This is a genomic window from Paenibacillus sp. FSL H7-0703 (assembly GCF_038003485.1).
GTDB classification, from domain to species: domain Bacteria; phylum Bacillota; class Bacilli; order Paenibacillales; family Paenibacillaceae; genus Paenibacillus; species Paenibacillus polymyxa_B.
The window spans coordinates 921,717-979,387 of record NZ_JBBOPF010000001.1 but is presented as its reverse complement, the minus strand read 5'-3'; the positions used below and the strand labels follow the sequence as shown (position 1 = coordinate 979,387).

The following is a 57,671-nucleotide window of genomic DNA, read 5'->3' as shown; positions in this document are numbered from 1 at the left end:
AACGATCCACTTACATCGGTATTTTAAAAACTGGAATATATTATCATAATGCACTTGTCATATGTTTGAATTTATGATATAACTTAATTACGTAATAACTACGTAATTAAGTTATTTTTAGTTAGGATTTAGATCTTACTTTTGTTTGGTGAATATAAAAGTCGGATAAGGAGGCGGGAACGGTGGATGATCTTGTTCACTCCGACATCACAGATCTAGACACACTTGTTAACATGATTAAGCTGTCTTTTTCATTTGCGGATGGTGCCAATATGATTGCTTTATGCGACCGACTGTATAACCATGTCAACCAAAAGTATCAGGAATTGCAGCTCTACAAAGCGCGCAAGAAACCTATACAACCCATACATACCAAACGGCCGCTAGTCTACTACTACGGCTACAGTCATCTCATGAAAGGCATGGCTTTCCAAAAACAGGGCAAGTATGAGGCCGCTCGCGATTGCATCGAAAAATATGCAGAATTGGGCTGGTTTAATGGTCTCGATCAATATGGGGAAGCAGAGGTCGAATATTACCGCTATGCTGCCAGAGCTAATTTGTATGCCCTTGATATTTTGTCAGGCCATGCCGAAGTGTTGCAGGAATACATGCAATTTCTTCGTAACAATCCGGAAGAGCTGTTACCGGGTCTTCTTTCTATCGTTGAGGGAGCGTCGAGATATGACTATCCTTTAGAGGCTGTGCTTGAATCATTTGCCGAACAAATTGAAGGTTTTAAATATTTTGAAGAGCCCGTGAATGTATCTTATTATTTTCGCTTTTGCTATCAGTTGGCTCTTTATTATATCAAGCAACAACAGTTTACGGTTGCGTTGGGCTATATCCTGCAATCTCTCATGCTGTCCGATACCCTGGGTATGGAACATGAGCATGAGTTTAGGAAATGTACCGCTATATTTGAAATTTTCAGATCCCAAGCTACAGCAACACAGCAAGACCAATATATAACTATTTTAAAAGGAGTGTTAAAGGATGAAAAAATTGATTTCACGCCCTCTGTCGCTCAGTCTGTTTAGCTTGCTAGTGTTTGTTACAAGTCATGATCTCATCACGGTGTTTTATCATGGAGCCAATCATTAAGAAGGCAGAAGTAAAGTAGAAGTACACCCAATAGCAAGTAAGCTCATTAAGATCAGGGCTTACTTGCTATTTGGCGTATTATGAAGATCGATCATAACGCATATATATAACGTGGTACATGTCCCAAAATTATTTAAGCTGTCGTAGGTTTATGCAGCAAACCTTGTTCTGATGGGTGCAATGAAATCCTTGTCTGTTGGTAGCTCGGGAATGGTTCTTCCGTGCTGTATGATCTGCTTTTTAACGCTGCATCTAGTGCCCGTAGCAAGGAGCCTATGAATTGCTCTGGAGAAAAGAAAATGCTTTTCCCGACCATATGAATGTGAAGCTCGTTATGGTCACGGTTACTTACAGACAGCAATATACCTTGACCCTGAAAACCCGTACCGATTGCGCGTATTTTGTTTATACCCGAGAGCAGCATTTCCGTTTTAACCGCACGCCCTTGTTCCTCCACAAATACAGAAATCAGGCGTTTGTCTGTAACGATAACAATTTGGTTACCCCGAAACGTATGGCTCAGGTGTAGAAAATCTTTATATACCCCAATAGTCTGCTCATGCGGAGAAACAATCCCCATTCGTACAAACTCATCCAGCTCAGTGATATCGGGCTCCTGGTGATTTTTAATTCGTTTTTTGATACTGAACTGAATGGTTAGGATACCCAGAATAGCTATGAGAAAAGCGCTAAGTCGGACGTTAAATATAAAGAACATCAGGACAATAAGGCCGCCTACTAACCACTGTCCCCAAGTTAGATAGCGCAGCTTTTGTTGTACCGTACGACGATAATAACCGTAGCCCTTTCCCGGTTGATACTCCTTAGTAAACTTTGTCATACCACGCATCATGGTTAATCCATAGACGGATAAAATTGTCATCGCGAGCGCCAAGAGCGTCATAAGCCATTCCTGAGCTGCAATGCCAACTAAAGTACACAGGCCAAACATGATAAGCCCCGCCCAGCAGGCAACCTTTTTAATTCGAACCTGTTTCTGAATCGAACGAACCAATTCTTCCATTCTTAATCCTCCTGATCTAGGTATATAGGTAATGATTGGAATCACATATAGTCTTATCGTACCATCTGATAGTCTTCTTCGTAAATTAATAGATGTAAAAATCCAAAGGCTGGAAGAAAACTTGTGCGTATAGTCAGATCCCCACCTGAACTTTAGATACCAAAATCGAAAAATCCAGTACTACTCATTCGAAGCAGAAGCCTCTAAAATAATAAATGTAAGTGCTTACATTACAAAGAAGGGAGGTTTTCGTATGAGTACAGGATGGAAGAATCCGCAGACACAGCCGCCAGTTCGATCGGGGAGAGGGGCATCACTAGCGCGCAAATGGGTTCAACAAAGACATTTGCAGACTATGGCGCTGCTTGGGGTGGTTTGGATGATTATTTTTCATTACATTCCGATGTACGGCATTTTGATTGCTTTCAAACATTTTGACATTATTGGTACCCTATCAAGCGCACCTTGGGCGGGGTTAGAGCATTTTCGGGCCTTTTTGGAGGATGATAACTTTTGGTACATTGTCAAAAATACACTGGGCATTAGCCTACTCAAGCTGGCCATCGGGTTCCCGTTGCCTATTGTATTTGCTCTCTTCCTGAATGAAATACGATCTACTCGGTTCAAAAAATCTATTCAGACCATTTCATACCTTCCTCACTTTTTATCTTGGGTCATTCTTGGCGGGATCTTAACGACGTGGCTGGCAGATACCGGGATGATTAATCAACTGTTGCTAGCCTGGGGTTGGATTGACCAGCCGATCAGTTATTTGGCAGAGCCGAGCTATTTTTGGGCTATCGTCGTTAGCACGGATATCTGGAAGGAGCTTGGATGGTCAGCTATTATCTATTTGGCAGCAATGGCGGGGGTATCTACGGACATGTATGAAGCGGCCACCATTGACGGAGCCGGACGGTTTCAGAAAATGTGGTACGTCACCCTTCCCGCTATCAAGGGGACAATATCTATTTTATTTATTTTGGCGGTTAGCGGCATATTGAACTCCAACTTCGACCAAATTCTCGTCCTGCGTAACTCGCTGAATGAAAGTGCAAGTAATGTAGTTGATATTTATGTATATCAGTTGGGCATTCAGCAGGGCCGTTTCTCGTATTCTACCGCAGTGGGTTTGCTAAAATCGGTTCTTGCTCTCATTTTGCTGCTAATTGCCAATTCGGTGACCAAGCGGGTGAATAATACATCCCTATTTTGAAGGAGGACGGCTGCATGCAGCTATTGCAACGCAGAACAGCAGGCGAAGCGATATTCGATTTCGTGAACAACGTCTTCATGCTGATCGTTTGTTTTGTGACGTTGTATCCGGTGTGGTATGTGCTGGTGAACTCCTTTAACGAAGGAGCAGACGCTATGCGGGGCGGCATTTACTGGTGGCCGAGGGTCTTCAGTCTGGGCAGCTATCAGGCCGTGTTTGCCAACAACGGTATTATGACCGCGATGGGAGTGACTATTGCGAAGACGCTAATCGGCACGATTGTTCATGTGTTTTTTACCGCTATGATTGCATATGCATATTCCCGTAAGGAGCTGATCGGGCGCAAGCTGTATATGCTGATTGGCACCATCACCCTGTTTTTCGGTGGGGGATTGATTCCAACGTACTTGCTGATTCGTGATCTCGGACTGCTGGACAGCTTTTGGGTGTACATCATTCCTGCGATGTTCAGCTTTTTTGACCTTATTATTTTTATGGCTTTTTTCCGAGAACTGCCGGATGCATTGGAAGAGGCGGCGAAAATAGACGGTGCGAACGATTTCGGTATCTTTTGCCGGATCGTGCTTCCTGTATCTATGCCGGTAGTAGCGACGATTGCGTTGTTTCATGGGGTATACCAGTGGAACGATTATTTTACTGGAATGATCTATATTAATAATACGGATCTTCAGCCGATTCAAACGTATTTGTACCGGGTTGTTGCCCAATCCAGCTCTAATCAGATGATGGCTGCTGCATCGGGGATCGTTGCCCAGTCCGTCACTTCGCAATCGATCAAGCTGGCGACGATGGTTGTGACGACACTGCCCATTGTACTGGTATATCCTTTTCTGCAAAAATATTTCGTCAAGGGTCTGATGATCGGCTCGATTAAGGGATAGCACATCATCCAAGGGGGAGATTTATGATGAACATTCGCAAATGGCAGAAGGGGCTGTTGGCTTCTGTTCTGCTGGTGGGTTTGCTCGCTGCATGTACGTCCGGTGGAGGCGGTACTGTCACGGAATTACAGGACGAGAAGACCAAGGCTACGGCAGATGCACCAGGATGGAAGGCGGATATGGAGCCGATTACGTTTGACTGGTATTTGAACTTTTCCTGGTTCCCGAACAAGTGGGGAACGGATATGACCTCGAAGTATGTTACGCAAAAGACCGGGGTCAGTGTCAATTTTATCGTACCCGCAGGGAATGAAAATGAAAAGCTCAATACCATGCTGGCCTCCGGCAAGCTGCCTGATTTTGTCACGCTTGGTTGGGGAGAGGACGCGGTCAAAAAAATGATTGAAGGCAAGATGGTGCTTCCGCTCAACAAGCTGGCCGAGAAATACGATCCGTATCTGATTAAAATAGCTGATCCGGCGAAAATGTCCTGGTATCGCCAAACGGACGGGAATGTATACGGGTATCCTAATGCTTCTTCTTCGCCACAGGATTATCAAAAATACGGCCAAAATTTTGTTTCCAACCAGACGTTTATGGTTCGGAAGGACATGTACGAGGCGATCGGCAAGCCGGATATGAGAACACCGGAAGGATTTTTGAAAGCGCTTCAAAAAGTGAAAGAGAAATTTCCGGAGGTGAACGGTCAGCCTCTTATCCCGATAGGATTTCACGAATTTACAGATAACGGAAATTATTCTTTTGAAGAGTATTTACTCAATTTCCTAGCCATTCCTCATGAAAAGGACGGCAAGCTATACGATCGTCGTTCGGACGAAGAGTATATTCGCTGGCTCAAAACATTCCGTCAAGCAAATGAGCAGGGCCTGATCGCCAAGGACGTATTTATCGACAAACGTCCGCAAATGGAGGAAAAGGTGGCACAGGGCCGATATTTTGCCATGCTATATCAGCGTTCTGACTTTGCCACGCAACAGGTACTGTTATATGCGAAGGACCCGAACTCCGTCTATATCGCGGTGGATGGACCTTCGAACAGTAAGCTGGACCCGCCGATGCTGGCCGGGCCGGGTATTTCCGGCTGGACGGTGACGCTTATTTCGAAGGATGTCAAGGACAAGGAGCGGGCTATTGAATTTCTGACTTATCTGATTAGCGAGGAAGGAAATCGCGACCTATATCTGGGGGAGCAGGGCAAGCTATGGGACATGGTTAACGGTAAGCCAGCCTTCAAGCCGGAGGTACAGGAGCTGCTGAACAAGGATCGTTCTGCTTTTGATAAAAAATATGGCGCCTCCTTCACCTTCTGGATGCTGATGGATACGAATATGAATTTGCAGTGGGCGCCGCCCAGCGTCGAGCCGTATAAGCAGCCAGAGGATTGGACGAAAGGCAAGACGAAAGGCTTCTCCCAATATGACAATATTAAACCGACCGGAACTTCGGCAGAGGGCATTGCGTCAGGCCAGATAGATAAAATTTGGGGCAAGACATTGCCGAAGCTGCTGCTGGCTTCCTCAGATGAGGAATTCGACCAGCTGTTTGCTCGCTTTTTGGAAGACCGCAGAAAAGCAGGATATGACAAAGTTATGGTCTATCAACAAAAAGCCTATGAGGAAAACCTTAAGAAAATTGAACAGTTCACCAAATGATTAATTCAATGACTTAATCTATTGAACCCCTAAGGATGTGATTTCATGCCAGGCCGTGCACGTTCACAGATGAAGAGCCTGCTGCGCCGCACTATATGGCAGTGGATGAAGGGTACGGCCGATCGGCTTGGCGGTTGCTCCCTTCAAGTTAAGCTCATTGTCGCGTATATCGGAGTCATTTTAATTCCGGTGGTATTATTCTCGCTATATACCTTTCACCAACTGTACGAGAATACCATGCAAGACATCACCGTACAAAATCAGTATGTGTTGGATACAGAGCTGGCCCATATTCACAGCAATATGGAAATTATGGAGCGAACCGCACAGCTTGCGATCTCAGATCGCAACGTAATTCGTTATCTGACCGAGGAACGTGAAATAAGCAGCGATGAGCTGGTCCAATTCAACTTGAATGTGTTTCCAAATTTACAGCACTTGCTGTACAGTAATCCCAATGTAGAGAACATTCGACTGTATACGAATAATCCCCAGGCGCATGAAATATGGCCGATGATTTTCAAAGAATCACGATTGCCTAAGGCTTCCTGGCTGAAAACGGCCCAACTCCGACAAGGGAAAATATGGTGGGAAATGTACAAGGGGCCGAAAAGCTTACTTCTGGGGCAATCCCGGCAGGAAAGTGAGACAGTGCAGTATATGGCACTGCTGCGTGAAATTCAGTCTACCGGAGGAAGACACGCAGGGTTGGTAGAAACCAACATGAGGCTGGAGCTATTTTCACCTAGAGTGTTTGGAATCCTACAACGTGATCGCGCATGGCAAATGTTCATTCTGGACGGCGACGATTCCAGCTCACGGAACGCTGACAAACCACTGTCTTCTACCGATATAGCTACAGCTTCCTCTCAATCAGATTCACTTTCGATCCCTCTGTCCCATGTGCACCATCTGTTTCAGTCCCGTGTTAAGGGACCGGGTGGTGTTTTTGATTTTTCCTATGAGAATAAGCCTTATCTCGGTATGTACCGTTATATAGAAGGGTTGGACGCCTATCTGCTAAATGTGGTGGCGCTGGACGGTCCGCTAGGTGATCTCCGTCAGAAACGCAATGCCATGCTGCTCATTATTAGTATGCTGATTGTGTTTATGTCCGTCATTTCTTATACCCTGCATGCCTTCATTCTCAAGCAGCTACATACACTGCGTGAATCCATGAAAAAAGTAGAGCAGGAGGGTGACTTTCAGCTTAGAATTCCAGTATATGGGCGGGGAGAAGTGGCTGAGCTGGCTCTATATTTTCGCAGTCTGCTGAGTCGGATTAACGGACTCATTGCCGAGGCAGTACACAAGCAGGCCGCTGCTCAAGAGGCTGAACTGCTAGCGCTCAAGCATCAGATTGATTCCCATTTTCTCTATAATACATTGGAAAATTTAAAAATGATGGCGGAGATAGAACGACAGTATCCGTTGTCGGATGCCCTTACCTCCCTTGGCTCGATGATGCGTTATAATCTCCAATGGTCCGGGTCGTGTGTTGCGTTGCGAGATGAAATCCGCCATATCCAGCATTATGTGGCCATCATGAACATTCGCCACGATAACCAAATTGGATTGGAAATTCATCTATCGTCGGCGTTTATGGAACTGGAGACGCTGAAAATGTCGCTGCAGCCTGTAGTCGAAAATGCTATCAAGCACGGTTGGAGTACATTGCAAAGCCCATTCAGCATCACGATTGAAGCCTGCTCTAAGCAGGATATCATAGAATTGCGTATACAGGATAACGGAGTGGGGATATCTGAAGAAAGAAGAAATGCCATCATGGCTGGTCTAGCGCGAACGGATATGGATTCCCACGAGCGCGGGATGAATGGGGGAATCGGTTTGTATAATGTGCATCGCCGTTTAAGTATGCAGTATGGCGAAGAGTATGGCATAAGACTGGACAGCATCCCCGGACAATCGACGACAGTGACCCTAATTTTGCCTAGACGTTACATGATGAGGGGGGCGGACCATGACGACCAAGCTGTTGATTGCGGATGACGAGAAAAATATTCGAATGGGACTTCAAGCCATGATCGAACGGGAATTTTCCGGTCTCTATGAATGTGTACTGGTCAAGGACGGTAGGGAAGCCTGGCAGCATGTGAAGCAGTTTTGGCCCGAGTTGGTGATTACGGATATCCGTATGCCTGTTATGGATGGCATTATGCTGATGCAGCATATTCGCGAGCTTGAGCCGGGACGCAGACCTTTGGTGATCATTCTTAGTGGATATGACGAGTTTCAGTATGCGCGCGAAGCGATTCGCTGCGGGGCACGGGAGTATTTGCTCAAGCCGATTGTGAGGGAGGAGCTATTCGGTGCGCTGGCAGCTTTGAATGAGGAATTGAAGCAGAGGAACCACCTCATAAATGATAGTGTTATCAGCGTGGAGAAAGATAGACTGGCTGGGAGAATAGATGGTGCAAGTGCCATCGCCGATAGAAGCGGTAGCATGACGCGTGCTATCCAATACATCCATGCTCATTACAGCGAGGATTTGAATATGGCGGTAGTATCCAATTCAGTATCCTTGAATTATACGTATTTTAGTCAGGCTTTCAAAGCCCATACAGGCCTTAGCTTTGTTCAATATGTAAAAAGGCTGCGCATTGCAGAAGCCAAAAAGCTGCTGGGGTGTCAAGGGGGCAGGATTTATGAAATTGCGGCTACCGTGGGTTTTGACAATGCAAAGCATTTTAACAAGGTGTTTCGTGAGCTGGAGGGGATGACCCCGCAGCAGTTTCGATTAAAGAATCAAAGGGGTAATGAGAAGTAAGGATGGAAAACTACACTGCCTTTTTACCCTTATCCTGATATAATAAACGTAAGCATAACCATGGCCTTCGATCAGAGAGTTTGTATACAATCACACGAATCGCCGAACGGAAGGGGAGAGCATATGGTTATTTATGAAACGGACCAAGCTTATATCATGACGACGCAACATGACCATGCCCATATTTCGGGTGAGTTGGCTTCACAATGGGAAGAGAGTGCCTTCAAGAATAGACGTCACAAGCAGGATTTTGTATATGCAGCAAGGGAGCATGATCGGGGCTGGATACAGTTAGACGCTGCTCCTTTCTGGAATGATCATGTGTCTGCACCTTATACATTTATTGATTTTCCGCTCAATCCTCGTTTTGTTTTCTATCGTCTTGGGATTGATGAAGTCGAACAAGGAAATACGTATGCGGCGTTGCTGTGTAGCTTGATGTACAAGGAGCTAGTCGGACGGACCGAGCACCAAAACGCTCAGGACAAGCAGATTACGCATGCTTATCAGGAGGCGGAGGAACAGCGGCGGCAGAGGCTCAAACAGCAGCTGGCATGTGGCGTAACCTTCGACCATCAAGTGCGGACGGATGTACGGAGAATGTTGTTTTGCGACGAATTGAGTCTGTTTTTGTGCAGCCGAGAGCCGGGTACGCCTACAGCAGATTATGAATGGTTTGCTGAAGGTTTAAGCTTCCCGGCTGTTCGACATGAAAGCGGGCGAGTTTGGGCCGAGTGGCTATCGGATCAGACTGTAGGTCTTTCCTTTTTTCCTTTCAGGGGCAAGGTAGGGATTACTCATACCTTTAAGCAGGTGGACAAGGAGAAAATTCGTACCTTTGGTCTCCTAGAGGCTTACCGTTCTTCCAAATGGACGCATCGAACCTTTACCGTTGAACATATCATGGAAGTAGAAGAACATAAGGAGAATGCCTGACCGTCTACGGATACAGCCTCGAACCATATTTTGTTCGTAGACGCAGAAAAAGTCAGAGCAAAGCCTCCCTGAACCATGATTCAGAGAGGCTCGCTTTTTTCTAGCTTTAACATTTTACGATTTTGCAGATGTTTTCGCACGATTGACAATGGTCTGTACCTTATTCAATACCTTATCGCGTGCCCCTTTATTTTTCATCAGATACGTAACACCCATTCCCAATGCTGCTACCACCCATTTTTTATTCTTCATGAATAACGCCTCCTTATGATCATGTTGTCATACACGAATACTTTAAAAGCATCCAAAATGTGAAAAGATGAACGGGATTTTACGATTTAGTGATTCCTTGCACTCGTTCCGCATAACTATGATTTTACCCTTCTCCATCACATCTTACCCGTTCCTTCGCCAATGAAACGATTACGACTGTCTTTTCATGTTTAATGGATATTATTAAATATCCCGCCACAATTGCTTCAGACGCACATGACAGGGAGGTCTTTGTTATGAGAAAGAAGGAAGTGGTTGCCATGCTGCTCGCCGGCGGACAAGGCAAAAGACTCAAAGGACTTACCCGTACACTAGCCAAACCGGCAGTGTTTTTTGGAGGAACTTACCGCATTATTGATTTCCCTCTAAGCAATTGCACTCATTCTGGTATAGACACCGTAGGCGTATTGACCCAATATGAGCCGTTGGTGCTTCATTCCTATATCGGCGTTGGGAGCGACTGGGATTTGGATCGCCTGGATGGAGGAGTTTTTGTTTTACCACCGCACGAGAAAGAAAATGGAAACAACTGGTACAGAGGCACGGCGGATGCAATTTATCGAAACCTGCATTTCTTGGATCAGTATGACCCGGAGCATGTACTCATTCTGTCAGGGGATCACATTTATAAAATGGACTACAGTCGAATGCTCCACTACCACAAGGAGAAGGAAGCAGACTGCACCATTTCTGTCATCAATGTCACGATTCAGGAAGCCCAACGATTTGGGATACTGAACGCCGATGATGATCTGAAAATATATGACTTTGAGGAGAAGCCTGAACAGCCGAAAAGTACATTGGCCTCCATGGGCATTTATTTGTTCAAATGGGAGGTGTTGCGTCGCTATTTACTGGAAAGCGCAAGCGATTCTGAATCCTCACATGATTTTGGCAAGGATATCATTCCATTGCTACTTCAGCATGGCCGGTCGCTGTATGCGTACCCGTTTGCCGGGTACTGGAAGGATGTAGGTACCATTCAGAGCTTATGGGAGTCCAACATGGATCTTCTGGTTCAGGATCCGCCTTTGGATCTGAACGATCCTTCCTGGCGCATCTATACCCGCAGTCCCAATCAACCGGCCCAGTATATAACCCAACGGGCGATTCTCAAAAACAGTATTGTAAATGAAGGCTGCATGGTGGATGGAGAAGTAAGGCATTCTGTACTATTTTATGGGGTCGAAGTAGGTGAAGGGAGCGTTATTACCGATTCTGTCATCATGCCAAACGTAAAAATTGGGCGCAATGTACGTATCCACCGGGCTATCGTGAATGAGAACATCGTTATTGAAGACAACGCGTTTATCGGACCTGAAGATAGTTCTGATGAGATTATTTTGTTCGATCAGGAAAGCCAGCTTCATGCACGAATTTAACCCGGATAAGGACGGTGTCTGCTATGAGCCGACTCATTGGAGTTATCAACCTAGATCACGAACTGGATCAGTTGAAGGAGTTGACCTATTTCCGGTGCGGGGCCGCAGTTCCCTTTGCCAGTCGATATCGGCTCATTGATTTTACCTTATCCAACATGATGCATGCAGGGGTGCATGATATTGCACTGTTTATCCGCCGCAAATACCGTTCGCTGCTGGATCATCTGGGTGAAGGTCGGCCTTGGGATTTAGACCGCAGACGGGGCGGGTTGTTTATTTTGCCACCGGACTGGAATGATCCGACGGATGCATCACGTGGGGATTTGCAGCATGTGCACAACAATTTGGACTTTTTCCATCGCTCATCGGGGCAAACCATTGTTCACGCAGGAACTCAGCATGTCAATAAGGTTGATATCGAGGATGTATACCGTTATCATCGGGAGAAAAATGCAGATGTTACCCTCGTATATAAACCCATAGACCAGCTCGAATCTGAGCATGCTCCTTGTGCACGACTGGAGATTGATGAGAACGGACGGGTGACTGGTATTCATCAGGAGCAGGATCATCATAATATTTATCTGGAAATGTTCGTAATGGACAAAGGCTTGTATCTAGATCAGGTGAAGCATTGTATAGCCCATCAGGATAATCATTTCTTTCGCGATGCCATCCAGAAAAACCCAAGTGGACTGCGTATTTATGCGTATCGTTATGAAGGTTATCATGCGGTCATTAATTCTATCGAGAGCTACTATAAAAATAGCATGAAGCTGCTGGATCAGCAGCAGTATCAAGCACTGTTTCAGAATCAGCCGGTGCATACCAAAATCAAGTATGAAGCCCCGACTCGTTATACGCACAGCGCCGAGGTGGATCATTCGCTTGTTGCTAATGGCTGCACCATTGGGGGCAAGGTCGAGAACAGTATTCTTTTCCGTGGAGTGCAGGTGGAGGAGGGCGCGCGGGTAAGCAACTCGATTATTATGCAAAAATGTGTCATCCGTAAAGGGGCAGTTGTGGAGAATGTGGTTTTAGATAAAGATGTACAGCTTTCACCAGATCGAACTCTGATTGGAGACATTAGAGTTCCCTATGTCATTGCCAAGAATAGCGTAATTTAAAGGATATACTTAGCCATTAAAACGGAAATAACAGGAGGTACAACTTTGTTCAGCAATAAAGAAGCATTTAAGCAGGCTTTTCGAGAGCAACTGGTCGGAAGGCTGGGCAAACCGATGCAGGAGGCTCAGTCGGAAGACGTATATAAGGTTTTGGGTGGCATGATTCGCGAACAAGTCGGCAAGAATTGGGCAGAAACGAACCAAGCCTACAAAGAAGGACAAGAGAAGCAGATTTATTATTTTTCACTGGAATTTTTGATAGGTCGTCTACTGGGCAGTAATCTGCTGAATTTGGGCGTACTGGATATGGTTCGGCAGGCATTGGGTGAACTGGGCTGGGATCTGGAGGAAATTGAAGAACAGGAGGCGGACGCGGGGCTAGGCAATGGTGGTCTTGGCCGTCTGGCGGCTTGCTTCATGGACTCACTAGCATCCCTTGGCTATGCAGGGCATGGCTGCGGCATCCGATATAAATATGGACTGTTTGAACAGCGTATTGTGGACGGCAATCAGGTTGAACTGCCGGATTACTGGCTACAGAAAGGGAATGTCTGGGAGGAACGCCGTCCTGACAAAAAGATCGAGGTTCATTTTTGGGGAAGAGTGGAAACCCGTGAACAGGAGGGACGTCTTGTATTCGAGACACAGGATGCCGAAACAGTCTGGGCTGTCCCTTACGATATTCCGCTGGTGGGCTATGGTCATGCGCAGGTGAATACGCTGCGGATTTGGAGTGCGGAATCAGCGCTTGATCCCGTTCGAGGACCGATTCGAGGCGAGGGCGGTTATTACCGCTTTCTCGACTACAATCGATCGGTGGAATCGATCTCAGCATTTCTATATCCGGATGACTCCAATTATGAGGGAAAGCTGCTTCGCTTGAAGCAGCAGTATTTCCTGTGCTCGGCCGGATTGCAAAGTATTTTGCGTACGTTCGAGAAGCTTCGTTTACCTTATAGCCAGTTGCCCGATAAAAAAGCACTGCACATTAACGATACACATCCGACGCTGGTTATACCGGAACTGATGCGTATTCTGATAGACGTGAAGGGCTTGGGCTGGGACGATGCATGGGATATTACGACGCGAACCGTTTCATATACGAATCATACGATATTAAGTGAGGCGCTGGAACAATGGCCTGTCAATATGGTACGGGAGCTGCTACCTCGTATTTCCTTGATCATTGAAGAAATTAACAAACGTTATTGCGCTATGCTACTGGAGCGTTACCCAGGCCAGGACATCAAAATTGGTGAAATGGCGATTATTCACGGTGAACAAATCCGCATGGCTCACTTGGCAATCGTCGGTAGCTACAGCGTTAATGGGGTGGCTGCGCTGCATACGCAAATATTAAAGGAACGAGAGATGAAGTCGTTTCACGAGCTGTACCCTGACCGTTTTAATAATAAAACAAACGGGATTGCCCATCGCCGCTGGCTGATGCACGCCAACCCGGAGCTGGCAAGCTTGTACGATGAGACCATCGGCACACGCTGGAGGACCCGTCCAAGGGAGCTCATCGACCTGCTTCGTTACAGTGGGGACGAGTCGTTCAAAGAACGGATACAGGCGATTAAGCGAAATAATAAAGTCAGGCTCGCTGAGCATGTTTTTGCAAAACAGGGCGTGCGACTGGATACGTCCTCCATTTTTGATGTACAGGTCAAACGGTTGCATGGTTATAAGCGACAGCTGCTCAACATTTTGCATGTGATGCACTTATACAGCCAGCTTAAAAGTAATCCTGGCCTGGATGTGACGCCGCGCACGTTTATTTTTGGAGCCAAAGCCGCTCCCGGCTATTTTCTCGCCAAACAGACGATCAAGCTTATTAACAACGTGGCGGACACGATCAATCGGGATGTAGATGTCAAGGACAAGCTGAAAGTCGTTTTCCTTGAAAATTATTCGGTCTCGCTAGCGGAGCTGATTATTCCTGCGGCGGATGTCAGTGAGCAGATTTCCACGGCAGGCAAGGAAGCCTCAGGCACAGGGAATATGAAATTTATGATGAACGGTGCGCTCACAATAGGTACATTGGACGGAGCCAATGTTGAAATGCATGAAATGGTAGGCGATGCCAACATGTTCATTTTTGGATTGAAGGTGGATCAGATCGAGGCATATTACCGGGACGGCCAGTATTCGGCGCGCAAAACAGCCAATAGTGACGAAAGACTGCGTGAAGTGTTGGATCAACTCGTGAACGATGCTCCTTTTACGCGGCATGAACGGGAATTTGAGGCCATTTATCAATCCCTGATTGATCATAATGATGAATACTTTGTGCTCAAAGACTTTGCATCCTATGTGGATACACAGGTTCATATTGAACAGGTGTATCAGAATCCCTCGGAGTGGACTCGGCGTGCTATGGTCAATATGGCGCACTCTGGTAAATTTTCTAGTGATTGTACGATTCAGCAATACGCGGCTGAGATTTGGGACATTGTGCCTCTCCAAAACGATGTCAACAAGCGAATTCTGTCCTAAAACGGCGAAACAGGCGGAATAGCATTGCTTTTCGAACGCTGAGGGTTATAATGACAGTATAGACATAAGTAAGGATGGGAACTTTATATACTCATTCCTGAACTTGAATTGTACTGTTAAAAGGAGTCCTCCTATTGATAAAGCTTAATCCAAAAAGGCTCAAACCTCATAAATCGAAGAAGAAATATAATATGTTTCAAAATATATGGCGTGCGATTCGGCTGAATTTCATCAAGCTGTTGCGCGCCCCTGGTGGAGTTAAAAAGATCTCTTTGGGCTTCGCCATTGGCTTTGCGCTGGAGATGATTGTGATTTCCACAGCTTCTCTGGTATACCTTGTCTTTTATCCGATTGTTCGTCTGTCTGGCGGTTCGCTGCCTGCGGCCATAGTGGGTAATGTTGTAGGTAAGCTGACCTTTTTGCCGATTGTACTGATGCCATTCGCCAAGCAACTGGGGGCTTGGATTTATCCATCTCATTATCCAGTACATGTCAGGGGCGGTCGACTTCACGAGCATTCTTTTATGGAGCTGTTTCACGGCAACTGGTCTGTATTCAGAGACTTGCTGCACGGAGGCTTGCACATCCTGATCGGCATGTCAATTTTCGGTGTAGTGCTAGGCATTATCTCGTATTTTGTCATTCAGGTTCTGTATAACCGTTCGCTGCACAAACGGTTGGAAAAGCGGAAGTTGCGTCATGGTGCAGCATTTTCGGCGGCCAGACTGCTGAAAAATGGATAATGTAGTGAATAAGAAGCTCCTTGAGCCTAAAATTAGGCTTGAGGGGCTTCTTTTGGTTTGGGATTTCTGGATGAGGCTTGAAGAGCGATTAGAGTAGGTAGCAACTTTTTACTTTTGTGACACGTCTAAGGGATATGTGTGCTTTAATCATTAAAGAATTTTTTGTAGACAACAGGAGGAATGGACTGAATGAAAAAATGGAGTTCTGTCACAGTAACTGCGGCGGCAATATCAATACTTTTAGGATCGGCGCCATTGGCATTGGCACAGCAGCCCGCTGCTGCCACAGTTCAAAACGTACAAACCTCTGTTAAACTGGATCAGACTGTCACCAAACGTTTAACGGATGTACTGAATACATTAGCCGGGAAACAAACGATAGAGTTTACAAGTGTCGACAATGCTTTTGGCTTATGGACTATAAACGGAACTTTGCGCGGCACAGCTAATGCTGATTTTATCCAAAATTATGATTCCAAAAAAGGAATCGTGCAGTCCACCAGCATCATCTATGATTCCGCTGATATGAACAAAGTTATGGATCATAACCTGCGCAGCAAGGTTGCATCTTTCCTGAAATCGTTCGATACCGATAAAGTTTTTAAAACGGAGGCCATCTGGCGCGTATATTCCCCGGTAGACGAAGTAGGACTCCAAAATTATTGGGTGCTGTGGGGGAATGATCAAAGCATTTATATTGATCTTGATCATGGAAATCAAATAACAGCCAGCTTTATGTATTCGCTCAAAGATGTTAAAGCTGCCCTGACCAACAAAGCGAACCGTTCGCTTAAAACACTTGGTATGACTACAATCAAGCCGTTTGAATATGTGCTTCGTCAGCAGGAAGGCAATGATACCGTTTGGAATTTCCGGGACGATAATGAGTTAAATAACGTGCTGATTGGCGTGAAAACAGGTAAAGTGTGGGCCGTAAAAAACGAACTTGGTATGGATTGGACGGGGGATAAGGATTTTGTCAAAGCATTCGCTAGACCAAAGCTCAGCCAAACTCAGGCGCTTTCAGCCGCGAAGTCGAAAGTGCAATCCCTTTTTGGAATTAACCTAAAAGGATATACCTTAAAAATGAAGGATAACGAGTATACATTCTCCCAAAAAGGCGCGGTTACTGTGGTGGGAAAAATCAATAAAAAAGGAGCATTTTATTCCCTAGAGGCTATGCCCGCGAATGGAGTTCGAAATTAAGCAGATTGATTTTATTGAAAAGCGTATGATCTCTATAAGAGCCATGCGCTTTTTACATATTTTGTAACAGGATTGGCTTCATTTGCTCGAATCGTTTACAATACGTGTGCATACAACAATGGACGACAGGTTAATGTACATACGAGGAGTGATGAAGTTGCGGAAGATATGGCAAATCTATTTAACAGACTGGAGAAATGTATTCAAAGTATCGACCGGGACTTTATTAGTCATTGGCATCATTCTTTTGCCTTCCGTCTATGCATGGGTGAATTTGAAAGCGATGTGGGATCCGTATGCGAATACATCTGGGATTAAAATTGCAGTAACCAGCCAAGACCAGGGTGCAGAAGTGAATGGTAAAAAGATTAATATCGGCGATGAGGTTTTGCATAACCTTCAAAATAACAAGAAGCTGGGTTGGACTTTTGTCAATGAAGCGGAAGCACGAAAAGGTGTGTTGGATGGTGATTATTATGCCAGCCTGCTGATCCCGAAAGATTTTTCAGAGAAAATTACGAGTGTGCTGACAGAAAATCCGCAAAAGCCGGAAATTGATTACGCCGTAAATGAAAAAATTAATGCAGTAGCTCCGAAAATTACATCTTCGGGGGCAACCTCTCTAACGAACCAGATTAGCCAAAACTTTATTGAAACTGCCAGCCAGGCCGTATTGACGAAGTTGAAGGAAGCCGGAGTCAAGTTGGAGGAGGAGCTCCCGACGATTCGTAACATTGAGAACCGGGTGTTGGAGCTGAATAATCGATTGCCGGATATCGAAAGGTTGGGCAAACAGGCATTGGAACTGGAGCAAAATCTGCCCAAAATTAAGGCACAGGGACAAAAGATCATTGCATTGAAGGAGAAAATCCCTGAAATTAACCGTGCCGGTGACCTGGTGCTCAAAATTGACAAAAACATGCCTGAGCTGGACAAGGTAGCCGCTGTTATTTTGGATATCCAAAAAAGACTACCTGATATTCAAAAGGCTGGTGATCGAATTGTTGAACTAGATCAAAATTTCAGCAAGGTAGAAAGCGCACTGGCCACCGCCCTAGAGGACACGCAAACGGCTCTTAAAGTTATTAATGCTGCCCAAAAGGCACTGCCAGAAGTACAGAAGATAGCGGATACAGGCAAAGACTTTACAACCGGTTTACTTGAATTTCTGGACAAAAATGAGGGTGCGCTTGATTCGATTGGTACAATAGTTAAAGAAGACTTACAACTGGTACAACAAATCGCGAATGAAGTTTCTCAGATTACAGACATCATTCGTGGTGTGGATTTTGATCCTAAAGCAGCACAAGCTGCGGTGAATCGTGTCAGCGGTAGGCTGACAACTGCCGTGGGAGTGTTGGATCATATTTCTCAATTGCTGAACCGTGTGAACGGATATTTGCCAAGTAAACCTTTGGATTCACTTATTTCCCGTGTGAGCGGGGTGGAGGATCGTTTCCGTCGTCTGAACAGCACGGTAACTAGCATCGGAGATGCCATCCAGCGCGGTGAAAAGCCTGCGCAAAATCTGCTGGATGACACTGATCGCCTTGCAGGAGAAATCAGTAGCGGAATTGACAGCATTTTGGGCAATTATGATACGGAGTATGCACCCGCCATTCAAAAGACGCTGGATCAGATCAAATCCGTTGCCCGCAATTCTGCCAATGTGCTGACTACAGCTCAAGAGCAGCTACCGAATATTGAAAAGCTATTAAATGACGCACAGGCTGCAGCAGAATTCGGTCAGCAAGAGCTAACACGTCTCCAGCAGGATCTGCCACAATACCGTCAAAAACTGCATGAAGCGGCGACGACGATTCAGGGACGTATGGGCGAGTTTACGAATGCTGTGAACAAAGCGGCAGACTTCGTAAATAACGATTTGCCGGCGGTTAAAAATAAAATTCATCAGGCAGCAGATTTTGTGCGTAATGATTTGCCCAAAGCGGAACAACAGTTTGTCAAAATGGCTGATTTAATTGAAAATAAATTTCCTGAAGCTGAAAAAGCGGTACACCAAGTAGCCAATTTTGTAAGGACCGATCTTCCAGCTGCCGAGGATTCCATACGCCAGGCTGCAGACACAATTCGCAAGCTTAAGGGCGAAAATGCACTCGGACGCGCTATTGCATTGCTCAAGGGAGATGTGAAAAAGGAAAGTGATTTTCTCGGCAGTCCGGTATCGTTGAAGCAGGAGCGGATATACCCAATCCCCAACTATGGTTCGGCGATGTCACCTTTTTACACTACATTGTCGATTTGGGTGGGTGCGATGCTACTGGTCTCGATGTTCAGGGTAGATGTGGATGACCCGGAAGGACAATTTAAAAGCTACCAAGTGTATTTCGGACGGCTTATGACATTCTCCACGATTGGTATTTTTCAGGCGCTGAGCGTATCTCTCGGTGACTTGTTCCTGCTCGGGGCGTATGTGGATGCCAAAGTAGCTTTTGTACTGTCCTCTATGCTGATCAGTCTGGTGTTTACGGCGATGACCTATACACTAGTTTCAGTGTTCGGTAATATCGGCAAGGGACTGGCAGTCATCCTACTGGTGCTTCAATTCTCCAGTTCAGGAGGGACATTCCCGATTGCGACGAGTACACCGTTCTTTCAGGCGCTGAATCCGTTTGTACCATTCACCTATGCGGTTAGTCTGTTACGAGAGACAGTAGGAGGGATGTTGCCTTCAACGGTGACACGGGATGTGGTGATGCTGTTTGTATTTATCGGTGTTTGCTTCCTGTTTGGATTGGTGTTTAAGAAGCCGCTCAGCAAGCATACGAAAAAAATGGCCGAGCGAGCAAAAGAAACGAAATTGATTCCTTGATTGTAAAAAAAAGTGAGTTACGGTGGTTGAAGTGAGCCGCTCCGCGAAGGATTTGATCTTACGATCGCTGTTGCCACGGGATTCTTTGGATTAGATAGACATGAAAAGGTAAGAATCCCGTGGCAAAGGCGAACGCTTCGCTTCTCCAGATTCAAATTCTCCGCTCCGCTGGTAACCACCGTAAAGTCACTTCTTTTTATATTTGGGGGTAGTATAAGGGGAGATGGCCTCGCGCTTGCTGCTTTTGCGGTGCGTGGGGCTTTTTTGCATGCGTTATCCAACCTTTAAATTGCATTCGGGGTTGTTTCAATGTGGTTTGTTCTGGTGAATAAACTGAGTATGGTCTTTTTTGGCATGTCATTTTGCGGAATTTTAAAATCCTTAGGCAAAGGCGGGAGATAGTATGGAGTATTCATACTTAGGAAAGTCAGGCTTGAAGGTTAGTCGGTTATGTCTGGGCACGATGAATTTCGGACCGGAAACCGAAGAAAAGGATGCGTTTAAAATTATGGATGCCGCACTGGATGCAGGCATTAACTTTTTTGATACAGCTAATGTATATGGCCATGATCGTAAAGGTTGGACAGAGGAAATTATCGGACGTTGGTTCCAGCAGGGCGGCGGAAGACGCGAGAAAGTCGTGTTGGCAACGAAGGTATACGGAGATATGAAAAATGAACATGACGGACCCAATGCAGGATCAGGCTTGTCTGCTTACAAAATTCGCCGTCATTTGGACGCGTCGCTGAAACGTCTTCAAACCGATCATGTAGAGCTATATCAAATGCATCACATTGACCGTAATGTGTCATGGGATGAACTATGGGGCGTATTCGAGTCCGTGGTGGATCGCGGACAGGTTGATTATATCGGTTCTAGTAATTTTGCAGGCTGGCATATTGCGGTGGCGCAGGCCGAAGCGAAGGCACGACGTTTTCTGGGGCTTGTATCCGAGCAGCATTTGTACAATCTGAACGAACGTTCCGCTGAGCTTGAAGTGTTACCGGCAGCTCAGGAGCTGGGTCTGGGTGTGATTCCATGGAGCCCGCTGGCGGGCGGACTGCTGGGACGGAATGCGTTAGCAGGTACTGGTTCTCGCAGCGCACGCGCCAAAGAAAAGGTGGAGCAGTATCGTGCGAAGCTGGAGCAATTTGCATCATTGTCCCGCGATCTGGGTGAAAAGGAAGACGTGATTGCACTGGCTTGGGTACTGTCCCATCCGGCCGTAACGGCTCCAATTATCGGACCTCGGACCTTGGAACAGTTAGAGGATGCTCTACGGGTACCTGAGGTCAAATTGAGCGAAGATGTGCTTGCCAAGCTGAATGAGATTTTCCCCGGTCCGGGAAAACCTGCGCCAGAAGCCTACGCTTGGTAATAATACTTCGTACTCGTCATAAAGCATCATTCTTTGTGAGAAATAATCGGCAAAAAGCAGCAGATCAGGAGCTTCCTCTTTGATCTGCTGCTTTTTTTCTGGTGCCTGATCCACACTTGAACGACCATGGCAAGAATAAATATATGCTAAACGGGATCTATTTTTTTAGATATTATTTGCTGAGTAGATCACCCCTGAAAACACAGCCACCAAAGCAGACTGTACCGTCTGTTCCTTACTTGGCATTCCCGCGCTGAAAACTCCATATAACGAAAGCAATAACCAGAAGGGGAAGCTGGCTAATGTCATCCCGAGCACACGTTGATAGGCATCCAATCGTCCCGCACAGGCTTCCATCATTTTACGATTATTTAATGGATAGATTATTCATTTCAAGAGTTTCTTCACAGTTGACAAGGCAAAAGGGATGCTGTATATTACTGAAAGTTGATGTTAATAGTAATTATTACGATTTAAAAGAATGAAAAGCTAATATTCAAGGGAGCGTACCAGCGATGAATAAGAAACCAATACCGGTAACCGTGTTGAGCGGATATTTGGGTGCAGGAAAAACAACGATTTTGAATCATGTATTAAACAATCGGGACGGAATGAAAGTGGCAGTCATCGTCAATGACATGAGTGAAGTGAATATAGATGCCGAGCTGGTTAAAAAAGAGGGCGGCTTGTCCAGAACAGAAGAAAAACTGGTCCAGTTGTCTAATGGTTGTATTTGCTGCACATTGCGTGAAGATTTATTACTGGAGGTCAAGAAGCTGACGGAGCAAGGCGATTTTGATTATATTTTAATCGAATCTACAGGCATCAGTGAACCCGTGCCAATCGCTCAAACTTTTACATACGTTGATGAAGGAACTGGCATTGATTTGGCTTCGCTGGCAAAACTGGATTGCATGGTGACCGTAGTTGATGCGAACCGTTTCTGGCATGATTTTGAATCAGGAGAAACGCTATTGGATCGCAGGCAGGCTACTGGTGAAGACGACACGCGTGATATCTCGGACTTGCTGATTGACCAGATTGAAACCTGTGATGTATTGATTCTGAATAAGTGCGATCTGGTTCAGCCTGTGGAGCTGGACAAGCTGGAGGGTGTGCTGCGGAGATTACAGCCTGAAGCCCGAATCATTCGAACTTCCAAGGGAAGGGTCGCTCCTTCGGACATTTTGAATACAGGGCTGTTCAATTTTGACAAAGCTAGTCAATCTGCTGGATGGATTCGGGAGCTGGAGCTTGAAAGCCATACACCGGAAACGGACGAATATGGGATCAATTCCTTTGTATATCGCCGTAGAAGACCATTTCATCCTGCGAGATTGGCTGAATTTATGGGCTACTGGCCGCAGGAGGTTGTTCGCGCCAAAGGTTTGGCCTGGATTGCAACCCCGCAGGATTGGGCAGCGAGTATTAGCCAGGCTGGACCATCTATTCAATTTGGCCCTGCGGGAAGCTGGCTTGCTGCGTTATCTGAAGAAGAACGGCAGGAGATCGTGGCAGCCGATCCTGAGGCTCTGGACCATTGGGATGAACAATGGGGCGACCGCATGAACGAAATCGTCATGATAGGTATCGGAATGAATCGACCGGACTTGGAAGAAGAGCTAGATGAATGCCTACTGAACGATAACGAAATGGATATGGACTGGTCCAGTTTTGAGAATCCGCTTCCTTGGCCGACATGATGAAGCTAGTTGATCCATTCAGTAATAAAGTCCATACATTTTTTAGCGGCTGGAGAAACATTTTTTAAGGAAGCGGTAGCGATACCGATAGTACGGGAATGCCTTTCGTCCAAAGGTCGAATAGAGATGTCGTAAGGAATGTGAGACAGGATCATTTCAGGAAGAATACTCACGCCTAGGCCATTCTGCACCATAGCCATAATCGCATGGTCATCTTCTAATTCATATTTGATTTTAGGTGACATATTATGCTGTGAAAAAATATTTCTTACATCCGTGTCACAGCCTGCAACAGGCATAATGAAAGGCTCATCTCTGAGCTGTTCTATTCGAATTGAGGCTTGATTTCCAAGAATATGATCGGAAGGAAGTAGACAAAGCATACTTTCTTCTTTTAATGGCAATGCCTCTAATGCGTCTAACGTGGGTAGGTTCACAAAGCCGAAATCAGCTTCCCCACTGACTATCCAGCTCTCAATTTCATGGTAGTTCCCATCGAGCAGTTTTATCTCAATAAGAGGAAACTGCTCATTGAATTTTTTTAGAATACGGGGCAGCCAATGAATAGAGACGCTTGAAAATGTGCCGATCTTTACGGTTCCGATTTCCAATCCTTTAATTAAAGCTACCTCTTGGTAGAGCTTTTCGTCCATTTGTACAATCTCTCTAAATCGCTTCATTAATCTTTCCCCGTTATTGGTCAATCGGATGCCTGAACGACCTCGGATCAGAAGAGTCAACCCTAATTCATGTTCCAGTCCAGAGATCGCATGGCTGATTGCTGATTGTGTAAGATTTAAAACTTCCCCGGCCTTTGTGAAACTTCCCATTTCAACTACGCAAAGAAAAATCTTATATTTAAACAAATTCGTGTTCACTCCTAATTTTTATGAAATATATTCATGTATCATATCAGATATATTCATTTTTTTTATTTAATATTAATGATTATATTCAAATGAAAGAAAGGTTATTTAATTTTGCTTTAGGAGGGTCATATGAATTCAATTGCTAAAACTCCTCATCCGCCCTATTATGCGGCTATCTTTACTTCTGAACGTACGGAAGGAGATGGCGGGTACGGAGTGATGGGAGACAAAATGGTGGAACTGGCTGCCCAACAGCCTGGTTTTCTAGGTGTGGAAAGTGTTCGTGACCACAATGGAGTAGGCATTACAGTTTCCTATTGGGAGACTCTGGACGCTATAAAAAATTGGAAACATAACGAGCTGCACAAGGTAGCGCAGGAAAAAGGGAAATCCGAATGGTATAAAACATTTGGTTTAAGAGTGAGCAAGGTAGAACGAGATTATTTTTTTACAGTGTAAATAGGTTCAATATCGTTCTATTCATATTCAGTTCATAAACGTGGGTTATCCTCTCTATAGAAACCGTACAGGGAGGATATGAATGTGGATTATACTGACAGAAAAGAGACCTTAGCCATTGAAGCAAGGGGACTCGTAAAAGCTTTTGGTGACAAGCAGGCGGTTGACGGTGTCGACCTGAACGTGCGTGCTGGCACGATCTACGGTGTGCTTGGTCCTAATGGAGCAGGCAAAACGACTACCATTCGAATGCTGTCAACGTTATTGCGGCCTGATGGGGGATCAGCCCGTATCTTCGGGCACGATGCAGTAAAGGAACCGCAGGTGGTGCGTCAATTGATCGGGGTGACAGGCCAATACGCATCGGTCGATGAGTCGCTTAGCGCTACTGAGAACCTGATCATCTTCTCCAGACTGCTTGGGCTGGGACGTGCCGAGGCGCGTCATAAGGCAGCGGAGTTGCTGGAGGAATTCGGCTTGGCCGAAGCGGCCAAAAGACCGCTAAAGCATTTCTCCGGAGGTATGCGCCGCCGGCTGGATTTGGCCGCAAGTCTCATTGCCAAGCCGCCGCTGATTTTCCTGGATGAGCCGACTACAGGACTAGACCCGCGCACGCGTGTCCAGATGTGGGACACGATCCGGCGTCTGGTCAAGATCGGTTCCACCGTACTGCTCACTACCCAGTACCTCGACGAGGCGGATCAACTTGCTGATCGAATCGCGGTGATCGATCATGGCCGGGTAGTCGCTGAGGGTACGGTGGATGAACTGAAAGCGGCAGTGGGGGCGTCGACTCTGCAACTCAAAGTACAAAATCAACAGGATATTGAGAGAACTGTTCAGATCGTCGAACAGGTGCTTTCAGTTAAGTCCAGCGTGTCAGTGGAAGCTGGAAAGATTATTTCTCCGATGGCCAATGCAGATCGGGTAACGGACCTGCTGATTGCCCTCCGTACAGGAGAGATTCGCCTAGCAGAGATGAGTGTGCAAAAGCCGACGCTTGACGAGGTGTTTTTGTCCATCACTGGTCATGGAGCACAAGTAAAAAAGCAGCAGACGTCCCAAGGAGCGCATGCTGTGGAGGGGGCGAGAGCATGAAGAGTACTACTGTTATGACAGGTTCTGATCGCACATTGAAGAAGTCTGTGAGTTTCAGGCAGGCGTTCTCCAATTCCATGACGATGGCCTACCGGGGCATTCTAAAGATCCGGCATACTCCCGAGCAATTGTTTGATGTCACGCTCCAGCCGATCATTTTCACCCTTATGTTTACCTATATCTTTGGCGGCGCCATCTCAGGAGACGTGCAGCACTATTTGCCGGTTATTATTCCAGGTATCCTCGTGCAGACTGTCATCTCGACCTCCGTCGTTACCGGCGTCCAACTACGTGAGGATATGGACAAAGGAGTGTTCGACAGGTTCAAGTCACTCCCGATCGCACGTATTGCGCCTTTGGCTGGAGCTCTGCTGGCTGACAGTATCCGGTATACTATTGCGACTGTACTCACCTTCGCTATGGGGTATATTTTGGGGTATCGGCCAGAGGGAGGACTGCTGAGTGTTGCTATCGCCGCGCTTCTGGTCATCGTATGTTCCTGGGCAGTCAGCTGGATTTTCGCTTTCTTTGGCGTGATTGCCCGCACTGCTTCCAGTGTGCAGGGCATCTCCATGATTGTTCTGTTTCCGCTCACCTTTGTTTCCAACGCATTTGTGCCTGTTAGCACAATGCCTGGCTGGTTGCAGTGGTTTGTGAACGCCAACCCGATTTCACATCTTGTGAACGCAGTCAGAGAGCTTGCGAATACGGGAACGATTGGCGGGGAACTGGCGATCTCCCTACTTGGCGCTACAGTCATTGTGGCGATCTTCGCGCCGCTTACGGTGCGTGCTTATATGCGTAAAGCATAAGATGGCAGTCTTCTTGACGAGGACGAGAGATTTAAGGCAGAGTTAGTTAGGGGGGATTGAAATGACGCGTGTATTGGTCGTTGATGATGATCCGCATATTCGCGAACTGGTCGGACACTTTTTGAGATTGGAAGGTCTGGAGGTAGTCGAGGCGGTGGATGGTTTGAACGCGATGCGCATTTTTGATCAAATCAAGGTCGATTTGCTTGTTCTTGATATCATGATGCCGGGAATGGATGGTTGGGAGCTGTGTCGTAAGCTGCGAGAGCAAACCGACCTGCCGCTGCTTATGCTTACAGCTAAAGGCGAGACGTCACAGATCGTGAAAGGTTTCGCGCTCGGAACGGACGACTATCTTGTCAAGCCATTCGACCCCATGGTGCTTGTCGCACGTGTGAAGGCTTTATTAAAACGTTATCGTATCATGGCTTCAAAATCAGTAACTGTCGGCGATCTTGTCCTGCGCAGCGATACATTTGAGTGTCAGGCTGGAGAGAAGGAGATTACCCTGCCGCTCAAGGAATTTGAGCTGCTCTTCAAGCTGGCCAGCTATCCTGGCAAAACCTTTACCCGCGACCAGCTGATCGAACAGATCTGGGGTTATGATTATGAGGGAGACGAAAGAACGGTTGATGTCCATATCAAACGCCTTCGGGAACGATTTCCGGAGGCAAGCCACTCCTTCCGGATCAGTACGATCCGGGGATTGGGTTATCGGCTGGAGGTAAGGCAATGAAGCGGGAACCGGGATTCCTCCATATCCTTGCGAGACTCATGCTGGTGTTATTGGTGTTGTATCTTAGCTGGACTGCCGCGTACTTTATTACGGCGGCGATCTATTCGCGCATGTCATGGGCTTTTCATGATTTGTTCGTCTTTCTTATTAATGCGACGCTTGGCTTTTTCTTCTTCGGTATTATCAGTATGACGGTAAGACGCTTCATCCAGCCTAGAGAGCAGCACGCTTTTACCGAAATGATCGATGCTTTAAAACGTATTTCGCAAGGAGACTTTCACATTAATCTGGATTGGGACCTCGGCGGGCGGAACGGAAAACATCGGAGGCCGCATCCTTATGTACAGTTGGTGGACAGTATCAATGATATGGCTGCAAATCTGAAGGCTATGGAAAAACTGCGGGAGGAGTTTATTTCGAACGTATCCCATGAAATCGGCTCACCACTGACCTCGATAATCGGATTCGCCAAGGCGCTTAAGGATGAGAATCTGGATCGTGAGCAGCGAGACCGGTATTTGTCGATCATCGAGACGGAGTGTATTCGTCTATCCAAGCTAAGCGATAATCTCATGAAGCTGGCGATTCTGGATTCGGAGCGGCATCCGTTTCGTCCGTCCCTTTATCGGCTGGACAAGCAGCTGATTTCGCTTATTCTCGCCTGCGAACCGCAATGGGAGGCTAAAAAAATCGAGATGACTGTTGAGGTGGATATAGTTGAGGTCAACGCGGACGAGGATCTGATGGGCCAGGTTTGGGTGAATCTTCTTCACAATGCCATTAAATTTACACCACAGGGTGGAAGCATATCTGTTTCTCTTTCAAGTAACGGTGATCAGGCGGTTATCTGCATTGCGGATACGGGACAGGGCATCAACGAACAGGATCAGCAGCGCATTTTTGAACGTTTTTATAAAGCAGACCAGTCACGGGCCCGAACTGCAGGAGGCAGTGGCTTGGGACTTTCCATTGCTTATAAAATAACAGAGATGCATACCGGCTCTATCTCTGTATCCAGCAAGGTGGGAGAAGGAACGGTATTTACAGTTATGCTGCCGCTGTGCCAGAAAGTAATGAAAGGCAGCAGCAACTGTGAAATGTACAACGGCACAGTAATTTAAAAAGGAGCGTCTTCAAAGCCACAAACGGCTGAAGGACGCTCCTTTTTAGTTCCCATACTTATACTCTTATGGCATATGCGTATGTGCTCAGGACTTAGATGTATTTACCGGCTGCATCTCCTGTATAGCTTCTTTCAAGCTTTGTGAGCATTGCTCATATAGCTGTTTTCTTTGTTGCTCACTGGAACCAGATGCGAGTTTTTGCAACTCCGTTGTGCATTGTTCCAGCAAAGTCAGCACGGCTTGATTCGAATCCTGCACCTTGTTTAGCTGTACATTGTCACTATATTGGTCAATGTACAGTTCTCCTTGCGGGTCCACCTGCGCGAAAAACACATCTTTAACCGTTAAACTCTTTTCCTTTAGCTTGGCATCCAGCCATTGTTGAGTGATCCCCATATATGCCATTTGTTGCTCCATAAGTTGTCCATCCATAATGACTGCTGTTGGTTCCTTCTCCGGTAATTGCTGCATATTCAGATCCTTAAGTGTCACAGGCTGCTTGTCTTTGGTTAACAGCACATTGACTTCGCCACTGGTTTCCATAAGAGCAAATTCCACGTCAGATACTTTGAATACATTTTTGCTTCGAAGCTGCTCCATGAGTTCATCCAGGGTGAGCCGTTCTTTTCTCAGATTATCCTCTAAAATTTTGCCGTCTTTGATCAGGATTGTTGTCCTTCCATCTGTTATATCTCTGATTTTCTTGCTTTTAATTTGCAAATATTCAATGCCAAGTGTTGTCAGTACCCATACTGACAAGGCTATGAGGCCTAGATACCAGGTGGATTCACGCTCCATAGGAATGGTAGCAGCCAGGTTACCTATCGTGATTCCTGTTATATATTCGAACAAGGAAAGCTGGGATACCTGACGTTTTCCAAGAATTTTGGTGATTAAAAATAATATAGCGACAGCCATTAATGTGCGTATAGCAACCTCGGCCCAATCCTGCATTTGCTCAACCTCATTTCATTTCGCCACAAGGACGCTACTATTCCAAGGATATCCGCGTCAAGGCACATTTAAACTCCAATTCCCCTAAATTTAAATAACCAAGCTGCCAATAAGCGATGAAATACAATATATAATTAAAATTTTCTATCGATGAATTATCATTGTCTATTGCACAAGCAATTGACGGAAAGGAGGGGGGAGGATACATTATAGATATAATTCTTATTTAATTCATCGGGATTATAAACATTGAGCTCACGGAGGTATGTATATGTCGTCCAAACCTAAAGTTGTATTGTGGAGCAAAACCGGCTGTCATTTTTGTGGAGAGATCAAATCGTACCTGGAATCCCAAAATCAGCCGTATGAAAATATCCAAGTGGACGGAAATGATGCGCTGCGTGACGTGCTGGAGACCAAATATGGTATTCGTTATGTCCCTGTCGTCGAGGTAGGCGGCGATAACAAATATGAGGCACTGCTCAACCCGGATCTGGAAGAGTTGGGTAAAGTGCTGGAAAGTTACAATCAAGTGGTATAAGCCGACGGGAAATCATTATTTTCAAGAGAGGTGGAAGGGTTATGGCTAAGAATAGACAAATTAAATTTGGTGCGATTATTCACGGTGTTGGGGGAAGCATGACGACTTGGCGTCACCCTGAAGTACCTGCGGATGCGAGTGTTAACTTTGAATTTTATAAAACGCAGGCGCAAAAGGCAGAGGAAGGAAAGTTTGACCTCGTATTTATCGCAGATGGCCTGTTCATTAACGAAAAATCCATTCCCCACTTTCTGAACCGTTTTGAACCAATTACGATTTTGTCCGCTTTGGCTGGGGTGACGAAGCATATCGGACTGGTCGGCACACTGTCGACTTCCTATAGCGAACCGTTCACGGTAGCACGCCAGTTTTCTTCCATTGATCATATAAGCGGAGGTCGTGCAGGCTGGAATGTGGTGACTTCCCCGCTGGAAGGCTCTGCCCTTAACTTTAGCAAAGGCGAGCACCCGTCGCATCCGCAACGCTATAAAATTGCAGAGGAATATTTGCAGGTTACCAAAGGATTGTGGGACTCGTGGGAAGAGGATGCGTTCGTTCGTGATAAGGAAGCCGGCGTATTCTTTGATCCTGAAAAGCTGCATACATTGAACCATAAAGGTGAGTTTTTCTCTGTGCAGGGTCCGCTGAACATTGGACGATCCAAGCAGGGACAACCGGTTATTTTCCAGGCAGGTTCCTCGGAGGATGGCAAAAACCTGGCCGCCAAGGAAGCGGATGCTGTATTTACAGGACATGAAACGTTAGAGGAAGCGCAGCAGTTTTATCGTGATGTGAAAGAACGTGCAGTACGTTATGGTAGATCCGAAGAGGATATTGTCATTTTGCCGGGCATTTCGCCGATTATTGGCAGCACGACGGAGGAAGCGGAACGTAAGTATGAAGAGATCACTAATCTGGTGACGATTGAGGCTGCGTTAAAATATTTGGGACGTTTCTTCGATCATCATGATTTCTCACAATATCCGCTGGATGAGCCATTCCCTGAGCTTGATGGTATTGGCAGCAATGCGTTCCGCAGCGGTACAGATAAAATCAAACGAGTAGCCAAGGAACAAAATTTGACCTTACGCGAGGTTGCATTGCGTTCAGCTACACCGAGAACCTCTTTTATTGGAACCGCTGAGCAAGTAGCGGATCAAGTGCAGGAGTGGTTCGAAAGAAAAGGGGCAGACGGATTCATTATTGGTTCTGATGTGCCATCGGGTCTGCATGACTTCGTAAATCTGGTTGTACCTATTTTGCAGAAACGCGGTATTTACCGTCAGGATTATGAATTTAGCACACTGCGTGAAAACCTGGGCGTGCCTATTCCTGAGAACCGCTATACAGCAGCCAGATCCAAAGTGAAGGTTGACGCATAACAGAAGGAGGGAAAAATATGTCCAAGATTGTCATCCTATCAGGCAGTCCGTCTACACAATCCCGTTTATACGGCTTGATTAACTATACAACGGAGCAGTTGCAGCAGGCTGGAGCGGAGGTCACATTACTGAATGTAGTCGACTTGCCAGCGGAGGATCTGGTCACAGCTAACTTTAACAGCCCCGACGTCACAGCATCACTTGCATTGATTGCAGCAGCGGATGCCGTTATTGTGGCTTCTCCAGTCTATAAGGAGTCCTATTCAGGACTATTGAAAATATTCCTGGATTTGGTCCCGCAGGAGGGGCTAAGAGGGAAACCTGTCTTGCCTTTATTTATCGGAGGTACACTGGCTCACCTGCTGGTCATTGACTATGCCTTGAAGCCAGTTATTAATGCACTGGGCGGAAGACATATTCTTGGCGGGGTGTATGCAGTGGATCAGTGGGTCGAACGTCTGCCAGATGGAGCATACGGGTTGTCGGAAGAATTGGTTGCACGGTTGGAACGTTCTGTTAAAGAACTAAATGAGCTATTAAAATTATAGATCTTTTCAATATTTCCATTGACAGGTCGTTCAGTGAGTTTTATGATACAAAAAACCAAGTTAACTTATTGGATAAATGTATATAAAACTTACTGGGGGACTTGCGTATGAATATCGAGAATATGGAAGCCTTTGTATACGTGAATCATTATGGGAGCTTTAATAAGGCTGCAGAAGCTTTGTTCTTGTCCCAGCCCTCTGTTACAGCCCGGATTCAGACGCTAGAGCGCGAGCTAGAATGCAAGTTGTTCGACCGCCAAAGCAAGCAAACGGTTCTGACGGAGGATGGACGAAAGTTTCTTCCTTATGCGGAGCAGATGCTTCAGGTGCTGCAAAAAGGGAAACAAAAGCTCCAACAGCGTAAGAAAGCCCCTCAGCAAATTCGAATTGGTTGCACGATATCGGTGTCGAACTACATCATTCCTGAAATATTAAAGCAGCTTCGTGCCCGTTATCCAGAGGTTAACTACAAAATTGTGACGGCTACGACGGATCAACTGGTACATAAACTGTTGAACCGTGAGGTAGACATTAGTTTTGTCCGTAAAGTGATGCATCCGGCTATCCGTACGCTTGCTTTTTATGAAGATCCGATTTCCCTGTATGTATACGACGGCCATCCGTTTATGAAGACAGGAAAGGCCAGTATACAGGATATTCAACGTGAAACACTGGTGTTTTTTGAATGCGGATCATTAGATTGGATGAGAATCCATCGCGCTTTTGAATCACTGGAGCAGCCACCGGACATTGCTTTTCAGGTAGACAATGTGGTTACGGCCAAAAAGCTGGTATTGGAAGAAGCGGGTATTGCCTTTTTGCCAGATGTCTGTGTGAACCGTGAAGTAAAAGATCAGAAACTGTTCCGTGTCCATGTTCCAGAGGTAGCTGGGGTGTCGATGCAGATTAGCATAATAGCGACCAAAGAAGACTGTGCAGTGACCTCGGATTTTGCAGATGCACTGACAGAAGGTTTCCGGGGTGCTGTTTTATTATAGAAAAGTTCTATGGCTTGATGGATTGACGTATAGGTTTCCAGGTGTTAAATTAATCACATCCTAAAACCGATTAAACTTATAGGAATTATTAATTATTGGATGTTGTAGCTACCATGTATGTCGCAAACTGCTGATATACAAAGAGATGAGGGGGATTCATATGAAAAAGTGGTTTGCAATATTGTCTGTTATGGCAATTATCCTGGTGTTGGCAGGCTGCGGTTCCTCAGATAACGCGTCTAGCGCGTCAGGTTCAAGCGGAGACGTGAAGAAAATTATCGTAGGCACAGGCACTCAATTCAAAAATGTATGCTTTATTGACGAAAACGGAAATTTAACAGGTTTTGATGTGGAGCTGATTAAGGAGCTGGACAAGCGCCTGCCTCAATACGAATTTGAATTCAAAACGATGGACTTTGGAAATTTGCTGCTAAGTCTCGATGCCGGCAAGATTGATCTGGTATCGCATCAAATGGAAAAAAACCCGGAGCGCGAGGCCAAGTATCTGTTCAACAAAAATCCGTATAGCATTTTTCTGAACAGAGTCGCTGTAGCGAAGGATAACAATACCATTCATTCAATTGATGATTTGAAAGGGAAAAAGGTACTCACCAGCCCAACCAGTAATGCGGCGTATGTGCTGAAAGAGTATAACAAAACCCACGCAGATGCCCTAAATATCGTTTATACGAGTGGTGCAGCCAATGATACGGTGCAACAAATTACGAGCGGCCGTATAGATGCTACCGTTACGACAGACTTTGCGAACCGTTTTAACACCGATGAAAAAGGAGAAGTAGCTCTGAAAACCGTTGGTGATCCTTTGACTCAATCGGATGTACTGTATGTACTGAACAAAAATGAGCAAGGGTTGGCGGATGACCTCGACAAAGCCATTCAGGAAGTGAAGGACGACGGTACGCTGTCGAAGCTGAGCATTAAATGGCTTGGAGAGGATTTCACTAAGTCTCTGGAAGATGTGAAAAAAGAAGGCAGCAGCAGTAAGAAGTAAGGATAGACGTGGACATTTCAGCGGTCAGGGTACTCTATGTATTCTGGCCGCTGATGTATAGAAAGGAGGCAGGCATATGAGCAGAGAGTTCAATATTGACTATGTTTTTAGCTTTATCCCGAAAATGCTGTCTTACTTACACATCACCTTGTTTATTGTGGCAAGCTCGCTTGTGTTGGGGCTTATTATTGGTCTGTTGGTTGCGCTGCCTCGCATGTATAACATTCCATTTCTCAAACGTGTTTCTCAGGTGTATGTTTCCTTTTTTCGCGGAACCCCTATTCTAATCCAATTATTTCTGGTGTATTACGGCCTGCCGGAGCTATTAAAGCTGGTGGATATCAATTCCTCCAGATGGGATGTGCTGTGGTTTGCCGTAGCAACCTACGCGCTCAATAGTGGAGCCTTTATTTCCGAAATTATCAGGTCAGGAGTAGAGGCTGTAGATCGGGGGCAAATCGAGGCTGCACAGTCCGTCGGCATGTCAGGCTATCAGACCTTTACACGTATCATTATGCCGCAAGCGCTGGCTGTCGTGGTTCCGGTATTTTCTAATCTGGTGATTGGCAATCTGAAGGATACTTCGCTGGCATTTACGATCGGAGCGATGGAGATGACAGGGAAATCACAGACATTAGGGTCAGCTACCCAACATTTTGTTGAAACCTATATCGCGTTATCCCTTATCTATCTAGTGATCAGTCTGATTTTACAAAAATTGTTCAAGGTGCTGGAAAATACGCTTCTCCGGCATGAGCATCGGGATGCAGTACAGAAAGAACCCGAAAAACGAAAAAGCTTTGTGGTGCGTTACCTGAGAAGTCCCCGTCTTAGTAAAGGAGGTAAAGGCATATGAGTCTGGATTTTGGCTTTATATATACTGCCTTTTTAGGGTTGTTCTCCGCGTTGCCCAACACTTTAATTATTACGGTGGTTTCCGTACTGGCAGGGTTGGTCATCGGTATTATAACGGCGCTGGCGCGAATTTATAAGGTTCCTGTGTTGTCCCAGATTTCTCATGGTTACGTCACCTTTATCCGTGGCACACCGATGCTGATGCATTTGCTGCTTATTTATTTCAGTTTGCCTTTGTTGATTGATGCGGGAGCGAAGCATTTCGGCTGGCCGCTGCAATCCAAAGATGTTCCTTATATGGTATTTGCACTCATTTCGTTTTCCATTACCAGTGGCGCGTATATGTCTGAGGTCGTCCGTTCTGGAATTCAATCGGTCAACAAGGGACAAATCGAGGCGGCTTATGCCGTCGGTATGACGACGTGGCAAGTGCTGAGACGGATTGTATTTCCGCAGGCGTTCGTGGTGAGTTTGCCAAACCTGACGAATTCCGTTATTGGGATGCTTCATGGCTCTACCTTGGCCTTCACGGTTTCGGTCACAGAAATCCAGGCACAGGCTGAAATTCTGGCATCTACCAACTGGAAATATTTAGAGGTATATATCGCGGCTGCACTGCTATTTTGGGGCTTGACGGTATTAATTGAGCGAATATCCGGCTTGGTAGAGAAAAAAATCAATGTGTTTAATGGAGGTCGAGCATCATGATCCGTCTGCAAAATATAACGAAGTCGTTCGGCAAACATGAAGTGCTCAAAGGCATTGATTTGACCGTGAACAAAGGCGAGGTCGTCGTTATTTTAGGCCCGAGCGGTTCAGGAAAAACGACTCTGCTACGCTGCATTAATTATCTGGAAAAGCCGAATGATGGGGAAGTCAGCATTGGCGATTTTACAGTGAACTGCAAGCGACCTGCGAAGAAGGATGTTTTGGCTCTACGTCAAAAGACGGCTATGGTTTTTCAGCAATACAATTTGTTCAAGCATAAAACAGCACTGGAAAATGTCATGGAAGGACTTGTCGTTGTCCGCAAGGTCAAGCAGGAGGAAGCGAAAAAAATCAGCATTGAAGTGCTGGAAAAGGTCGGTCTGGGTGAAAAGCTGAATCATTATCCAAGCCAGCTATCTGGCGGGCAGCAGCAGCGTGTCGGCATAGCGCGTGCTTTGGCGCTGAACCCGGAAGTGATTTTGTTCGATGAGCCGACTTCGGCGCTGGACCCTGAGTTGGTGGGTGAGGTGCTGTCGGTGATCCGCAAGATTGCGAAGGAAGGCATTACAATGATTGTCGTTACACATGAAATGGGCTTTGCGCGTGATGTTTCAAATCATGTGGTATTTATGGATGGCGGTCATATTATCGAGGAAGGCACACCGGACGACATTTTTAACCACCCCAAAGAGGAACGTACCAAACAATTCCTGAAACGGATTACACCGGAATATAACTATTCAATTTAGACGGGAGAGGAAGACATGAGTATCAAAATCGGAGTATTGGATCAAAGCCCTATACACGAGGGGGAAACGGCAGCGCAGGCCCTTCGTAATACGATTAAGCTAGCACAGCGTGTAGAGGAATTGGGATTTACGCGCTTCTGGGTATCAGAGCATCACGATTCCGAGCAGGTTGCGGGCTCTTCGCCAGAGGTACTCATTTCCCATTTGCTGGCACGCACTGAGCGTATTAAAGTCGGTTCTGGTGGAGTGATGCTTCAGCATTACAGCCCTTATAAAGTAGCTGAAAACTTTAATGTGCTGTCCTCTCTTGCACCGGGTCGCGTAGATTTGGGAATCGGACGCGCACCGGGCGGGTTGCCGAAATCCACACAGGCGTTACAACGAAACATTCATGATGCGCCTTCTCTCGAAGAAAAAATTGATGAAGTAAGTCGCTATATTCATAATATTCCGTCTGAAGAAGGACCGTTAGCCGGGTTACAGGCGAATCCGGTTCCAGAAATACCAGCAGATATTTACGTTTTGGGTACAAGTACAGACAGTGCTGGAATTGCTGCGCGTTTAGGGTTGCCCTACGTTTTCTCGCAATTTATCAATAGTAATGAGCAGGTTGCATTGGAATCATTCCGTACGTATCGGGCGTCTTTCGATTATAGTTATGGACGTGAGCCGAAAGCTCTTTTTGCGCTTTCAGTCATCGTAGCGGACACTTCCGAGGAAGCTGCGGAGTTAGCAGGTGAGCACAAGCTGTACAAAATTCATCTGGCCAGTGGCAAGACGGCTACGGTGGGCACGCTGGAAAGTGCAGAAGAGTTTGGCAAGCAATCGGGTGAAGAATATACAATTGAAGCTACACAAGCGCAAATTAACAAAGGGAATAAAGACGAAATTTATGCTGTGCTGACGGAAATTCAAGCGAAGTATCAGGCCGATGAGCTGATCGTTACGACAGGAATAAGAGATATACACAAGCGTGTGCGCTCGTTCGAGTTGTTGCATGAAGCTTTTGCCGGATTGCCTGTGCAGTCCTAGATGTTGTTGGTCTGAGAGAATTGTAACTATTTTAGGTTCACGAAGGAGGAATAGGGATGAGTGGATCAACCGGGACGAAGGAGCAGGTTTTGGAGCAGAAGCTGGTGGACATTCGCCGCCATCTGCATCGAAATCCCGAGCTATCTAACGAGGAGGTTGAAACTACCGCCTTTATCCGCCGTCTGCTGGAAGAACAGAACATAACCATTCTGGATGTGCCGCTGCGTACCGGATTAGTTGCGGAAATCGGCGGACAGCAGGAAGGGCCAACTGTTGCGCTTCGTGCAGACATTGATGCGTTGCCCATTCAGGAGGAGACGGGATTGCCTTATGCTTCGGTGCACCCCGGCAAAATGCATGCCTGTGGGCATGATTTTCATACCGCATCCCTGTTAGGAGCAGCCATGCTCCTGAAGCAGCGGGAGCAGGAGCTGAAAGGCACGGTTCGGCTGGTGTTCCAGCCAGCCGAGGAAAAGGCCAAAGGCGCTGCCCAAGTGCTGGACAGCGGTGCGTTGGCAGGGGTGCAGGCCATATTTGGCCTGCATAACAAGCCGGACCTGCCCGTAGGCACGGTCGGCATCAAAGAAGGTCCGCTAATGGCAGCGGCAGACGGTTTTTACATCGAGGTGGAGGGTCTGAGCACACATGCGGCAGTGCCACATGCAGGGATTGACCCCATCGTGGTATCGTCACATATCATTACGGCGCTGCAATCCATTGTGAGTCGGAGCGTTAATCCGCTGGATAGCGCGGTCATTAGCGTCACGAAGCTGCACAGTGGCAACGCCTGGAACATCATTCCAGACCGCGCCCATTTGGACGGAACCATTCGCACATTTGACGAGAATGTTCGCGCCCAGGTGACTGAGCGCTTTGAACAGGTCGTAAAAGGCGTTGCCGATGCTTTCGGCACGAAAGCGACCATCCGCTGGATCGAGGGTCCGCCGCCTGTGCTGAACGACGGTAAGTTGGCCGCCATCGCGGAGGAGGCGGCAGAAGCGGTCGGTCTTGACGTAGTTCGTCCCATACCATCCTCGGCCAGCGAGGATTTTGGGTTTTATCAGAAGAACATCCCCGGTGTATTTGTCTTTGTTGGCACTGCGGGAAGCCAGGAATGGCATCATCCTGCCTTTGATCTGGACGAACGCGCGTTGCCCGGAACAGCGAAGCTACTGGCTTCACTGGCAGATTCGGCATTGATATCCATAGAGTAGGAGTGCGAGCCTAGTCAATGGATACTTATCCCCTCCTTGTAGAGGGGATATTTTTGTTTGACGCTGTATCATTCCAATTATAGTATAATTTTGTAATTTCATTAAAAATCAAGAGTGGGTGTAATAAGAGAGTAGGCGTTGTCCTTTTAGATGTCTCGTAAAAATAAAAGGTAGCTCAACCAACCGTGAAAATTTGATTTTTGGTCAAATCTATGCGGGAAAAGGAACGCTAAATTATGTAGTGCGTTGGCAATCCTTTAAAAATATCACTCTCAGCAGCGTAAAGATATGGTTTCCTGCTGAGTCGGCAAATTAATAATTGGAATAAGCAGTTGAAAGGGTATGATAAGGCGGAGCCAGCGGGGATTGTGGAATTGATTTAGTGAATAAACGGTTTTTTCATTTTATAAAATACCAGTTTTGTACATGCAAAGGGTATGTGTATATTCCAAGATACGATTAAAATGACTAATTTAAATCATTAAGGAAAATATTGACGATGTAATAATCCAGTGATAATATGATTTGTGATTATTTACAAAAAACGACAAGGAGGTTTGATAGTGTACTCTTGATCTCCTAGATTTGTTCGTAAATGCGAAAAGAGAGGTGATAGAGATCATCGTTTCAAGAAAACTATTGCAATAATACAAATGGATATGGAGGTACATACATGTTGAACAGAAAAGGAATGATGATGGCTTCTTTTTCAGTAGTCATTGCTAGTTCACTACTGATGGGAAACGCTAGTTTTGTATTCGCGGATTCTCATCTAAACGGGGATTCTGTAATTGCGGCAACGGGTGATTCGACATTGGCTGACATGCCAGCTTATCTCAAATCATCGGTGGAATGGGTTTGGAAGAATAGAATGTTGACCGAAGGCTCGACGGCGCGTAAAAATACGATTTTTGATCAAATTTTTGCGGGAAAAGGGACTCTTAATTATGTTATACGCTGGCAATCCTCTAAGCCCGTTACACTGAAGCAACGTCAGGATATTGCTAGAATGATAGATCGGCAGATGAACCATTGGACAGATCATCTACAAGGATATGACGGCTGGCCCTATAAGAATATTAAAGTAAAAGTGGTAGGCTGGGCTGTTGCCGATCCTTCACTGCTCCTAGACAAGCAGCCTGACGAGGTCATTTATACGGATACCATTACAGATACACTAGCTTCTGAAAAACCGGAAATTCCTGCCGCGCTTCCCGTTGCACCTAATGAAATATCGCGATTTGAGCATTTTTCGGACCCAAACTATTCGTATCCGGGTGGATTGGATAAACGCTTTGATATGTATCTCTGGGCCACAGAAAATTTTGGCGGGGGAGCCGGCGGCGACTGGGGACAGCGTATGAATGATGAATACGTTCTGAGTACGGTGAATTCGGATGAGATTGAGATTACTGAACATGAAATTGGGCATGGATTTGGATTAAACGATTTTTATGAAGAACATGAGCGTCCACCAGGTGGATTCCCAACGAACACTATTATGTGGGCCGGTAATTCCGATCATATCACCGACTGGGATATCTGGATGCTGCGTTATACCTGGAGTCAGCTCAAAAAAGATACTTCTCGTTTCCCAAGCGTGACTAACGGCGATGAGGGTCCCATCGATCCATCACCTGATGAAAACGCAAACATTGCGCCAGCTGCAACGGTCAGCACTTCTTATACTTCGCCTTGGGAAAATGTGAGCGCGCTTAATGATGGATTTGACCCAACCAGCTCTAATGATCGAAGTCATGCCGTGTATGGTAACTGGCCTGAGACGGGTACACAATGGGTCCAATATGATTTTGATCAAGAATATACGTTATCCCAAACGGATGTCTATTGGTTCCAAGATGGCGCTGGCGTTGATGTTCCTAAATCTTACAAGATTAAGTATTGGAATGGTCGCAGCTGGTCCAATGTCAAGCAGGCTAATGGATTGGGTACTTCGGCAGACCAGTATAATACAACTACTTTTACGCCTGTGAAAACAACGAAATTAAGAATTGAAATGGTATCCAAAGGTTCAGCATCCACAGGAATATTAGAGTGGAAAGTAGCAGCTAACAAACTTTAAACATCATATTATTTGTCCAAAGGTTGTCTCCTACGATATTTGTGGGAGACAACCTTTTCTAATTTCATAGCTGAACAGTTAGAGTCTGATGAGATCAGGCTTTTTTTGCGCCTTGATTATGATGCTTGTTACGTTCATATTCGTATCTGTGTTTTGCTACATTCTCGTATGAATGGATCACTAAGAATGAACGGGTGTACGATAGTATGTATAATGGACATCAGATATGAAAGAAAAGAGGACAGAAAGCGATGAGTCACGACGTGAATGCTCCTTACGATGTACATGTAGCATATGGACCGGTGTTTGAGTTGCTTAGCAGCTTACACACCTTTATTTGCCGCAAGGCTTACAAGAAGACCGATTTATCAGCCGAGTGGGCGGAGCAAGTGCGTGGAACGCTGTCTCCAGGTTTGTCCGAATTGCTGGAGTCCATGGAAATCAATGCAGATTGGAAGGTTATTTATGGACTCGTCTGTATGCTTTCTGATCAGGGGAACGTTGAAGAGGTCGTAGACCGTCTGGAGAACCGAACTGTACAGGAATTAAACGAACAGGCATCAGCCTATGGGATACCGCTGCCTGACGACATGGAGAAGCTTCGCAAACTTGCTTTGCAGCTGCTATCCGGTTGGGATAAAGAGTATTTTCGTCATGTGGATACAAGGATTCTAAGCGGGCTGAAACAGGAAGCGGAACGCAGAAACCGGGAGAAGGGCGCATATAGCTCTATGGAGTGGGTGGATCGTACAACTAATGGCTTCCGATTCGAGCCTTCCGAAGGGTTGACGCAGGTGTTGCTGGTACCGCAATATCATTTTCAGCCGATAAATATTATTTATCGATTTGGGTCGCTCCTGTTGTGCCATTACTCGGCAGGAATTTATGTTCAGGAGGACGATTTTTTATCCCCACAGGAATATCGAATGATCCGAAGCTTGGGGGAGAAGAGCAGGCTCAAGATTTTAAAATATTTGTACCAAAGCCAGTCTCCACGCACCTTTATTGAGATTGTCCGTTATCTCAAGCTGTCCAAGGGAATCACGCACGACCATATTTTTAAGCTTCGTGCCTCTGGCTTCATCCATGCACATTTTGATGGTGAAACATTGCTCGGCTATAGCGCACGGCTTTCGGCAGTAGATGAAATGCATCGGAGCATCCTGGGCTATATGGAGCGAAATTAGGCTGCACGCACCAGTTAGACTTTAACACTTTAAACAAATAGACGCCGCCATTTGGAATCCAGATGAGTGACGTCTATTTTTTTACATAAAAATGGAGTTCTCTCTTTACAGAACCGGAATAGATTCCTATAATGAGATTTATCTTATTAATTACAACTTGTTCGATCGGAATTTACTAAATTAACTTGGGGGGATTATTTTGAAAAAGGGAATTATTCTACTCAGCAGTCTACTTCTGGCAAGTTCTACCTTATTAGCAGCTTGCTCTAGTGGTGGATCAGATAGCGCTAGCGATGCTACTTCGCAAAATAGTGATGCCGCACAGACAGCCGCTACAGCGCAGCCATTAACAAGTCTGGTACAAGCTTCTGATTTATCCAAATTGCCGGAAGTGTCCCAAAAGAGAAGCGACACGATTATTGTTGGTCTGACTGACCCAGCTGGGGTGTTTACTCCGTATTTTAACCAAAGCGGCTATGACGGCAACGTGATTTCGCAGTTGTGGACTCCGCTGGTCACGGTAGATGAGAAGGGGCTTCCGCTGCCCAATCTGGCTAAGAGCTGGGATATTTCCAAGGATAATCTAACGTATACGTTTCATCTGGTTCCCGGTACAAAATTCAGTGATGGCTCTCCTTTGACAGCTGAGGATGTCGCTTTTACCTGGACGTTGATCTATGACAAAGCCTATCCTGGTGACAGCCAAATCCGAAAGCTGAACATTAAAGGCGGCAAAGATTATACGGAAGGCAAGGCAAAACAAATTGCAGGAATCAAGGTGATTGATGAGCAGACCATTTCTGCGACGTTGGAAAAACCAAACGCGCTTGCTTTGCCGATTCTGGGTGAGTATGTACTGTCCAAAGCCTACTACGGCAAGGATTATAAGTTTGGACAGCTGGATTATTTTAAGAATCTACATAGTAGTCCTCTGGGGAATGGGGCTTATAAACTGGAAAAATTCATTCCGGGGCAAGAAGTTCGTCTGGAGGCGAATGATTACTTTTTCAAAGGCAAACCGAAAACACAGCATTTCATTTACAAAACAGCAGAAGGCGACGCTTGGCAATTCATAGAAACAGGCGATACCGATTTTGCTCAATTCACTGCAACTCAGGAAAATATCGACAAACTAAAAGGGCTTGGCTTTTTAAATATTTTGCCGTATACCCCTAGCACTTACGGATATTTGCAAGTCAATCTTGAAAATGAAAAGCTTAAGGATAAAAAGGTTCGTCAAGCATTGACCTATGGACTGGATCGGAAAAGCATTTATGTCGACGCAGCTCAGGGAGCAGGGGCGGTCGCAAACATTCCAGCTTCCCCAATATTCTGGTCTTACACGACCGATGGAATCAATCCATACAACTACGACCCAGAGCAAGCGAAAAAGCTGCTGGATGAAGCGGGTTGGGTAGAAGGTAGTGACGGTATCCGTGAGAAAAACGGACAGAAGCTGACCATTCACCTGCTGACCTCTAAACGTCCAGAAACAGACACCTTTATTGCGCTTGCGGCTGAAAATTACAAAGCGATTGGTGTTGACCTTCAGCCGGAAATCTTTGCAGACTTTAATGCAATGGTCGCCAAAGTAGAAGGTAAAGATTATGATCTTGCCGCCTTCTCGACAGGCATGCTGACAGATCCATCAGATGGAATCGAGCAATTCGTCAATGGAGAAGTCAAGGGATATAACAATCCAAAGGTAAAAGAGCTATATGAAAAAGGCTTGTCTACGACGAATATGGAAGAACGCAAGAAAATATATCAAGAATTATATGTGCTGCTAAACGATGAACTGCCCGTTATTTTTACCAACTATAAGAAGACGGTGTATGCCTACAATGGTCGGATGGAACATGTAAAGGTCAGTCCGTTCATTGGCTTGTCTGGTAATCTGTTCGAATGGTCCCTTAAATAAGCCACATTTGCGGGCCCCTTGTGAAGAACATCAGGTTCAGATCAAGGGGCCTCCCAAATGGGGGAAACGTAATGAGTAGCCTGACCTTGAATTGAAAGGAGTCTGTCATGAGCTCGTTTTTAACGAAAAGACTGACGTATATGGTTATTATTTTGTTGGCCGCTTCGATGATGATTTTTTTCCTGTATGCCATGACACCGGGAGATTTCATTAGCGGCAATCTGAAGCTGTCGCCGGAGAGAAAAGCGGAGCTGAGGGAAATTTACGGCCTGAATAAGCCTATTCTTGAACGCTATGGAAATTGGCTAGGCAATGCGCTGCACGGCAATTTTGGTTATTCGCTTGCCCAGCAGAAGCCGGTGCTGACCTTATTTAATGAGTACATCTGGAACTCGTTTTTGCTGGCCGTTATATCGACCTTCCTGACCTGGTTTATCGCGGTCATTATCGGTGTGATTGCTGCTTATAAGCAGTATTCATGGTTTGATACTCTGGTAATGGTGGTGATTTTCGCTGCCATGTCTGTTCCCTCCTTTTTTATCGGGTTGTATCTGATTAAAATCGCAGCGGTTGACCTGAAGTGGTTGCCACCCGGTGGCATGCTCAATACGGGCAGTAACGCTACAGGTATGGAGTATGTGAAGGAGGTTCTCCAGCATATGACTTTGCCAGTGATCGTTATGACGCTGCTGGGACTGGGGTCGTTGACCCGCTACTTCCGTAGCAATATGATCGACGTGATCCAGCAGGATTATATACGCACAGCCCGTGCAAAGGGCTTAAAGGAAAGAAAGGTACTTTTTACGCACGCATTGAGGAATGCATTACTGCCTGCCATTACGCTCGTTGGCTTCGAATTACCTGCGCTGTTTGGCGGGTCCCTGATTATTGAAAAGATTTTTAATTGGCCGGGAATCGGTCAGTTGTACATGCAATCCTTTTCGCTCCGGGATTATCCGCTACTTATGGGCTTTACGATGCTAATTGCCATTTTGAGCGTTATCGGAACACTGTTGTCCGATATTTTGTATCGCATCGCGGACCCGCGTGTGAAAGTGTAAGAAGGGGGCTAAGGAATGTCATCCGTGAGCAGTAATTTGAGCAAGAGCAACGGCAGACTGCGAGCAACTGTTAAATCTTCAATGTGGCAGCAAGCGCTCCGGCAGCTTTTCAGAAACAAGCTTGCTATGGCTGGTCTGCTCGTCGTGGTATTTATGTTTTTGCTCTGTTTTATCGGTCCGTTATTTTCTCCTTATTCCAATAATAAAACAAATATATTAATGATGAACAAGGCGCCCAATATCCATCACTGGTTAGGAACAGACAAGCTGGGACGGGATGTGCTGACACGTGTGATGCAGGCAGGTCAAATTTCTCTTACCGTGGGTTTGGCTTCAATGGTATTGTCTGTGTTTTTGGGCGCTACGCTGGGGGTCATATCCGCATATTTTCGCGGAATTGCGGATCAGATTATTATGCGCGTTGCTGATTTGCTGCTGACGATTCCCAGTTTGCCGCTGCTATTTATTATGGGCGCGCTGCTATCTGACTGGAAGGTTCCACCCGATCAACGGATGTATATTGTCATGCTGATGCTTAGTCTGGTCAATTGGCCGGGGATTGCACGGATGGTGAGGGGCCAGATGCTTAGTTTACGGGAACGTGAATTTATGCAGGCCGCGACAGTACTGGGACTATCGAATCGCCGAAAGCTGTTCAAGCATCTGCTGCCGAATATTTTGCCGTTGTTGATCGTTATTGCTACATTGAATATTGGCGGAGCCATCCTGAGTGAATCTGTACTCAGCTTCTTTGGTCTTGGTGTGCTGCCCACGACACCGACTTGGGGCAATATGATTGATGCCGCCAACAATGTGCTGGATTTTCAGCAACGACCTTGGTTGTGGATACCGCCAGGCCTGTCTATTTTTGCTACTGTCATCGCTATTAATATTTTTGGTGACGGGCTGCGGGATGTACTTGACCCGAAACATAAGAGGTAGGTGATCATACACCATGGACAATTTACTTTACATTGAACATTTAAGCACTCATTTTTATACAGAACATCCTGAGTGAATCTGTACTCAGCTTCTTTGGTCTTGGTGTGCTGCCCACGACACCGACTTGGGGCAATATGATTGATGCCGCCAACAATGTGCTGGATTTTCAGCAACGACCTTGGTTGTGGATACCGCCAGGCCTGTCTATTTTTGCTACTGTCATCGCTATTAATATTTTTGGTGACGGGCTGCGGGATGTACTTGACCCGAAACATAAGAGGTAGGTGATCATACACCATGGACAATTTACTTTACATTGAACATTTAAGCACTCATTTTTATACAGAAGAAGGAACGGTTAAAGCGGTGGATGATATCAGCTTCCGTGTGAAGCCGGGGGAAACGGTATGCATTGTCGGTGAATCGGGCTGCGGCAAAAGTATTACCGCGATGTCGATCATGGGTCTGATCCAGAGTCCTGGTGGTAAAGTGGCAGGCGGAAGCATCCGCTTTGAGGAAACCGATCTACTAGAGCTTAGCAGAAATGAGATGCGCACAATTCGCGGACATGAAATCTCCATGATCTTTCAGGAGCCGATGTCTTCATTGAATCCAGTCATGACCATTGGCGAACAGCTATCCGAACCACTGATTGAGCATTTGAAAATGGGCCGTAAGGAAGCTCGTAAGCGGGCACTGGAACTGATCGAACAGGTCGGTATATCCCGGCCGGAGCAGATTTTAAAAAGCTATCCGCATGAGCTGAGCGGGGGGATGCTGCAGCGAATTATGATTGCCATTGCTGTTTCTTGCGGTCCCAAGCTGCTTATCGCGGATGAGCCAACCACAGCGCTGGATGTAACGATTCAGGCGCAAATTCTCGATATGCTGCGTGAATTTAAAGCCCAATCCAATATGTCGCTCATGCTAATCACCCATGATCTGGGTGTTGTCGCCGAAATGGCTGATTACGTCATAGTGATGTATGCAGGCAAGATCGTCGAGGAAGGCGAAGTGGTACAGCTGTTCAATCATCCCAAGCATCCTTATACACAGGGGTTACTAAAATCCAAACCGGTGCTTAATCAGCGCCAAGAGGAACTGTATTCCATCCCCGGGCAGGTCCCTAATCCGCTGGAGCTGACGACTTCCTGTTATTTTCACGACCGCTGTGGGTATTGCATGGACATTTGCCGTATAAAAGAGCCTACATTAAAAGAAGTTTCAGCTCAGCAGAAAGCATCCTGCTGGCTATATGAGGAGGCGGTTGTTCATGGCTGAGCCATTGTTGGAAATAGACCGCTTAAAAACATACTTTCCGGTGAAGTCCGGGTTTATGAACCGTACTTCAGGACATGTGCGGGCGGTAGACGATATCAGCTTTACGATCCGTCAGGGTGAAACCTTTGGATTAGTAGGGGAATCGGGGAGCGGTAAAAGCACGGTGGGCCGCACGATTGTTAGATTGACGGATAAAACGGACGGTACCGTAAAATACAAAGGGGTGGATCTGCACAGTTTGTCTGCCAAAGGGATGCAGGAACTTCGTCCCAAAATTCAGCTGATTTTTCAAGACCCGTATAGCTCGCTGAATCCGCGTGTACGGATTGGTGATGCCATTGGTGAGGCGCTACTGGATCACGGTATAGCAACGAAGGAGGAGGTCCGGCAGATTGTGCTGGACGTGCTCAAGCTATGTGGATTGTCAGAGTATCATATCGACCGTTTTCCCCATGAATTCTCGGGAGGGCAACGCCAACGGATCGGCATTGCCCGGGCGCTGGCACTTCAGCCGGATCTAATTATCGCTGATGAGCCGGTATCAGCGCTGGATGTGTCCATACAGGCGCAGATTATTAACCTATTCGCCAAATTGCAGGCCGAACGGGGTCTGACATATTTGTTCATCTCGCATGATTTGAGCGTGGTAGAACATTTGTGTTCCCGTATTGGCGTGATGTATTTAGGCTCCATGGTCGAAACGGCTTCGCGTGACGAGCTATTTGTGAATCCGTTGCATCCGTATACGAAGGCGCTGCTGTCGGCTGTACCTATTCCGGTGCCGAAGCTGAAAAGAGAACGAATTTTGCTCAAGGGGGATATTCCAAGTCCGGTTAACCCGCCATCGGGCTGTAAGTTCCACACTCGCTGCCCCTTTGCAATCGATCGTTGCTCTAAAGAAATTCCACTCTATCGTGAGGCTCGTCCAGATCACTGGGTGGCTTGCCATTTGGCTGAATGAACAGAGCTAGTCAACAAATTTTAAAGCCGTTGAAACGGCAGACCGTTCACCACAATGAATCGGTTCTACTGTTTCAACGGCTTTTTAATGTTGTGATTCAAACCGCTTGGGTTGACAACACACCTGGAGTAACGTTATATTAAATATTAATCGTAATTATTACTATTTAAGGTGTGAAATCATGTCCATATCCGTGTTCATCCATCCCGCGGTAGTGAGGGTGAACCTTCATGATTGGCATATATCACAAGGAGGAGCTTTACATGGCCAAGAAGTCAAAAGTCGTAAAAGAGAAGAAACGCCAGGAAATTGTAGCTAAATATGCGGATCTAAGACGTGAATTGAAAACAAAAGGGGACTACGAAGCTTTGCAAAAGCTTCCGCGTGACTCATCTCCAACCCGCCTAAAAAGCCGTTGCGAGCTGACAGGCAGACCCAGAGGATACTTGCGCAAATTCAAGCTGTCTCGTATCGCGTTTCGCGAGTTGGCACATAAAGGCCAAATTCCAGGAATTACGAAATCAAGCTGGTAAATAGGCACTCATGTCAATCGTCAGCGCATGGAGATTATCTGTGTTGTTAACCTGAGGGTATGTCTGATAGAAGGTTGTAACGGGAATGCTTCATGTCGTAGGGGACATGGGGCATTCCTTTTCCATGGAAAATATTATCGTTTGTATTGATTCTCCTCAGCTGGTTAGGTAGAATATGGACGGGTTAAAAATAATACATAACAAACGATGATATATCAGATTATGTATACCTCAGGAGGAGCTACAAGATGGAAGTGAAACAGAAAGAGGACTCCTTTTGGAGTATGGTCAAAAAAGGAAACAAATCCTCGGGCTCGGCGGCGTTAGGTAATACCGGCATTGCCTTGATTAAGGGGATTGCTTTTGCCTTGACAGGCAGCGGCTCTATGTTTGCTACGATGATGCATTCCATTGCGGATGCAGTGAATCAAATGTTTGTATTCGCGGGCAGTGTACTGGCAGAGAAAAAACCGACAAAACGCTTTCCTACCGGCTTTGGACGAGTGATTAACCTGTTCTGTATGGTTGCCGTTATTGTCGTAACGATTATGGCCTATGAAACCGCATTGGAAGGCATTCATTTGCTGCAGCATCCGGCTGAATCTACACATGGATTTTGGATTAATGTTATAGTACTGATTTTGTCACTAGTGGTGGACGGATTTGTATGGAGCAAAGCGATGAAAGAAGTGCTGCATGAATCCAGAGTAGAAGCGAAGGGGTTAGGCATTTTCACCTCTGCGTTCCGTCATGTGGGGCGTGCTGCACCGCCAACCCGGCTGGTGTTTTATGAAGATTTGGTAGCAACAACGGGTGGAGTACTCGCTTTGCTAGCAGTGGTGGTCACATCGCTGACAGATTTTAAACTGCTGGACGGAATTTCGAGTATTCTCATCGGTTGTCTGATGGTTGGTGTTGCTTTCCGGGTCGGTTACGACAACATGGTAGGTTTGATCGGTGTATCTGCTCCTCCTGATATCGAAGAACGTGTGGCTTCCATTATTCTCGCAGATACGCATGTTACGGATATTTATCAAATGCGTATTTTGCAGGAGGGACGCTATTATCACGTGGAAGGGTTGATTGAGCTTACGCCGGGCATGACGCTGGCAGATGCTGACGATATTAAATTTAGAGTCGAGGACGCTTTGCTACGTGATCCTAATATCTCAGATGCAGCACTGGGTATTCTGGAGGATGACGGGATTAGAAAGTGGAAACAAGAGAAACCCACAGTTTAGAAAACATGATCAAAGCGAATCTGGACGGAGATTGGCACTAGTGTAAAACAAGAACTTCCATGACCACGGCAACGGGGCATAGAGGTTCTTTTATTTTTTCTCAATTGTTTTGCTACCCCTTTGAATTTACAATGATTGTTAGATACAATGAAAGCGTTAACAAAAAAGAAGGTGAAACAAATGCTTCTCATGAGGAGGAAATGCAGATGAGTCTTCTGAGGGAGGCTTGGCCTGCTTCGCGGCTCGTTAAGGCGCTGGCTGGCGGCATGCAGGATTCAGCAAGGCAACGGTTAAGGAGTAATTGGACAAAAAGGCTGCGGACGACTGTCTCTGAGCCGATATACGCCGAGCTTTGGATGGATATTGAGCGTGTCTGTAAAGATAATCGGGAAGCATCATGGCCTGAACTGCCGTTGTCTCTGTTTCGGCAATTTGCTAATACAGGAGAGCGCAAGCCGTATGAGGATGTGTATTTTGAACGGCGTGGACGACTGGTTGCTATAGTGCTGGAAGCTGTTGTCAAGCCGGAGCCTCGAAAGATGAAAGAGGTGGAAAGCGGTCTGCTGGACATATGCAGTGAGTACACATGGGCGCTTCCTGCACATGTCAATGAAGAGGACAGCGTAACACCACCTTGGCAGCAGGTGGATTTATTCGCGTCCGAAACAGCACAAACGCTGGCTGAAATTTTATTGCTGCTAGGAGAACAACTGGCTAGCCATGTGGTCGCTCAGGTGCACGAAGAGATCGAACGTCGTGTACTGGAACCCGTTTTTTGGGAGCCTCGTCATTTTGGATGGAAAACCGCAGATCATAACTGGTCGGCAGTATGTGCTTCCGGTTGCGGAATTGCAGCACTGCTGCTGGTAGAAGATGACTCTTCCAGAGCGGTAGCCATCGAGAGTATGCTGGGCGCGCTGGATTGTTTTTTGGCAGGCTATAGTGAGGACGGGGGATGCCCCGAAGGCGTAGGATACTGGGTGTACGGCTTTGGTTATTTCATTTATTTTGCCGATATGCTTCGTGAGTTTACCGAGGGAGCTGTGGATATTCTGAACTCGAAAAAGGTTAGGCAAATTGCAGCCTTTGCAGAGCGGGTTCATCTGTCGAATGGAATTTTCGCTAATTATTCGGACAGTAGTGAAACGGAACGATTGCCTTCCGGACTCATCTCTCATTTGAATTCATTGCAAGAACGACCATCTACACTCCCTTTCCGCGTACCTGGTCTGTTGGAAGACCCCTGTCGCCGCTGGGCTCATGTATTGCGTAACCTGGTTTGGACGAATTCTTTGGCATTTGGGAGCGGTGAAACCGTTGCTAATTATTTGCCGCAACTCGGTTGGCTGATGTGCCGCAGCCGCAGTTCCAGCCATAGTGGACCCAGAAGCCAAATGGGTGAACCAGGTGTCATGCTTGCTTTTTCAGCGAAGGCTGGGCATAACAATGAACCGCACAATCATAACGATCTTGGACATTTCATCCTTCATGGCGGTGGCGAAAATCTATTGTGTGATCTGGGAGCAGGCTTATACACGAAAGCCTATTTTTCATCGGGACGAGAGTCGATTATTAATATTTCCTCTAGTGGTCATTCCGTGCCTGACATCAATGGGACTATGCAGCAATCGGGCGCAAAGGCAAAGGCGGTTGTGCTGGATATGGCTTTGGATGAGCAAGAGGAGGTACAGACGGGCACAAGGCTTAAGCTTGATTTGACATCTGCTTATCCCGTAGAAGAATTGACAATCTTCACCCGCTCCTTTACATGGACTGTGCTGGATGGAAACGAGGGGGCAAGGCTTACCGTCACCGATCATTTTGAGTTTGAAACGTCTGGCGTGAGTATGAAGTCACGGGATGTGGTGGAGCTTTTCATCAGCCGTATTCAGCCTAATCTGGGAGCAGGCTTCGTGGAATGGAAGGGAACGAACGCAGTCGTCAGGCTAGATTATGATGCCAGCGTGCTGCGGGCGGGGTTGGAGGCTGTGAAGCACATAGATCATGACGGAGCTCCCTTTGTGTTTTATAAAACATCGCTGCAACTGGACTCCAATCACTGGAGCGATTCTGCAAGCGTAGATTGCAATCTGTTTTTTACCATACATTAATTTTCATTTTGAATGGGAGGCAGACAGGATGAATAAGCTGCAGACAGGCAGCGTGTACCCTTGGCAGACGGAACTGGAGAGATTTATAGAACAGGTGGAAAGCGCGCCAAATCGAGTGAATGACGGATGGACTCACCAACATAAGCTGGTCGTGCTGGAAAAGCTGGTTCGCGCATATGCCCTGCATCAGGATGATACCGGAGCTATCATTGACCCCCATTCTGAAAGTGAACGGTACTACTCCACCCCGTCCTATGCGTTGGCTGCGGCGGTGTTGGTCAAAGAAGGCCGGCATGATTTACTGGAATCTGCTGCTGCGGCCTTGACGCATAGCATAGCTTGTGTAGTGGAGGAAAAAGCGCCAGATCACCACCCAGACTTTTTTCCAATTATGATGATGGGCGCGTATCGGCTCCTTAAAAATTTGCTGCCAGAACAAGCCACGGCATGGAAGCAACAACTGAGCAGAATTCAGCCGGAGCAGACCTACATTTTTACGATGAGCAAAATGAAAAATCCGAACCGGATGATCAACTGGAATGCGATTATGATTTCCGGCGAGTTTTTGCGTGCAGCGGAAGGAATTGCAGCCGATTCGGAATGGATGGAGACGTATATCCGCAGCTACCACCTGCCTCGTTTTACCGGCTTGGGCCTGTACCAGGATGGACCGCTGGATCGGCCCAATAGTCCATTTGCCTACGATATCGTTACACGTTTTCATTTGGGCGTAATGCTGGAGAACGGATATGATGGCAGCTGCGCACTCGAACTGCGTGACCACCTTCGCAGGGGGGCGCTCAGCACATTGCTGGCACTATCCCCGCACGGGGAAATTCCACCGCGTGGAAGAAGCGCGCAGCATCAGTGGAACGAAGCGGCGGCGGCCTTTGTCTTTACAACACATGCTCAGCAGGCTTTTACAGCAGGAGAGCATGGGCTCGCAGGTGCGTTCCGACGGGCAGCAGATCTATGCTGGCATGCGATTAGCCGCTGGCAGACCGATGAAGGCAAGCTGTATATCGTCCGTAATCATTATTCGTCCGAGGCACGACATGGCTTCGAGGTGTACTCGAATCATACCTGCTACAGTCTGTGGACGGCGGCTGTGCTGGCCCACACCCTTCTACATGGGGAGGAGATGGATCGCATTTCCCCAACCTTCATCCCGGCGGAGATCGGCAGCCGGGTGTTGGCAACGGACGGTTGGTTCCAGACTGTCATTGCAGCCGTAGAGGGGCAGCAAATGCTTGTGCAAACATCGGTCAACGATCCGTACAATGTTCCGGGCATCGTGCGTATTCAGCAGTCTGCGCTGCCGTCGCTGATCGGTCCGTCCTCAGCAGGTCACGCAGACCGCGGCTTTACAGGCTTCGCGGAGGGAGATATTTTCCCGCTAAGCTACACCCCGGCCTGGCAAACGGAGGACGGAAAGTGGCACAGCTTGTCGGAAGGTATTCCCGGTACGCTGGAGTTCGACCGGGATGGAGGGATTGACCCGCAGGATGGTGGAGGAACCGTACAGATGGAACAAAGCTCGGCGTCTGACGGAGCAACGGATTTTACACTCCTGTGGAAAGGCCCATTCCCGGGAGTGAGGGAAATCCGAACGCATTATCGTCAGGTACCCGGCAAAATTGAAGTGGCGTATGAGCTTCAAGGCAATATTCAGAATGTAGGGGCGCTTATTCCCTTAATGGCGTATGACGGTCGGGAGCGCAGCGTTATTCATCATGTCATGTCAGCCGGGGAAGAAACGGAAAGCATTCGAGTAGAATACGCAGGTGCAAGCCTCGAAGTCATCCCGACGACGGAAGGAACGAACGTGGTATGGCCGGAAGAATTAGCTTCCGTGGCCTGTCGGAATGGGTTACTTAAGGGAGCGCGTCTGGAATGTGAAAGTAATCGCATTTCCTTTATCATTCGGTTACCTGAATAGATAGAGCTAGAGCCATAAATATGGTTTAACATGTGGAAAAAGGAGAGGAAAAAGAAATGACGAAAGCAGAAGCGTGGCTGGAGCAATCGTGGGAGCTGGCTTTGGATAAGACGCTTGCCTTGGCGGCAAGACTGGGAGACACTTTTCCACATGTTGCTGAGGGTGGACGTTATGATAATCGTGAAGAAGCGTGGTGGACAGCAGGCTTTTATCCGGGGCTGCTATGGCTAGTCAATCGGGCGCGTCCTGACAGTGTGGCTGCCGGGATTGCACAGCGGTGCGAGGGTCGTTTGGAAAAAATACTCTATAATAGCGAAGCTGTAGACCATGATCTTGGCTTTATTTGGCTGCTCAGCGGTGTGGCCGCCTATCGGCTGACCGGAGATTTAGAGTCCAGAAGACGTGGGCTGTTGGCTGCCAATCTGCTGGCTGCCCGTTTTAACGTGAATGGCCGTTTTATTCGCGCGTGGAACTTTCCCTCGAAGGACATGGATACACGGGGCGTTGCGATTATAGACAGTATGATGAATCTACCCTTGCTTTATTGGGCTTCGGAGGAAAGCGGAGATCCGCGTTTTGCCGCTCTAGCTGTGCAGCATGCAGATACCGTAGCACGTGAATTTGTCCGTTCAGACGGTTCTATCACACATGTGGTCGAATTCGATCCGGAGATTGGAAAAAAGGTCGCCGAGCATGGCGGACAGGGATTTGCTCCAGGTTCTGCCTGGGCACGTGGCACGGCTTGGGCTTTGTATGGTTTTACGCTTTCGTATGGGTACACGCGCGATTCGCGTTACTTGAAGGTGGCCGAGAACACGGCTGATTTTTTCCTATCCCAGTTGGGTGATGCTTGCCTGCCTGTGTGGGATTTTAGAGCAGAAGAAGAGCACCGCGGGGCATGGGATTCATCGGCTGCGGCAATTGCGGCCAGTGGTTTGCTGGAGCTGGCAAAATATTCGACGCGTGCGGAGCATTTTACAGAAGCTGCAGAATCTATCCTCGAGGGCTTGCATCATACGTGTACAGCGTGGGGCGAGGAGCATGAGGGATTGCTGATGAACGGGACCGTACATTATCCTGAGCAAAAACACATCAACGTTCCCATTATCTATGGCGATTATTTCTTTGTCGAGGCATTGGCAAAGCTGCGCGGTGAAGAAGGTTTGTTTAGTGTTGAATGCAAAAAAATATAGTGTATAAGCGTGCAAGAACGAACTCATTTTTAATCGTCCTATCGTTTTTCAGATTTACGGAATGAATTGTGAGGCAGCGTGTGTGTAATTTCATTTACATATGCGCTGTTTTTTATGCCTGAAAGGGCTGAATTTATTTCGATGCCAAAGTACTACTTATGGGTAGTTAAGAGATCATAGCTGCGCTATTTTGTACCCAATCAAAGAAAAATCATTGTATATAAGCTCTTAATTCCTATGAAAATTTTCATTTTGATGCATGGAAATAGGTCCTTTTACTTGTTTAAGCGTATTTATTCGTAAATTGACAATATAGGTAGGTAACCGTATGATATCATCTTGTGTAAAGGAATAAACTGGATTTTAAATCTCATTTGCAAAAGGAGTTATACATATCATGACAGCAACAAGTGATAGTACAAAAAGAATATACGGAGGATTTTGGATAAGAACAGCAGCGTTTTTGATTGATCTGATCATCATGACTTTATTAGTCATTTTAGTAGGGAGTATACTTTCTATTACTCCAGCCCTTCTGGGCATAGAGGAGACTGGCTTCATATTAGAGTTTTTAATTTGGATGCCGCTGATTTTTTGGCTCGTGCTACCATGGCTGTATTGTGGTTTATGGGAATCATCGAAAGTACAGGCTACACCGGGTAAGCTTGCGTTCTCTTTAGTTGTCGTGGACAAGGAAGGAAAACGTCTTGGATTTTTACACGCCTCAGGGCGTTATTGGATTAAGGCTATTTCTTTTGTAATTGCTCAAATTATTTATATTGTGGTTGCTTTTACTGCCAAAAAACAGGGACTCCACGATCTTTGTGCCAACACCTTTGTTGTACATAAAAAAGAATTGCAGCGATATGAGCAGCAATCGTCTTTTCTGTAAGTATCAGAGGAGATCACCAAAGCTTCTGTTTAATGCATATTCTTCAATTAACAAGAAACCAGCTAATGCTTGCAATACATTAGGTGGTTATTTGTTTTTTCATTTTGTTATGGTTCTTTTACTTTTTTTGTCAGGAAAGCAAGACATTTATCATTTATAAAATAACGATACAACGGTGGTGTGCAGCGTAGTGGAGGATTTGAATCTGGAGAAGCGTAGCGTTCGCCTTTGCCATGGGATTTCTACCTTTTAAAAGGTTTATGAAAATCTGAGAATCCCGGGGTAACAGCGATTGTAGGATCAAATGCTACACGTAGCGTCTCACTCAGACAAAAGTATGTCCCTTTATTTTAAAGGGATTCTTATAGCGAAATAAAAAATGTAAGCTGTTCTTACAGTTTTCATGTTCTTTTTAGCTTGTTTTGCGTTATAATGAAAGGATGCACATTATGAACGAATTGGAGGCACAGCCCGATTGACTACTTACCCTTTTGCCTTTGATCCGTCCAAGCCGTTTATTGAGCAGGCAAGTGACTGGATTGCGGATGTATTTTATGAAGTTTTGCCTGAAGTCGGTTTTGAGGTTCGGGATGAACAAATTTATATGGCATTCCAGCTAGAACGTGCCTATAAGGAAAAAAAGACCATTTTTGCAGAAGCAGGTGTGGGCACTGGTAAAACGCTCGTATACCTGCTGTACGCTATTGCATATGCCCGATACATGAGAAAACCGGCGATTATCGCCTGTGCGGACGAATCGTTAATTGAACAATTGGTAAAGCCGGAAGGGGATATTGCCAAGCTGGCACAGCATTTGAATCTGACGATTGATGCCAGATTGGGGAAGTCGCCGGATCAGTATATTTGTCTGAATAAGCTGGATGAGGTACGAGGCGGACTGGATGAGGACGCAGATGTTTTCCGTGATATTTATCAGGAACTGCCGGATTTTGTTCATTTTCCAGATACGTTACAGTCCTTCACTCCTTACGGGAACCGAAAGGAATATCCCGAGCTAACAGATGGACAGTGGAGCAGACTCGGATGGGATGTATTTCAAGACTGTCTCGTTTGCCATCAGCGGCATCGTTGCGGTCAGACGTTGTCTCGTGATCATTACCGTAAAGCGGCAGATCTGGTCATCTGCTCACATGACTTTTATATGGAGCATGTATGGACCTACGAAGCGAGAAAGCGCGAGGGTCAGCTGCCGTTGCTGCCGGAGCACAGCTCTGTTGTCTTTGACGAAGGGCATTTGCTGGAGACAGCGGCACAAAATGCGCTTACCTACAAGCTTAAGCACGCTCAGTTTGAATCTATAATTACCCGATTGCTGGAGGGAGAAGTGCGGGAATCTTTGGCAATGACGATTGAAGATGCGATCTCCCAAAGTGAGGCTTTGTTCGCTGCGCTTGATAAGAACAGTCAGCCTGTACAGGGTTCTAATCGCAAAGAGTTCATCCTGAATGAGTCGCTGATTCGAGAGGTAAACCGCTTTGGTGAATTGATCGGCACGATTGAGGAAGAGCTTGTATTTGAAAGCGGGCTATTCTCTTTGGATGAGTATCAAGTCAAAATTGTGGAAGAACATTTGGAAATGATTCAAACCGCGTTGGCTTTGTTTAAGCGTCCTGAACTTCTCATTTCGTGGGTGATGGAGGATCAGGATGGATTAACGCTTGTGGTTATGCCGAAGATGGTAAAAGAGATTCTCAAAGAACGAGTATTTGCGCAGCATATACCGATCGTATTCTCTTCAGCTACACTTTCCGTAGAGAGCTCTTTTGACTATATGGCGCAGAGTCTCGGTATTGAAAATCCGCTAACGTTTTCTGTTGCTTCACCTTATGACTACAGTGATCAGATGCAAGCTGCACTGTACCCGTTGCAAGCGGGGGATGATCCAATCCCGAGAGCACTGGCACTGCTGGAGAAATCACAGGGAAGAGCGCTTATCCTGTTTCCTTCACAGGAAGAACTGGCTGCATTCCAGACGGGTCTCGTTGCCTACCCGGAGGCGTCTGCCTATCGTTTTCTGTACGAAGGTTCGGCTGAAATCAGCCATCTGATCTCAGCTTTTCAGAATGATGAGGAAAGTGTGTTGTGCGCTGTTACATTATGGGAAGGATTGGATATTCCTGGACCTTCTCTGTCGCACGTCATTATCTGGTCACTGCCATTTCCTCCGAATGATCCGGTTTTTACGGCTCTGCGTAAGGATGCAGCAGATCCGTTTATTCAGATAGATATGCCTCACATGGCACTTAGACTCAGACAAGGCATAGGGCGTTTAATTCGCTCGCGTAATGATCGGGGCTGGATATCCATCATGGGCCAGGATTTGAGTCGTCAAGAAGTACGTACACAAGTTGAACAACTACTGCCTGCGGGCGTAGAATGCACCGTAATTGAAGGAAACCCGGGGGGAATAAAAACATGTTGAACTTT

At 46.4% G+C, this 57,671-nt stretch carries 51 protein-coding genes and 2 pseudogenes (2 of these 53 cut by a window edge); 48 read left to right on the top strand and 5 right to left on the bottom strand.

Annotated features, from left to right (window positions below; genetic code table 11):
- A protein-coding gene (locus MHB46_RS03720) for a GNAT family N-acetyltransferase (protein ID WP_341161654.1) crosses the window boundary here: on the top strand, position 1 shows a 1-nt sliver of it. 446 nt of this gene lie to the left of the window's left edge; a 1-nt sliver of its 447-nt coding sequence is all that appears in the window; its start codon lies beyond the left edge, outside the window; only part of the stop codon is in view: it crosses the left edge, with 1 base visible at position 1.
- Positions 2-182: 181 nt separating this feature from the next.
- Complete coding sequence (locus tag MHB46_RS03715) at positions 183-1,040, top strand: DNA-binding protein (protein ID WP_341161653.1); 858 nt, start codon at positions 183-185, stop codon at positions 1,038-1,040.
- Positions 1,041-1,237: 197 nt separating this feature from the next.
- Here MHB46_RS03715 and MHB46_RS03710 read toward each other — a convergent pair whose 3' ends face one another.
- Positions 1,238-2,128, bottom strand: coding sequence for a hypothetical protein (locus tag MHB46_RS03710; RefSeq protein WP_209941881.1), 891 nt, complete (start codon positions 2,126-2,128; stop codon positions 1,238-1,240).
- A gap of 253 nt (positions 2,129-2,381) precedes the next feature.
- Here MHB46_RS03710 and MHB46_RS03705 point away from each other — a divergent pair, with 253 nt between their 5' ends.
- The 6 genes from MHB46_RS03705 (at position 2,382) to MHB46_RS03680 (ending at position 9,643) form a co-directional block, all read left to right on the top strand.
- The gene (locus MHB46_RS03705) at positions 2,382-3,344 is read left to right on the top strand and encodes an ABC transporter permease (protein WP_341161652.1); all 963 of its coding nucleotides are present in this window, start codon (positions 2,382-2,384) and stop codon (positions 3,342-3,344) included.
- 14 nt (positions 3,345-3,358) lie between these two features.
- Complete coding sequence (locus tag MHB46_RS03700; protein WP_341161651.1) at positions 3,359-4,246, top strand: carbohydrate ABC transporter permease; 888 nt, start codon at positions 3,359-3,361, stop codon at positions 4,244-4,246.
- A 26-nt stretch (positions 4,247-4,272) separates the two neighbouring features.
- The gene (locus MHB46_RS03695; protein WP_341163680.1) at positions 4,273-5,919 is read left to right on the top strand and encodes an extracellular solute-binding protein; all 1,647 of its coding nucleotides are present in this window, start codon (positions 4,273-4,275) and stop codon (positions 5,917-5,919) included.
- A gap of 45 nt (positions 5,920-5,964) precedes the next feature.
- Positions 5,965-7,929, top strand: coding sequence for a sensor histidine kinase (locus MHB46_RS03690; RefSeq protein ID WP_341161650.1), 1,965 nt, complete (start codon positions 5,965-5,967; stop codon positions 7,927-7,929).
- Positions 7,901-8,707, top strand: a complete 807-nt coding sequence (locus tag MHB46_RS03685) for a response regulator transcription factor (RefSeq protein WP_341161649.1) — start codon at positions 7,901-7,903, stop codon at positions 8,705-8,707. Before MHB46_RS03690 ends, MHB46_RS03685 begins: the two co-directional genes overlap by 29 nt.
- 123 nt (positions 8,708-8,830) lie before the next feature.
- Positions 8,831-9,643: a DUF3891 family protein gene (locus MHB46_RS03680; RefSeq protein ID WP_341161648.1), complete on the top strand. Its 813-nt coding sequence runs from the start codon at positions 8,831-8,833 to the stop codon at positions 9,641-9,643.
- Positions 9,644-9,757: 114 nt separating this feature from the next.
- Here the strand turns inward: MHB46_RS03680 and MHB46_RS03675 are convergent, their stop codons facing one another.
- Complete coding sequence (locus tag MHB46_RS03675) at positions 9,758-9,895, bottom strand: hypothetical protein (protein WP_023988334.1); 138 nt, start codon at positions 9,893-9,895, stop codon at positions 9,758-9,760.
- A 257-nt stretch (positions 9,896-10,152) separates the two neighbouring features.
- Between MHB46_RS03675 and MHB46_RS03670 the strand changes: the two genes are divergently transcribed.
- The 7 genes from MHB46_RS03670 (at position 10,153) to MHB46_RS03640 (ending at position 21,084) form a co-directional block, all read left to right on the top strand.
- Entirely contained in the window at positions 10,153-11,298 is a 1,146-nt protein-coding gene (locus MHB46_RS03670) for a glucose-1-phosphate adenylyltransferase (RefSeq protein ID WP_165175507.1), read from the top strand.
- Between the two features lie 23 nt (positions 11,299-11,321).
- Positions 11,322-12,425, top strand: coding sequence for a glucose-1-phosphate adenylyltransferase subunit GlgD (glgD, locus tag MHB46_RS03665; RefSeq protein WP_341161647.1), 1,104 nt, complete (start codon positions 11,322-11,324; stop codon positions 12,423-12,425).
- 45 nt (positions 12,426-12,470) lie between these two features.
- Complete coding sequence (locus MHB46_RS03660) at positions 12,471-14,924, top strand: glycogen/starch/alpha-glucan phosphorylase (protein WP_341161646.1); 2,454 nt, start codon at positions 12,471-12,473, stop codon at positions 14,922-14,924.
- A gap of 191 nt (positions 14,925-15,115) precedes the next feature.
- On the top strand, positions 15,116-15,667 hold the full coding sequence (locus tag MHB46_RS03655) for a DUF2062 domain-containing protein (RefSeq protein WP_014281275.1): 552 nt from the start codon (positions 15,116-15,118) through the stop codon (positions 15,665-15,667).
- Positions 15,668-15,856: 189 nt separating this feature from the next.
- A complete protein-coding gene (locus MHB46_RS03650; RefSeq protein ID WP_341161645.1) occupies positions 15,857-16,873 on the top strand; it encodes a hypothetical protein in 1,017 nt (338 codons plus the stop codon).
- A 157-nt stretch (positions 16,874-17,030) separates the two neighbouring features.
- Complete coding sequence (locus MHB46_RS03645) at positions 17,031-19,706, top strand: YhgE/Pip domain-containing protein (protein WP_341161644.1); 2,676 nt, start codon at positions 17,031-17,033, stop codon at positions 19,704-19,706.
- 403 nt (positions 19,707-20,109) lie between these two features.
- Positions 20,110-21,084, top strand: a complete 975-nt coding sequence (locus MHB46_RS03640; RefSeq protein WP_341161643.1) for an aldo/keto reductase — start codon at positions 20,110-20,112, stop codon at positions 21,082-21,084.
- 186 nt (positions 21,085-21,270) lie between these two features.
- Here MHB46_RS03640 and MHB46_RS03635 read toward each other — a convergent pair.
- Positions 21,271-21,465: pseudogene (locus MHB46_RS03635) on the bottom strand (multidrug resistance efflux transporter family protein); the annotation flags it as partial.
- 134 nt (positions 21,466-21,599) lie between these two features.
- Between MHB46_RS03635 and MHB46_RS03630 the strand changes: the two are divergent.
- The gene (locus MHB46_RS03630; RefSeq protein ID WP_341161642.1) at positions 21,600-22,787 is read left to right on the top strand and encodes a GTP-binding protein; all 1,188 of its coding nucleotides are present in this window, start codon (positions 21,600-21,602) and stop codon (positions 22,785-22,787) included.
- A 5-nt stretch (positions 22,788-22,792) separates the two neighbouring features.
- Here the strand turns inward: MHB46_RS03630 and MHB46_RS03625 are convergent, their stop codons facing one another.
- Entirely contained in the window at positions 22,793-23,653 is an 861-nt protein-coding gene (locus MHB46_RS03625; RefSeq protein ID WP_322162040.1) for a LysR family transcriptional regulator, read from the bottom strand.
- A gap of 132 nt (positions 23,654-23,785) precedes the next feature.
- Between MHB46_RS03625 and MHB46_RS03620 the strand changes: the two genes are divergently transcribed.
- The 5 genes from MHB46_RS03620 to MHB46_RS03600 all read left to right on the top strand — a co-directional run bounded on the left by MHB46_RS03620 (position 23,786) and on the right by MHB46_RS03600 (position 27,882).
- Positions 23,786-24,115: an antibiotic biosynthesis monooxygenase family protein gene (locus MHB46_RS03620; RefSeq protein ID WP_341161641.1), complete on the top strand. Its 330-nt coding sequence runs from the start codon at positions 23,786-23,788 to the stop codon at positions 24,113-24,115.
- A gap of 78 nt (positions 24,116-24,193) precedes the next feature.
- Positions 24,194-25,213 (top strand): ATP-binding cassette domain-containing protein, encoded by a 1,020-nt coding sequence (locus tag MHB46_RS03615; protein ID WP_341161640.1) that lies wholly within the window; start codon positions 24,194-24,196, stop codon positions 25,211-25,213.
- Positions 25,210-26,025 (top strand): ABC transporter permease, encoded by an 816-nt coding sequence (locus MHB46_RS03610; protein WP_341161639.1) that lies wholly within the window; start codon positions 25,210-25,212, stop codon positions 26,023-26,025. Before MHB46_RS03615 ends, MHB46_RS03610 begins: the two co-directional genes overlap by 4 nt.
- 61 nt (positions 26,026-26,086) lie before the next feature.
- Positions 26,087-26,761: a response regulator transcription factor gene (locus tag MHB46_RS03605; RefSeq protein WP_341161638.1), complete on the top strand. Its 675-nt coding sequence runs from the start codon at positions 26,087-26,089 to the stop codon at positions 26,759-26,761.
- Complete coding sequence (locus MHB46_RS03600; protein ID WP_341161637.1) at positions 26,758-27,882, top strand: sensor histidine kinase; 1,125 nt, start codon at positions 26,758-26,760, stop codon at positions 27,880-27,882. Before MHB46_RS03605 ends, MHB46_RS03600 begins: the two co-directional genes overlap by 4 nt.
- 87 nt (positions 27,883-27,969) lie before the next feature.
- On the opposite strand, the gene MHB46_RS03595 is transcribed toward MHB46_RS03600, so the two are convergent.
- Positions 27,970-28,839, bottom strand: a complete 870-nt coding sequence (locus MHB46_RS03595; protein ID WP_028542379.1) for a DUF421 domain-containing protein — start codon at positions 28,837-28,839, stop codon at positions 27,970-27,972.
- A 271-nt stretch (positions 28,840-29,110) separates the two neighbouring features.
- On the opposite strand from MHB46_RS03595, the gene MHB46_RS03590 reads away from it, so the two are divergent.
- From MHB46_RS03590 to MHB46_RS03465, 27 genes and pseudogenes are all read left to right on the top strand, one after another.
- A complete protein-coding gene (locus tag MHB46_RS03590; protein WP_023988351.1) occupies positions 29,111-29,380 on the top strand; it encodes a glutaredoxin family protein in 270 nt (89 codons plus the stop codon).
- A gap of 41 nt (positions 29,381-29,421) precedes the next feature.
- Entirely contained in the window at positions 29,422-30,762 is a 1,341-nt protein-coding gene (locus MHB46_RS03585; RefSeq protein WP_341161636.1) for an LLM class flavin-dependent oxidoreductase, read from the top strand.
- A gap of 17 nt (positions 30,763-30,779) precedes the next feature.
- Positions 30,780-31,310, top strand: coding sequence for an NADPH-dependent FMN reductase (ssuE, locus tag MHB46_RS03580; RefSeq protein WP_341161635.1), 531 nt, complete (start codon positions 30,780-30,782; stop codon positions 31,308-31,310).
- Between the two features lie 107 nt (positions 31,311-31,417).
- Positions 31,418-32,308 carry a LysR family transcriptional regulator gene (locus tag MHB46_RS03575; protein WP_061830369.1) on the top strand — a complete coding sequence of 297 codons (891 nt, stop codon included), beginning with the start codon at positions 31,418-31,420 and terminating at the stop codon, positions 32,306-32,308.
- A 160-nt stretch (positions 32,309-32,468) separates the two neighbouring features.
- Positions 32,469-33,320, top strand: coding sequence for a transporter substrate-binding domain-containing protein (locus MHB46_RS03570; RefSeq protein ID WP_061830370.1), 852 nt, complete (start codon positions 32,469-32,471; stop codon positions 33,318-33,320).
- 76 nt (positions 33,321-33,396) lie between these two features.
- Positions 33,397-34,176, top strand: a complete 780-nt coding sequence (locus MHB46_RS03565; RefSeq protein ID WP_023988355.1) for an amino acid ABC transporter permease — start codon at positions 33,397-33,399, stop codon at positions 34,174-34,176.
- Positions 34,173-34,883, top strand: a complete 711-nt coding sequence (locus tag MHB46_RS03560; RefSeq protein ID WP_061830372.1) for an amino acid ABC transporter permease — start codon at positions 34,173-34,175, stop codon at positions 34,881-34,883. The genes MHB46_RS03565 and MHB46_RS03560 overlap by 4 nt, the downstream gene beginning before the upstream one ends.
- Positions 34,880-35,632, top strand: coding sequence for an amino acid ABC transporter ATP-binding protein (locus tag MHB46_RS03555; RefSeq protein ID WP_025722945.1), 753 nt, complete (start codon positions 34,880-34,882; stop codon positions 35,630-35,632). Before MHB46_RS03560 ends, MHB46_RS03555 begins: the two co-directional genes overlap by 4 nt.
- 15 nt (positions 35,633-35,647) lie before the next feature.
- On the top strand, positions 35,648-36,664 hold the full coding sequence (locus MHB46_RS03550; protein ID WP_341161634.1) for an LLM class flavin-dependent oxidoreductase: 1,017 nt from the start codon (positions 35,648-35,650) through the stop codon (positions 36,662-36,664).
- A gap of 56 nt (positions 36,665-36,720) precedes the next feature.
- A complete protein-coding gene (locus MHB46_RS03545) occupies positions 36,721-37,878 on the top strand; it encodes an amidohydrolase (protein WP_341161633.1) in 1,158 nt (385 codons plus the stop codon).
- A 163-nt stretch (positions 37,879-38,041) separates the two neighbouring features.
- Positions 38,042-38,225: pseudogene (locus MHB46_RS26190) on the top strand (dockerin); the annotation flags it as partial.
- 326 nt (positions 38,226-38,551) lie between these two features.
- Positions 38,552-39,961: a discoidin domain-containing protein gene (locus MHB46_RS03540; RefSeq protein ID WP_341161632.1), complete on the top strand. Its 1,410-nt coding sequence runs from the start codon at positions 38,552-38,554 to the stop codon at positions 39,959-39,961.
- Between the two features lie 251 nt (positions 39,962-40,212).
- Entirely contained in the window at positions 40,213-41,148 is a 936-nt protein-coding gene (locus tag MHB46_RS03535) for a winged helix-turn-helix domain-containing protein (protein ID WP_341161631.1), read from the top strand.
- Positions 41,149-41,347: 199 nt separating this feature from the next.
- The gene (locus MHB46_RS03530; protein WP_341161630.1) at positions 41,348-43,069 is read left to right on the top strand and encodes an ABC transporter substrate-binding protein; all 1,722 of its coding nucleotides are present in this window, start codon (positions 41,348-41,350) and stop codon (positions 43,067-43,069) included.
- Positions 43,070-43,176: 107 nt separating this feature from the next.
- Positions 43,177-44,130 carry an ABC transporter permease gene (locus MHB46_RS03525; protein ID WP_341161629.1) on the top strand — a complete coding sequence of 318 codons (954 nt, stop codon included), beginning with the start codon at positions 43,177-43,179 and terminating at the stop codon, positions 44,128-44,130.
- 15 nt (positions 44,131-44,145) lie between these two features.
- Entirely contained in the window at positions 44,146-45,072 is a 927-nt protein-coding gene (gene opp4C / locus MHB46_RS03520; protein WP_341161628.1) for an oligopeptide ABC transporter permease, read from the top strand.
- Positions 45,073-45,122: 50 nt separating this feature from the next.
- On the top strand, positions 45,123-45,356 hold the full coding sequence (locus tag MHB46_RS03515; protein ID WP_341163679.1) for an ABC transporter permease subunit: 234 nt from the start codon (positions 45,123-45,125) through the stop codon (positions 45,354-45,356).
- 13 nt (positions 45,357-45,369) lie between these two features.
- Positions 45,370-46,353 (top strand): ABC transporter ATP-binding protein, encoded by a 984-nt coding sequence (locus MHB46_RS03510; RefSeq protein ID WP_341161627.1) that lies wholly within the window; start codon positions 45,370-45,372, stop codon positions 46,351-46,353.
- The gene (locus tag MHB46_RS03505; RefSeq protein WP_341161626.1) at positions 46,346-47,314 is read left to right on the top strand and encodes an ABC transporter ATP-binding protein; all 969 of its coding nucleotides are present in this window, start codon (positions 46,346-46,348) and stop codon (positions 47,312-47,314) included. The genes MHB46_RS03510 and MHB46_RS03505 overlap by 8 nt, the downstream gene beginning before the upstream one ends.
- Positions 47,315-47,577: 263 nt before the next feature.
- Positions 47,578-47,847: a 30S ribosomal protein S14 gene (gene rpsN, locus MHB46_RS03500; RefSeq protein WP_341161625.1), complete on the top strand. Its 270-nt coding sequence runs from the start codon at positions 47,578-47,580 to the stop codon at positions 47,845-47,847.
- A 248-nt stretch (positions 47,848-48,095) separates the two neighbouring features.
- The gene (locus MHB46_RS03495; RefSeq protein WP_069291798.1) at positions 48,096-49,088 is read left to right on the top strand and encodes a cation diffusion facilitator family transporter; all 993 of its coding nucleotides are present in this window, start codon (positions 48,096-48,098) and stop codon (positions 49,086-49,088) included.
- Positions 49,089-49,294: 206 nt separating this feature from the next.
- Positions 49,295-51,199 carry a heparinase II/III family protein gene (locus MHB46_RS03490; protein ID WP_341161624.1) on the top strand — a complete coding sequence of 635 codons (1,905 nt, stop codon included), beginning with the start codon at positions 49,295-49,297 and terminating at the stop codon, positions 51,197-51,199.
- 28 nt (positions 51,200-51,227) lie between these two features.
- Entirely contained in the window at positions 51,228-53,138 is a 1,911-nt protein-coding gene (locus MHB46_RS03485) for a glycosyl hydrolase (RefSeq protein ID WP_341161623.1), read from the top strand.
- Positions 53,139-53,194: 56 nt separating this feature from the next.
- A complete protein-coding gene (locus MHB46_RS03480; protein WP_341161622.1) occupies positions 53,195-54,331 on the top strand; it encodes a glycosyl hydrolase in 1,137 nt (378 codons plus the stop codon).
- A 397-nt stretch (positions 54,332-54,728) separates the two neighbouring features.
- A complete protein-coding gene (locus MHB46_RS03475; RefSeq protein ID WP_341161621.1) occupies positions 54,729-55,223 on the top strand; it encodes an RDD family protein in 495 nt (164 codons plus the stop codon).
- A gap of 475 nt (positions 55,224-55,698) precedes the next feature.
- Positions 55,699-57,666: an ATP-dependent DNA helicase gene (locus MHB46_RS03470; protein WP_250268182.1), complete on the top strand. Its 1,968-nt coding sequence runs from the start codon at positions 55,699-55,701 to the stop codon at positions 57,664-57,666.
- Positions 57,660-57,671: the beginning of a DUF6509 family protein gene (locus MHB46_RS03465; protein WP_341161620.1), read on the top strand. 288 nt of this gene lie beyond the right edge of the window; only the first 12 of its 300 coding nucleotides appear in the window; it begins with the start codon at positions 57,660-57,662; its stop codon lies beyond the right edge, outside the window. The genes MHB46_RS03470 and MHB46_RS03465 overlap by 7 nt, the downstream gene beginning before the upstream one ends.

Coding starts and splice junctions, on each gene's coding strand:
- opp4C (WP_341161628.1), top strand. CDS start 44,146: ATGTCATCCGTGAGCAGTAATTTGAGCAAGAGCAACGGCAGACTGCGA.
- MHB46_RS03495 (WP_069291798.1), top strand. CDS start 48,096: ATGGAAGTGAAACAGAAAGAGGACTCCTTTTGGAGTATGGTCAAAAAA.
- MHB46_RS03695 (WP_341163680.1), top strand. CDS start 4,273: ATGAACATTCGCAAATGGCAGAAGGGGCTGTTGGCTTCTGTTCTGCTG.
- MHB46_RS03650 (WP_341161645.1), top strand. CDS start 15,857: ATGAAAAAATGGAGTTCTGTCACAGTAACTGCGGCGGCAATATCAATA.
- MHB46_RS03590 (WP_023988351.1), top strand. CDS start 29,111: ATGTCGTCCAAACCTAAAGTTGTATTGTGGAGCAAAACCGGCTGTCAT.
- MHB46_RS03655 (WP_014281275.1), top strand. CDS start 15,116: ATGTTTCAAAATATATGGCGTGCGATTCGGCTGAATTTCATCAAGCTG.
- MHB46_RS03605 (WP_341161638.1), top strand. CDS start 26,087: ATGACGCGTGTATTGGTCGTTGATGATGATCCGCATATTCGCGAACTG.
- MHB46_RS03550 (WP_341161634.1), top strand. CDS start 35,648: ATGAGTATCAAAATCGGAGTATTGGATCAAAGCCCTATACACGAGGGG.
- rpsN (WP_341161625.1), top strand. CDS start 47,578: ATGGCCAAGAAGTCAAAAGTCGTAAAAGAGAAGAAACGCCAGGAAATT.
- MHB46_RS03600 (WP_341161637.1), top strand. CDS start 26,758: ATGAAGCGGGAACCGGGATTCCTCCATATCCTTGCGAGACTCATGCTG.
- MHB46_RS03505 (WP_341161626.1), top strand. CDS start 46,346: ATGGCTGAGCCATTGTTGGAAATAGACCGCTTAAAAACATACTTTCCG.
- MHB46_RS03700 (WP_341161651.1), top strand. CDS start 3,359: ATGCAGCTATTGCAACGCAGAACAGCAGGCGAAGCGATATTCGATTTC.
- MHB46_RS03510 (WP_341161627.1), top strand. CDS start 45,370: ATGGACAATTTACTTTACATTGAACATTTAAGCACTCATTTTTATACA.
- MHB46_RS03575 (WP_061830369.1), top strand. CDS start 31,418: ATGAATATCGAGAATATGGAAGCCTTTGTATACGTGAATCATTATGGG.
- MHB46_RS03710 (WP_209941881.1), bottom strand. CDS start 2,128: ATGGAAGAATTGGTTCGTTCGATTCAGAAACAGGTTCGAATTAAAAAG.
- MHB46_RS03615 (WP_341161640.1), top strand. CDS start 24,194: ATGAATGTGGATTATACTGACAGAAAAGAGACCTTAGCCATTGAAGCA.
- MHB46_RS03705 (WP_341161652.1), top strand. CDS start 2,382: ATGAGTACAGGATGGAAGAATCCGCAGACACAGCCGCCAGTTCGATCG.
- MHB46_RS03475 (WP_341161621.1), top strand. CDS start 54,729: ATGACAGCAACAAGTGATAGTACAAAAAGAATATACGGAGGATTTTGG.
- MHB46_RS03570 (WP_061830370.1), top strand. CDS start 32,469: ATGAAAAAGTGGTTTGCAATATTGTCTGTTATGGCAATTATCCTGGTG.
- MHB46_RS03540 (WP_341161632.1), top strand. CDS start 38,552: ATGTTGAACAGAAAAGGAATGATGATGGCTTCTTTTTCAGTAGTCATT.
- MHB46_RS03585 (WP_341161636.1), top strand. CDS start 29,422: ATGGCTAAGAATAGACAAATTAAATTTGGTGCGATTATTCACGGTGTT.
- MHB46_RS03680 (WP_341161648.1), top strand. CDS start 8,831: ATGGTTATTTATGAAACGGACCAAGCTTATATCATGACGACGCAACAT.
- MHB46_RS03670 (WP_165175507.1), top strand. CDS start 10,153: ATGAGAAAGAAGGAAGTGGTTGCCATGCTGCTCGCCGGCGGACAAGGC.
- MHB46_RS03565 (WP_023988355.1), top strand. CDS start 33,397: ATGAGCAGAGAGTTCAATATTGACTATGTTTTTAGCTTTATCCCGAAA.
- MHB46_RS03675 (WP_023988334.1), bottom strand. CDS start 9,895: ATGAAGAATAAAAAATGGGTGGTAGCAGCATTGGGAATGGGTGTTACG.
- ssuE (WP_341161635.1), top strand. CDS start 30,780: ATGTCCAAGATTGTCATCCTATCAGGCAGTCCGTCTACACAATCCCGT.
- MHB46_RS03595 (WP_028542379.1), bottom strand. CDS start 28,839: ATGCAGGATTGGGCCGAGGTTGCTATACGCACATTAATGGCTGTCGCT.
- MHB46_RS03535 (WP_341161631.1), top strand. CDS start 40,213: ATGAGTCACGACGTGAATGCTCCTTACGATGTACATGTAGCATATGGA.
- MHB46_RS03555 (WP_025722945.1), top strand. CDS start 34,880: ATGATCCGTCTGCAAAATATAACGAAGTCGTTCGGCAAACATGAAGTG.
- MHB46_RS03560 (WP_061830372.1), top strand. CDS start 34,173: ATGAGTCTGGATTTTGGCTTTATATATACTGCCTTTTTAGGGTTGTTC.
- MHB46_RS03485 (WP_341161623.1), top strand. CDS start 51,228: ATGAATAAGCTGCAGACAGGCAGCGTGTACCCTTGGCAGACGGAACTG.
- MHB46_RS03480 (WP_341161622.1), top strand. CDS start 53,195: ATGACGAAAGCAGAAGCGTGGCTGGAGCAATCGTGGGAGCTGGCTTTG.
- glgD (WP_341161647.1), top strand. CDS start 11,322: ATGAGCCGACTCATTGGAGTTATCAACCTAGATCACGAACTGGATCAG.
- MHB46_RS03630 (WP_341161642.1), top strand. CDS start 21,600: ATGAATAAGAAACCAATACCGGTAACCGTGTTGAGCGGATATTTGGGT.
- MHB46_RS03525 (WP_341161629.1), top strand. CDS start 43,177: ATGAGCTCGTTTTTAACGAAAAGACTGACGTATATGGTTATTATTTTG.
- MHB46_RS03610 (WP_341161639.1), top strand. CDS start 25,210: ATGAAGAGTACTACTGTTATGACAGGTTCTGATCGCACATTGAAGAAG.
- MHB46_RS03685 (WP_341161649.1), top strand. CDS start 7,901: ATGACGACCAAGCTGTTGATTGCGGATGACGAGAAAAATATTCGAATG.
- MHB46_RS03640 (WP_341161643.1), top strand. CDS start 20,110: ATGGAGTATTCATACTTAGGAAAGTCAGGCTTGAAGGTTAGTCGGTTA.
- MHB46_RS03620 (WP_341161641.1), top strand. CDS start 23,786: ATGAATTCAATTGCTAAAACTCCTCATCCGCCCTATTATGCGGCTATC.
- MHB46_RS03690 (WP_341161650.1), top strand. CDS start 5,965: ATGCCAGGCCGTGCACGTTCACAGATGAAGAGCCTGCTGCGCCGCACT.
- MHB46_RS03490 (WP_341161624.1), top strand. CDS start 49,295: ATGAGTCTTCTGAGGGAGGCTTGGCCTGCTTCGCGGCTCGTTAAGGCG.
- MHB46_RS03545 (WP_341161633.1), top strand. CDS start 36,721: ATGAGTGGATCAACCGGGACGAAGGAGCAGGTTTTGGAGCAGAAGCTG.